This is a genomic window from Nocardia sp. NPDC005978, assembly GCF_040614455.1.
Taxonomy (GTDB): Bacteria; Actinomycetota; Actinomycetes; order Mycobacteriales; family Mycobacteriaceae; genus Nocardia.
The window spans coordinates 115,344-156,273 of record NZ_JBEXUS010000005.1 but is presented as its reverse complement, the minus strand read 5'-3'; the positions used below and the strand labels follow the sequence as shown (position 1 = coordinate 156,273).

Below are 40,930 nucleotides of genomic sequence, written 5' to 3'. Positions count from 1 at the left end.
TGTCTGGCCAGGACCTTCACTGCCTGACCGGACTTCCATCGCCGCCAGACTTCCTCCACCTCGGCCTCGGACAACGGAGTTCTGGTCATCACACATCACCTCGTTCAACTGAACAAAACCAGTGTTGCGCTAACCCATTGAGACCACACCGATGAGCGTTCGCCAACCGTCATAGGACAAAGTAGTTCAACTAGCCTGGTCCGATGGATCTGCGCACGCCTATGCAGTTGTCCCGAGATCAAGAACTTGTCGCTCTGATCACCAGGTATGGGTATGAGACACCCTGGGCTACTGGGCTGGTCGAGGATTTTGATCTCGAGCGGGGTGAACGCTCGGAGCGGGTCGCGAGATACCTTCAATGGTTCTGGAACGAGGATGACCTTCCCGAGGACGACGCTGCGTACGCCGAGGTATGTAGTGCCGAATTGGCTCGTCATGACGTGACCCAGTCCGACGTCGATTGGTGCACGGGCGGGGACTGGACAATCCAGACCCGAGACGGGATCACACATCGTGTGTATTCCCTCGACTTCATCGCCGACCGCACCGTCCAGTGGCGATGGTGAGAACCTAGCAGCCGAACGCATTCTCGTACCATCGATCGATGTTCGAGCTAGTGCACGACTGGCGCTATCGAGAACCCTTGTGGCTGAACGTATTCGTGCGTCACCGTGGAACTCAACTGTCGCAGGCGCTGACCGGGATCGACACCTTCCACTCCGGCATCGCGTCCTTGCTGATTGTGAACTCGGGTTGCCCGGAAACCTGCACCCACCAGGTAAACCCAGCCGCGTCTTGAAATGCGCGCTGCACTTTTGTCACCGCGAGCGGCTGAATGACCGCTGTTGCGATGATGTCCTCAGCCTTGGCTTCGGTGCTACCCGATTCGTAGTAGAACGTACGGATCGTGAGCGGCTTGTCGCACAGATTCTCGAAGTAGCCGTCATGCGAATGGCTACAGCCCGTCAGCAGAGGAAGCAGCACGAGTGACAGCACCAAGCAACAACGTATTCGCTCCGCTGACCCCGGTGCGGCGGTGTCGTTCACGCGAGCATCGTGCCGGGGAGTGGACACGGGTGGCAACCGAATATCCAATGGCAGCTGGCGATATCGGGCGTTGGTCGTGAAAGGCGGCTGCGTCGGGTTCGGGGACGGTCCACATTCCCTTGCTGGTCGCACCGCTCGCGGCTGGGGTGGGCGTTGCGGTGACCTTCGCCGGTCTGCTGGTGAAGGCCGCACCGTTCCGTCGCCCCGATCGCGGAGAACTGATCGTATCTGCCTGTGGTGCAGCTATTCTCGGCCCCGCGATGGGGGCTCTGTTCAGTCTGGCAGGCTCGATGGCGGCCCAGCTCTCGGCGATGGTGACCATTCGGTTGATCGGTACCGCTGTCAGCGCGGATGTCTACGGCCACTACCTGACGATGTTCGAGAATCCGGCCCACGCCGACTGGTCACTCGCCGAATCCGTAATGCTCGCGGTAATGGTGATCCTCGCCCTGGGCGCTGCCCGCTGGTGGCGGGACCCGGCTCGGAGCCTCACTCCAGCCCGCCGTTCCCTCCTATGGGCAGCCGCGCCGATCGTCGTGCTAGGCGTCCTCTACGGAATCATTGCGGCGCTGGCCTATTGGAACCTGGCCGACTCGTTCACGATCGCCCCGGACAACTCCTACACACGATGGACCACCCGCTAGTCCGGCACTTCGATAGCGCTGAAACGCGGTGTGCGGCACCGGCTCGCTGACCCTCCCTCGTCAACCGGCAGTGAGCGGATCACTGCGGGCGTGGAGCGCATTGAAAAAGTGCTCGCCGGGCAGCCCGAACCACGGATACGACTCGGACTCGTCACCAGGATCATCGTCGTCTTCACCTTCCACGACTGTCGAGGCCGGCCACCGTCCCGACCGGACCTCGTCGAGGAGAAAGCTCAGCAGATCGGTGAAGCTCTCCGCGCAAACGAAATGCCGCTCCTCGTCCCGACCGAAGTTGATGATCTGCCCCGGAACTCCCGCATGATCCGGATCGAGATCCAGGCCGATGTAGTCCGAGCGCGAAGTGTCCGACCACAGCGGAATCCAGCCCGCAGAGGTGTAGAGAGGCTTCACTCGTCCCTCAGCGCCCGCCATGACAGCCCCGAAAGCCTGAAGCTGCTCGATCTCACTGCCCTCACGTACAGCGATCCAGGACGACCAGCATTGCTCGATCAGACGCGTCGACAGGAAAGAGAGGGTAGGTATGCACGGCACCGCGCCCTCGCCACCCGTAGCGATGTCGGTCGACAACTGACCGTTGTGCATGGCGAGAACGGCCTTCACATCATCCGGAAGACGCTGGCCCAGTGCCTTTTCCAGCTCATCGATCTCGGCCCGGCTGGCGGGAGGAGCCAAGTTCTCGAACGCCAAGGGCACGTTGACGCGAAGCCAATCGACGTACTCTTCGAACAGCGTGATCGCATCCACAGCTGCAAGATAGCAAGCGCTCGAGACGGTTCGGCGCACTCATCCTGTCTTGCCGCATGCCGCACGGACCTCACCGGCTCCCGTGGCGGGCCACAGAACGTGACGGTCGTCACTTCGTGTCAGATCTGAACGTCGCGGCGTGTCTGGAGGGCATGACTGATTTCAATGCCATCACCAAAGTGGTTGTGATCGGCGGCGTGTTCGACATCGCCGACGACCGGATCGTCAGCGGCTACGGCATCCGCAACCCGAAAAACTGGCCGCCCTCGAGTTCCCCCGCACCATCAGCCGCACCGAAACGCCCACGCCGTAGTCCCACCCACCTGGAGCACAGGCAGCCACGCCGAGCCCAGCACACTCGTTCGGCGCGAGCACGGCGTTCGACTGGGTCATACCCGCGTTACCAGTTGTCCTGGTAGCTCAGATGCACGATGACCTTGTCCGGATCGCGGACCGATATCCACATACAGGTGGTGTAGCGGTCGAGTCCCCAGCCACGGAGCTGGCAGGCACCTCGGTAGGAGTCGCGCTCGCCTCGTGCGGACGAGGTAGTGGATGTGAAAGCCCAGCCGGCGGTGCTTTCGAGGTGGTCGCGGATCTGCGCGGAGGTGAGGTCCGGGGTGGTGGCCGTGCCGGTGATCACGAACTCACGGTCGCAACTGCTCGCGGACGATCGTGGCGTGCAACCCAGGTCGGCGGTCTCGCTGACGGACAGCCCAGCGGGCATCGGCCCGAGCGCATCGGTGGCGGGAACCCACGCGGGCCTGCCCGAGATGCCGATCATGACCGACGCCGCGAGCAGGGCAAGGCCGGTCAGCACGCAGTAGCACGCGATCGAGATACGGCCGATGAGTATGCGGGCCCGCGTCTTCGGATCTGTGGGAGCTGTGACGGCCGTGTCGAGGACCGGCGCGACGATCAGCACGATCATGACCACCGCTGTCAGTGCGACCCCGGCGGTGATCCGACAGTCAGCCCCGAGCCACCCCATCGCCGCTGTCAGTTGTGCGAGAGCCAGGACCGCGAGCACGGACAGGCCGACAACCCGGCCGGATCGGGTCTCGGCTGCGAGTGTCCAGCACAGCATCGGCATCACCAGCAGCAGCGACAGAAACACCATGAGCCGACCGTAAACCAGGCACCGCGCTGACCTGAACGGCCACGGACAGCGATAGATGTACCGCAAGCACCATCCGCGCGAGGGCCTGAGAGGGTAGTCGCCAGCATTGAACAGTTTGTGGCGCAGTGCAATTCGTGCAGCATCCCGATGCGATGTGACCATTGCAGGCGGGGTACTCCTACCCGGTTTCGGGCTGCCGGTGGCCGGAACTGTTCGGGCACCGCCCGCCGGCTCCCCCCGGGAGCGCGGTAACCGCGCTCTAATCGCGGTGGAACGACAGCCGGGCCGGCAGCCGCTCGAACGCCAGGCTCGCACCGCTCTGCGCCAACTCCATGGTCGGAATCGAACAGATCGCGCGCAGCAGACCCGGCGACAGCCGGTGCAGCACCCAGGCCGCGGTCGCGTCGAAATTCACCGGGACGACCGCGAGATTGAAGCGGATCGCGCGTTGCACCGCGCGCGCGACCATGTCCGGGGTCGCGAAACTGTAGCGGGACTGGGCATCGGCGAAGTGCGCGCGGAACTCCTCGGCCGCGGCGGTGTCCCGGCCACTGGCCAGGGTGGCGTTGGCGGCGAGCCGAGTGCGGGTGACGCCGGGGCACACCGCGCTGACGCCGATGTTCCTGGGCGCGAGGTCGGTTCGCAGCGACTCGGCCACCATGAGCGCGGCGGCCTTGGACGCGGAGTAGGACGGCGCCACCCGATTCGGGGTCCAGGCCGCGCCCGAGGCGATCACCACGATGTGACCGGGTCGCCCGCTCGCCACCATCTTCGCGCCGACGACCCGGCTGCCGTGCACGACGCCGTGCACGTTGATCGCCATGACGTTCTCCCAGTCCCGCGGTGTCTGGTCGAAGAACGCACCGCCCACCGCGATACCGGCATTGTTGACCAGAATGTCGGGCACCCCCACGCGAGAGATCACACTCTCGGTGACCGACGCCCACCGCTCGGGATCGCGGACGTCGAGCGCGTAGGCGTGACAGGCGCCGGCTGCGAGCGCGACGGTCTGCTCGGCCGCGGCGAGGTCGATGTCTGTCGCGATGACGATGTCGCCCGCGGCGGCCTGGCGCAGCGCTATGGCGCGGCCGATGCCGCTGCCCGCCCCGGTGACGACGACGACCCGTCCCCGCTTGTTCGCCACGGGTCCGCTGAACGGAATTCTCATGATCGGTTCCAATTCGATTGTCTGGTAAGGCATGTCGCGGCACAGGGCCCGACGGCGAAACCGCTACTTGGCGGCAGCGGGTGCGGGCTCGGTCACAGCCGTATCGCCCGGATCCGCGACCTCGGCCGATCCCACGACCGACCGGAAGGTGTAATCCGCCCGCGGATCGAAGGTTTCGCTGTGGTCCCACAGCGAGTTCCGAAATCCCCGGGACGGCCGCAGAATCGGCGCCTCACCCCGGGCATTGGAGAAGTAGCTGCGCACGTTGTGCTTCTTGACCTGCCGCTCGACCAGATACTCCTGCGCGACGACGGTGAACGGACTGGTGATCATGGCCCGATGCCAGGCGTCGTGCGCGGCGGGGGTCACCTCGGCGATCTGCGCGCCGCGCGCCCGGGCCTCGGTGATGACGCGGGCGATGTGCAGTCCGGAGTTCTCCATCATGCTCATCCAGGTCACACCGCTCCAGCCGTAGGGCCCGTACAGGAACCAGCGATTGGGCAGCCGCGGCATGGTGACGCCCGCGTACGCCTGCATGCCGTTCGCGCGGTAGAACTCACCCAGATCCAGACCGTCGCGGCCGGTGACCGCGCCGACCGGGAAGGACTCCGGGTCCGAGGCGACGTTGAACCCGGTGGCCAGCACGATCATGTCGTAGGCGCGCTCGACCCCGTCGGTGGTACGGATGCCCCGCTCGGTGAAGCGTTCGATCGGGGTGGTCAGCAGCGTGCCGTTCTCCCGGCCGAAGGTCTGCAGGAACCCGCGGCCGAAGGTCGGCATGTTCGCCATGATGCCGTGGCGGGGCACCAGCGCCGCGCGGGCCTGCGAATCCTTCACCAGGAAGCGCAGATACGCGCGGTAGGCCACCCGCAGCGCCGCCTCGGCACCGGTCAGCAGCGCCAGCGCGGCCCGCTTGGGCAGCCGCTCGGCCGCGACGACAATCGCTTGGTACGCATACCAATTGGCCATGTAGGCCAAAGTGTGGAAACGCTTGGAACGCATGAGCGCCTGCCCGATCCGGCCGAATGCGAAGTCCGGCTTGGGAAAACACCAGGTCGCGGTGCGCTGGTAGACGTCGAGCTGCGCGACTTCCGGCGCGAGCGACGGCACGATCTGCATCGAACTGGCGCCGGTGCCGATCACCGCGACCCGCTTGCCCGCGTAGTCGTAGGAGTGATCCCATCCGGCCGAGAGCATCAGCTTGCCCCGGTACTTCTCGACATCCGGGATGCCGGAGTTCGAGCGCGGCTCCAGGAAGAACCCGGTGGCATTGAGCACATACCGGGCGGTGAGCGTGCTGCCGTCGTCCAAATACAGTGTCCAGAAACCATTTTCGTCATCCCACACCTCGCGCTCGACCGAGACCCCGAACCGGGAGCGCTCGTACAGGCCGTGCTCGCGCGCCACGCGCCGGCAGTACTCGCGCACCTCCGCGCCGGGCGCGAACACCCGGGACCATTCGTTCGGGGCGAAGGTGAATTCGTACGAGGTCGAGGGCACGTCGAGCGCGACCCCGGGGTAGGTGTTGGCGATCCAGGTGCCGCTGAAATCGCCGCGCCGGTCCAGGATCACGAAGTCGTCGATGCCCGCGCGCCGCAGCTGGCAGCCCGCGGCTATGCCGCCGACACCCGCGCCGACCACGACGGCTTCCAGCTCCGGTAGTGGTGTGGCGGGCACGCGCTTCCCGGTATTCGAACCCATGTTTCCGACTCCTGTCGATCGTCTTCGATCCCTGCCCGCGACCGGTCGATTCCGGCGTCGCGAGCGCGGCGGCTCGGCTGATGCGCATCACCCTGAAACGGATATTAAACCTATTGGGATAGTGACGCAATCTGGATGTTCATAGAATCCTTGAAGACCTTAAAGGGGCTCCTGCCTGGTCAAGCGCTCCGGACGCTCGCTCGCGGAGTGTGATTCGGAGGCGGCTCTGTGGGTGTGGATGCCGCATTGGCAAGCCTTGTCGTGGTGAAGATATCTAGATAATGTGGCTATCTGAATACTTCGGACAGCGTTCCATGCGGTCCGGAAAGAGGAGGTTCTGCAATGGCGCAAGGCTCTACTCGGCAGCTGGATTCCGGTCGGCACCCAGCGACGCCCACGCTCGCGGGGGGACTGTTCGACCGGCTCGCACTGGGGATGACCAAGCCCGCTTACATCAGGCTCTGGTACGCCTCGGTCGCGGCCGTCAGCGTGGCCATCCTCGTCGTGACGGCCCTGGTATTGATCTACATCATGCCCGAGGGCTCGGATATCGCCGGGACCGTCGAGTTCTACGAGAAATACAACACCCTGCTTCGCGTGGTCTCGGCCGGCCTTGCGCTGATGTTCGTCCTGGGCGGGGTCTGGTCGGCGGCGTTCATCGGCACCCTGTGGGCCGCGGACACCAGCCGCAATCGCGTCTACACCTGGTCCGCGATCTTCAGCGAGATCCTGGTGCTGGGCCTGTTCTTCGCCGAGTCCGGCATTTTCGCGGCCACGGTGCTGCTGTCGGGCAACTCACCGGATTCCATCATCCACGCCCTGCACATCGTCGCCCTTGCCTCGGCGGCGCTGCTCGGGCCGGTGTGGGTGCCGTTCGCCCTTGCGGCCCTGCTGATCTCGCGTCGTTCGGGCCTGTTCCCGCGCTGGTTCAACCGCCTGTGCGTCGCGGTGATCCTCGTCGACATCTGCACGATCACCGGCGTGTTCACGCTGTCGGGTCCGCTCAACGGCGAGAACGGAATGATCGGCGCCTTCGCCGGTGTGCTGTGCCCGGTGCTGTGGGTCGCGGGCACCGTCGCATGGGAATTCGTGGACTGGGCGCGTGATCGCGCGAGCTCGATCGCGGCCGCCGCACCGGAAATCGCTTCGGGCACATACCTGTCCGCCCCGGTGTCGGAGGTGGTCGCCAATGGGTGACACGACCCGCCCGCAGTACGAAGTCGCCGTGATCGGCGCGGGTCCCGGTGGCATCGCCGCCGGCACCAAACTCAGGATGGCCGGGATCGACGACTTCGTGATCCTCGAACGCGCCGAGGACGTAGGCGGCAGCTGGCGCGAGAACAACTACCCCGGCATCGCCGTGGACGTGCCCTCGACCACCTATCAGTACTCGTTCGAACGCAACGCCGGATGGTCCCGTTTCTTCGCGTACGGCCCCGAGGTGCAGCGATATCACGCCGACGTGGCCCGCAAGTACGGCCTCTACGAGCGCACCAGGTTCAACAGCAACGTCGAACGCGAGATGTGGGACGGCGAATCACGCTGCTGGGTACTGCATCTCGGGGACGGCACCGAGGTCACGGCGCGGTTCGTCATCAGCGCGATCGGCGCGTTCGTCCGGCCCAAGGGCGACGTCGGCATCCCGGGCGCGGATTCCTTCCGGGGCAAGGTGCAACGGCCGACGTCCTGGGACGGCGACTACGACCTGACCGGCAAGTCGGTCGGCATCATCGGCACGGGAGCCAGTGCGGTGCAGATCATTCCGGCGATCGCCGCCGAGGTCGGCGCCCTCACGGTCTTCCAGCGGACCCCGGTGTGGTCGGTGCCCAAGCCGGACTTCGTGGTGCCGCGGGTCATGAAGGCGGCGCTGGCGATACCGGGCGTATCGGCGTTCATCAATGGAATCGCCTTCGTCGCAGTCGATCTCATGCTGCGCCTGGTCGCGAATTCGCCGATCGGGCTGTTCCGTAACGCCGCGAGCAGATTCGACGCGTGGCTGATCGCGGGCTATCGCCGGTACGTCGGATTCGTCGTGAAAGACCCTGCGACGGCCGCGAAACTGAGCCCGGACTTCGGCGTGCTGGCGAAACGCCCGACCCTGTCGAGCGGCTATCTGCCGGCCTACAACCGGGACAATGTCTCGCTGGTCACCGAGCCGATCGCGGAGGTCACCGCCGACGGCGTGACGACCCGCGACGGCGTCGCGCGCCCGCTGGACGTGCTCATCCTGGCGACCGGCTACGAGGTGTTCTCCGATCCCGAAACCTACCTTCCAGGAACGATTGTCGGCCGCGACGGATTCGACCTCGCGACGTTCTACCGCGAGCACGGCCTGCAGGCGTACCAGAGCGTGTCGGTGCCCGGGCTGCCGAATCGATGGACGCTGGTCGGCCCGTACTCCTGGAGCGGCACCAGCTGGCACGCCTTCGTGGAGACGACCGCCGATCACGCGATCCGCGCCATCGGCGAGACCAGGCGGCGCGGCGCCGATGTCTGCGAGGTGCGCGCGGAAGCGGCTGCGGAGTACCACCGTTCGGTACACCGGCGCGCCGAAGGCGTGCGCTACTACCTGTGCGAACTGAACGGTCACGTGCCGACGTACTACCGCAATTCGCAGGGGGACAGCACCTACATCCGGCCGGAGAGCTTTTTCGCGGCCCGACGGCGCACCCGCAAGTTTCCGCTGGATGATTACCGTTACGAGACAGGGAAATCGGTGTCCGCGAGTACGCCCGGCGAGGCCGTGAACGCGGTGCCCGGCGGATTTTGACATCGACTCGGCCCCGGCGGTTTCCTGCCGCCGGGGCCGAGTCATGACCTCAGGCAGTCTCGCCGGCGACGCTCACCGCCGCGGCCTGCTCCAGCAACCGGCGCATCCACAGCCGGATCGTCTCGGCGAGCAGTTGTGCGGATTCGTCGGCGGTGATCGACTCACCGGCCGAGCCGAGGATCAGCCCGGCCCCGGTCGCGAAGATCGCGCGCACCGCGGATTCCGTCAATGGATCATTCGGCGGAATGCTCACCGGCAGAAAGTCTTCCAACAGCACGCGACCGGATTCGATGACGCGCCGGATCATGTTCGCGGTGTCGTCCCGCTGCGCGGTATCGCGCATGACGATGATCAGATACTCCGCGCCGAGGATGAGCAGCGCGGTGTCGGTGGACGACCGCGCCCACCAGCGCGAGAGCACCTCGAGACGCGATTCCATATCCTCCGGTGCCGCGACGAGCATCGGCATCAGCTTTGCCAGCTCGCGCACCAGGCCTCGCTGGATGACCTCGACGCAGAGCGCCTCCTTGTTGTCGAAATTGCTGTACAGCGCGCCGATGGTGCGGCCCGCCTCGGCCGCGATGGCCGCGATGGAGGTGGCGTGATAGCCGTCGGCGAAGAAGAGCTGTTCGGCGGCGTCCAGCAGGTCTTCCCGGGTCCGCGCCTGGCTTTCGGCGCGGGTGAGAACTCTTCGCGTCGCCATCGGCGGCCGACCTCCCGCTGTCCGTGGTGCGATCCCGGCTCGGGACCGAGGATCAGCATCACTTGGATAATATAGCTATGTAAATAGTAATACCATGCGAATTTGGTGAAGGGTCAGCCCTTGGCGACCGGCAATTGGGCATCTGCACAGAACCGGATAGTCTCGGTACTCGAAATGCTGACCCACGTGCTGGACTGCTCGCCGGCGGAGGACATCGGAGGATCGGATGGCCGCTCGTAAGGTGCTGACCCGTGCGGAGAGTCAGGCGCGCACGCGCGACGAGTTGATCGAGGCCGCGGAGATCCTGTTCTACGCCAACGGCTATTTCGCGACCTCACTGGCCGCGATCGCCGCGGAGGCCGGTCGCACGATCGGCGCGGTGTACAGCAATTTCGAGAGCAAGGAAGCGCTCTGCCTGGAAGTGCTGCGCGGCTGGGGGAATTCCTCGCTGTCCCGGCTCGTCACCGCGATCGCCGCCGGTGACGGCACCCTCGATCAGCGTCGCGACGCGATCAGCTCGTGGTGGGCCACCGAAATGGCCAACAATCGCGCCCCGATGATCCTGGCGGCGGAGTACGCGATCAGCGTGATCCGCGATCCGGGTCAGCGGGACATCACGATCGAGGCGGTCGAGCGGATAGTCGAGTCCGGGCGGGCCCTGTTCCTGGAACACCTGCCCGAGGGCGCGGACGTGACCGGCCCGCTGGTGGACAGCGCCGTGCGCGGGGTCCTGAGCACCGGCGTCGGCTTGGCGGTCGGCCACGTGGCCGGCGTGATGGAGATCGACAAGTCGGTCGAAGTGCTCACGGCCACAATGGAGTTCTGGCTCGACCGCCTGGGCGCTGCGGTACGCGAGGTCGGCCGACCCACGGACTGACGCACACCGCGAAACAGCGCCGCGTGGGACGTGACTATCCGGATCACGTGGTCCGGGGTGGGCGGGGGTGCGGGATCTTCGGTGGGTAGCGCGTTGCCGCCGACCGAAGGACTCTCCGCCATGAGCCATGTGATCACCGAGGACGGGACCCGGATCTTCTACAAGGACTGGGGCCCGGCGGACGGGCAGCCCGTGCTGTTGAGCCACGGGTGGCCGTTGAACTCCGACGCGTGGGAGAGCCAGGCGCTCTATCTCGCCGAGCACGGGTGCCGGGTCATCGCGCACGACCGGCGCGGGCACGGGCGGTCCACGCAGACCTGGACCGGGAACGAGATGAACACCTACGCGGACGATCTCGCGACGCTGCTCGACGCACTGGACCTGACCGGGGTCACGCTGGTCGGGCATTCCACCGGCGGCGGGGAGATCACCCGGTACGTCGGCAGGCACGGGTCGGGGCGGGTCGCCAAGCTCGTGCTGGTCTCGGCGGTACCGCCGTTCATGCTGCGGACCGAGGACAATCCCGAGGGGCTGCCGATCGAGGTGTTCGACGGCATCCGGGCGGGGGAGCGCGCCTCGCGATCACAGTTGTATCGCGATCTCGCCGACGGCCCCTTCTTCGGTCACAATCGGCGAGGTGATGTCCCGCAGGGTATTCGGGATTCCTTCTGGTTGCAGGGCCTGGCTTCCGGGCACCGCAACGCCTACGAATGCATCGCGGCATTCTCGGCCACCGATTTCCGTGACGATCTGGCCGGTATCGACGTGCCGACCCTGGTCATCCACGGCGACGACGATCAGATCGTCCCGTTCGAGGTCGGCGGGCAGCGCTCGGCCAAGCTCGTCGCCGGCGCCGAGTTGATCGTCTACGCCGGCGCCGGTCACGCGCTGCCCGACACCGAGAAGCAGCGCCTGTCCCAGGACCTGCTCACTTTCATCCGTTCGTGACCACCGAAAAAAGGACTTCACCATGACTCAGCCCGCCTCCACCGGAAAACCGCCCATCGTCCTCATCCACGGGCTCTGGATGACCCCGTCCAGCTGGGATACCTGGGCCAACCGCTTCCGCGCACGCGGCCACCAGGTCATCGTCCCGGGCTGGCCCGGCATCGACGACCGGCCCCCGGCAGATGTGCGCAAGGACCCCAGCGGGCTGAAAGGCGTCGGCATCGTGCAGATCGTCGACAACTACGCCCGCATCATCGAGGCGCTGCCCGAAAAGCCCATCATCATGGGGCATTCGTTCGGTGGCATCTTCACCCAGATGCTCGCCGACCGCGGTTACGGCATCGCGGCTGTCGGTGTCGCGCCGGGTCAGCCCGCGGGCATCCTCACCCTGCCGTTCTCGACGCTGCGCACGGGCCTGCCGATTCTGTCGAATCCGTTCGGGCGCAACGGCGCGAGCCCGATCTCCAAGGGGCACTTCCACTTCACCTTCGGCAACGACCTGAGTCGCGCCGCATCGGATCTCGAGTGGGAGGCCAGTGCGGTCAACTCCTCCAACCGGGTGTTCTTCGAAGGCGTGCTGTCCCTGCCGAAGGGGCCGAAGGGCATCACGGCCGTCGACTTCGCCAAGCCCGATCGCGCTCCGCTGCTGCTGATCTCCGGTGAGATCGACAACGTCGCGCCGCCCGCCATTCAGAAGGCGACCCTGGCCAAGTACTCGAAGGGCACCGCACTCGTCGAGCGCGTGGAATTCGCGGGCCGCACCCACCGCCTGGTCAGCCAGGACGGGTGGGAGGAGATCGCGGACTACGCACTCGACTGGTCCCTGCGCAACGCGGCGAAAGGCTGAACGGCATGACCTCTCGTAAACCATTGCGGCGCGGACCGCTGGTGGCCGTGCTCGCGGCCGCGGTGTTGGGCCTCGCGCCGCTTGCACCCGCCGCCGCGGCTCCCGCCGATCCCACGGTCGTGCTGGTGCACGGCGCGTTCGCCGACGCCTCCAGCTGGGACGGGGTGGTAGCGGAATTGCGCGAGCGCGGCTATCGCGTGGTGACCGTGGACAATCCGCTGCGCGGACCCGGCAACGACGCGCAGGCGGTGCAGCGCGTGCTCGACACCATCGACGGCCCCGTCGTACTGGTCGGGCACTCCTACGGCGGTGCGGTCATCACCAATACCCACGACGACAAGGTCAAGGCGAACGTCTACATCGCCGCCTTCGCCCCGGCCGAGGGCGAGTTCGTGCAGGGCCTGCTCAGCCCGATCCAGTTCCCGGGCAGCCGAATCCTGCCGCCCGCACTGCAATTGAAGCCGGTCACCGGGGGAGTGGACGGGTTCATCGCGGAGGAGTACTTCCACGAGATCTTCGCCCAGGACGTCAGCGCGAGCACCGCCGCTACCATGTTCGACCACCAGAACTCGGCGGCGCTGTGGGCCAATCTCGAACCCAGCGGGAAGCCGTCCTGGGCCACGACGCCGAGCTGGTACCTGCTGTCCAAGGACGATCGGGTGATCCCGGCGGCATCGCAGCGTTTCATGGCGTCGCGGGCCGCGCCCGGCGCGACCACCGAGATCGACGCTTCGCACGCGTCGCTGGTCTCGCAGCCCGCGGTGGTTGCCGACACCATCCAGGCCGCCGTGACCGCGAGTCGATGACGCCGCGCGGGTGAAGGCGTGACCCGCCGGTATCGGTGTCGAATCCGACACCGATACCGGCCGGGTAGGTCACCCGGACATCGGTCCAAGATGTCAGAATCTGCTGACCATGTCAGCAGATCCACACCGGTCGCCACGGCCGTGACCATAGTTTTCGATACGCGGGTGCTCGCGCCGCACGAACGCGCCGACGCCGTCTGCGACGCCATGCAGACCTCGTCGGTCCCCTCGCATGTGGCGCACGAGGATCCCGGCGGCGCGGTGCACGGGGTCTTCGAGATGTGGGAGTTCGGCGCGGAGAGCATCTTCCGGGCCGAGATGTCCGGAATCCGGTTGCGGCGCACCGTACGTCAGGTGCGGGGCTTCGAGGCGCCCATGCTCGCCATCGCGGTCCAGCAGCGCGGTCTGGGCGAGTACGAGCAGTTCGGCGAGCAGCGGCTGGTTCCGGTGAACAACCTGCACGTCATGGATCTGAACGCCCCCTACGACTTTCGCTGGAGCGGGCGCGGCACGTCCACCTGCCTGTACGTCCCGCTGGACCGGCTGGACCTGCCCGCCCAGCTGGTGCGGTCCGCGGCCCCGCTGGTGCGCGAGAGCCCGATCTACCCCCTGCTCGTCGATCACATCCTGGCGATGACGGCCGCCGCCGACGCCCTGAGTGCCGACGCGTCCTCCGCGTACGTCGGTTCCGCCGCTACGGAACTCGTTCGCGGCCTGCTGCTCTCGGCGGCCCGCCCCGAGCTGGACGCCACGATCGTCCCCGCCCGGGCCCTGCTGCCCCGCATCCGCGCCTACGCCCTCGACCACCTGGGCGATCCGAACCTCGACGCCGCCACGATCGCCCGCGCCCACGGGGTGTCGGTCCGCTACCTCTACAAGATCTGCGCCGCGGCCGATTTCACCCTGGCCACCTGGATCCTCGCCCAACGCCTGGAACGGGTGAAAGCCGACCTGTCCGGCCCCCTGGCCCACCACCGCTCGATCGGTTCGATAGCCTCCCGCTGGGGTTTCCGCGATCACTCCCACTTCACCCGCCGCTTCCGCCAGGCCTACGGCATGACTCCGAGCGAGTGGCGCAGCCTCTCCGCTCCGGGAAGCTGAACCTCCTGGACTGCCGTCTCGGCGACAGGCCATCGGCATCGCTCCTACCGCCTGCGGTTCCAGGCCAGTCGCTTCGCCGTGCGCGATCGGCGGCACGAGCGAACATCCGAGGCTTTCCACTTTCGGGCAGCTATCGCACCTGTCGGAACGGTGGATCATCAAAAGTGATCGTCCATGTGTCCGGATCCAGCCAGCGCGGAGGATCTGGCCTGACGGGCACGTGTACGTGCGTGGGCAGGGTCACGTTGAGCCGTTCCGCATCGAGCCGTGTGCCGGAGTCCAGCTCCCAGTGCAGGTTCACCACATGGCCTTCCCAGTCCTCCCACAGTCCGTCGACGATCGAGGTGATCGTCTGCTCGAGCCCGAAATTGCACCACGGCCGTCCCTCTTCATTCTTCGAATCGGCCCAACCGGTCGAGGGGTCGTAGGTTCCGTAGACGAAGAGGTAAGCGCGAATATCCTCACCGACCGCGCAGTCCAGTTCGGCGTATTGGAAGAGAGCGATACCGACTGTCGCAGAGTTAATTTCAGGTGCTTCCGAGCAGCACGACGACTTGATCACCGGTTGATCCTTCACTCAGTTCAGGTACGCGGCAAGTATCGAACGCCCCGCAGATCTCATCAGCGTGGTATGCGGCAGCCGCTGACGTTCCGAGCGCGGAGGGTCGGATTGTTGTCTCCGGTCTCGGATGGGCGGCGCCTGTTCGGAGGGCCAATTATCGTGCACTATCGCAGTAGATTTGGCGGAAACCGGCACGGAAGAGCCGATAGTGCACGATAAGTAGAGCCCGCCCGCATTCGGAAGATCACTGCGTTCGCCGGCCGGCACCTAGGTCGTCCCGACGTCCGCGAGCCACGATCGTTCCGCTGACCCCAGATTGCCTCTGTCGGTCGATCTTCCGTCCCTTCTGCGGCGCGGATCAGATCAGCTTGGTCAAGCGGTGCGGATGTCTGGGGCTACGGTCTGCCTAGCTCGATCCATCGCTCCTGCATCAGATCCACACACTCATGAATCTCGGGACGCGGCTCCTGCAAGGTCTCGCGCACGGCGGCGATCGCATTTGGGACCAGGTCCCGACTGCGCCGGCGAACAACACCGACAAGCAAACCGCGACTCCAATTTTGGAGCCGCCCGCGCTCTGTGCGGTGCGAGTTCAGGCCTGAGCATCCCCGAATGCCAGTTGATTCGGTGTGAGCGCAGACTGCCGCCCTGTCAATCGAGAGCGTCGTACTCCGCGGGCGGCTGCAACCACTCCGGGTGATTCAGCCAGTAGTAGCCATGCAAATGCACCATCGCCCAATGCCAAGCCTGATCGTGGAAAACCAGACCGCGACACTCTTCATCGGGTGCCTCGTAGTAATAGAAGGCGACAGCTCGGGCCTCGGCCTCCGCTGACGTCAGCCCTCCGTATCGCTCCATAACCCAGGCATAACTCCGACGTTCACTCGTCAACAACCGGAGATACACATCTTCATCCCAGTCGTACTCCCCGGCCATCCGCGCTCCCCGTTCTCCCGGCCTCATCCTCTCGCGTCAAAGGAACTAGGGCTAGCCCTTATCCTTCTGTACTCGCTCATCGGCTGGTTGGGCACTTGCTGTCAGGGCCAGGTCCTGGCCGGCCGAAGGGTAAGCAGCAGGGGGACCGGCCCCGCCCGCTCTGCGGGACTGTGCTTACTTCAGACGGCTCCGGCGCGAGAAAAGACTCGAATCCCGTGAACAGGCCACCTCTCGGCTCGCTCAAACCCACCCGCCCTGCTGCCCGGGTCGTCGCTCCTCCGAGACGAGTTGCGGATCAGCCTCTTTACGTTCGTTATCACGCCGAGGGACGGAGAGGTTATCTGTCTCGCTGGTCTGGCCGAATTCACCGCAAGGAGGCCGACAACTACCGCAACTCCGTCGGTGGAATGAGACGTTTGTCTCGACCGAACCAGACTCAACTCGAACAGGAAGCCGCCCGAGTCCGCAGGCAAGAGCGATGTCCTTGGCTGTAGTTGCTATGGCCGCCAGCCGGGTAGCGCTGACCGGTTCGGTCAGCGCGGTATGCGGCATGTGAGTACGTTGCGGAGGACGCTCTGCGGCTAGGCTGCGACTGGAATCGCGGCGGCGTCAGACCGTTGAAGAACTTTGCGCGGGGAGCTTTCACTCATGATCGATCCAGCCTTCGAGATCGAAGACGCTTCCGAGATTCTCATTGCGATCGGCGAGCTCATCCTTGGCGATTCCGAGTACCACGACACCCCCTGGAACGCATTCACTCTGGTTGTCGATCTCGACCGCGGCAGATCTATGTACGGCTACGCCTATGCAGACGACGGCCTCTGGCAGGCGGCCAGACCAGGTGGCATTGATGTGCTCAACCGCGCTGTGGACCTCCGTGCGGCAATGTCTGAGCCCGGGAAACGGGACTGGAAGCTCTGTGTGATCCAAGTGTCGCGCTCCGATGAGGAGATCACCATCGACTTCGAGTACAAATCAACGAAGCGCTGGAAAGTCACTCCAGCCAACGTCTATGACATGGCCGAAAAGCTACGCCCGCAACTGTCAGCCACTCCTGACTCCACGCAACCCCAGCCCAGCGGTCGATGGTGGCGACGCCGCCGCCTCTAGCTATCAGAGTTGCACTGAACTCGGCATGTCAGTGCGTTCGGCCGGCCGCGGCATCACCTGTCCGAACGACCTTGTAGGCGGCAGAGGAGCGTGCTCGACAAGGCAACCTCGTCGAGGAAACCGCATCCGCCGCAGCCACGGCTCTCACCCGTGCCACGCGCGCCAGAGGGAGGCGTAGCTGCCCCGGCGGGCGAGTAGCTCGGTGTGGGTGCCGAGCTCGACGATGCGGCCGTCTTCCATGACCGCGATCCGGTCGGCGTCGTGTGCGGTTTGCAGGCGGTGGGCGACGGCGATCACCGTTCGGCCGGACAGGATGGCGGCCAGGCCGCGTTCGGTATCGCGGGCGGTGGTCGGGTCGAGCATCGCGGTGGCCTCGTCCAGGATCAGTGTGTGCGGATCGGCCAGTAGCACGCGAGCCAGCGAGAGTTGCTGTGCCCGAGCATCATCGAGCTGATGCCGGCCGTCGAGCAGGGTATCGGGATAGTCCGGCAGCTCCGTGGCCCAGCTCGCACCGACTGCCGACAGGGCGGCGGTCAACTCGGCGTCGGTGGCGGCCGGGGCGGCCAGGCGCAGGTTCTCACGCAGGGTGTCCCGGAAGATGTGGTGTTCCTGGGTGACCAGGATGACCTGACGGCGCAGCCGGTCCGGCGCGAGCTCGGCGATCGGCACGCCGCCGACGGTGATCGAACCGCGGCCGGGTGCGTCGAGTCCCGCCAGTAGCCGGCCGAGGGTGGATTTGCCCGCACCGGATGGCCCGACGATGGCGATCCGTTCCCCGGGCCGGATATCGAGGTCGATGCCCTTCAGGACTTCCCTCCCGCTGCCGTAGGCGAAATGCACATCGGCGCAGACGATTCGGGCATCAGCGGGTTCGGTGGCTGCCGAGGAAACCGGATCGGCTCCCGGTGATCGCGCCAGCGCGACGCCCTCGATCCGGGCGAACGCGGCCGTGGCGCTTTGGATCTGGTCCAGCCACATCATGAACAAGTTCAGCGGATCGATCAGCCGTTGCAGGTAGAGCGCCGCAGCTACGACGGTACCCAGGGCGATCATGTCGTTGCGGTGCAACCAGCCACCGAGCACCAGCACGCCGACCACCGGTAGCGCGCAGGCGATCTCCACCACCGGAAACAGTCGGGTGCGCAACCGCAGGGTCGACAGACGTGCCTGCCTGCTCGCCGCGATGGTGGAATCCGCTAACCGGATACGTGATCGGTCCATCCCGAGTGCCTCGACGGTTCGCGCTCCCTGGACGGTGGTTATGACCGCCTCGTTGACCTGTCCGGCGGACATGGCCTGCCACAGATAGGCGGCCTCGGCCCGGCGCAGGTAGGAACGCAATGCGAAGACGGCGACGGTCAACGTGGCCAGTCCCGAACCACCGAGCATCGGATCGAGCAGCAACACCGCGACCATGAGAAAAAGCAGCTGAACCGCCGCCAGGAAGAGCTGGGGCGCCATGCTGCGCAACATGAGGACGACGGCGTTCACGTCCGCGGTACCCCGGGTGATCAGATCCCCGGTGGTCGCATGCTCGACCATGGAGCCGGGTAGTGCGAGCGTGCGGTCGAGGAAGCGCTCGCGGATTCGGGCGGCCGCGCGCTCGCCGAAGCGATAACACAGCAGTTGCGCGTAACGCAGCAGCACGATGTGGGCCACCGTCACGACCAGGATCGCCAGGGCGAGCCGATCCACGGTAGCGAGCGCCGCGTGCTCGGGCGTATCGGTGACCGCGTCGACGATGCGCCCGAGCAGCAGCGGCATCAGCAGCCCGGCCCCGGCTGCGAGCATGTTCACGACCATCGCACCACTGAAAAGCCAACGGTCAGAGTATATTTCCCGCCAGGCGGCACGCCGGACGCCGGCCGCGGTGGCGACCGGAAGCACGGTGGTCATCGCAGTGCCGGGGACGCGGTGCCGCGCGTGACGAGGCGGTGATAGCCCGGCTCGGTATCGAGCAACCGTCGATGGGTGCCGGTGGCGGCTACCCGCCCGTCGACCACGTAGTACACCCGGTGGGCGCGATGCAACACCGTCGGTGAGGTGCTGGCGAGCACGGTGGTCGCGCCGCGGCGAGCCGTGACCAATCGGGTCACGATCCGTGCCTCGGTGTGTGCGTCCACCGCGGAGGTCGGTTCGACCGCGAGCAGCACCTCGGGCGCCGCATACAGGGCGCGGGCGAGCCGGAGCCGCTGCCGCTGCCCGCCGGACAGGTTGTGACCATCGGGTCCGACAACGGCGTCCAGGCCCCGTGGCAGCGCGGCGACGATGTCGTCGGCCGCCGCCGTATGGATGGCCACACGGATCCGCTCGTCATCGCAGTGGTGCCGACCCGCGACGATCTCGCGCACCGATCCGGCGAACAGGTGGGAGTCATTGTCGGCAACCAGAATTCGTGCGCGGACCGAGTCGAGTTCCACCGCATCGAGCCGGGCGTTGCCCCAGCGCGCATCGGAGAGCGCGAACCGGCCGAGCCGGTCGACGATCACGACACCATCGGCCGGTGTGGCGCATGCGAGCGCGGTGAGCAGTCCCGGCTCCACCGCCACGCAGGAGTCCGGATCCCGCAGCACCGCAGCCGATTCCGGTGCATCGCTGGTTCCCTCGGTATCGTGCTCGTTGCTCAGCCGCAACAGCTGGACCACCCGGGCGGCCGAAATCCGGGCGCGAGCGATCCCGCTGCCGCCTTCGATGAGGAATCCAACAGGCACGACCAGCATGGCGGTATAGCCGTAGATGGCGACCAGATCACCGACGCTGATCGCCTGGGCTGCTGTCATTCGGGCTGCCAGCCAGGTGACCAGCGCCAGAAACAGCATCGGCAGGCCGGCGGCGAGGGCGTCGACCCAGCTGGCCACGGCACCCACATGCTCGCCCTTCGCGATCAGCGCCCGCGACTCACGGTGGAAGCGAGCCGCGTACCGCTGCTTGCCACCCAGTCCGTTGAGCACCCGCAGCCCGGTGAGGATATCGGCGAGCCGCTCGGTCAAAGCACCCTGATCCTCCCGATACCCCTTGCCGCGCTGCTGGATCCGGTGCAGCAACGGCACGATGGCGCCGATGATCAACGGAACCCCGGCCAGCACGACCAGTGCCAGCAGCGGCGAGATCGACAGCAGCACCACGGCGACGACGAGATAGGCGATCACCGCGCCGACACCGGGGCCGGTGATCGTCAGCGACTGGGCGATGACCTGCATATCGGCCGTGCCGATGGTGGTGACCTCGCCCGCACCCAGCGTGCGCGCCAGCGAGTTGCCGAGAGATACGCTGCGGTGCACGGTCACCCGGATGACACGGTCGGCGGCATCCATGCGGACCTTGGTCATGACCCGATGCCGGGCGATGCCGGAACCAGCGATCGCGACGGCGACAGCGAACCCCGCTGCGGCCCACAGCGCGAGCGCGTTCGCATCGCCGCCCACCAGCCCATCGTCGATCGCGCGAGACAAGACGTAGGGCGGCACCGCGAGCGACACCATCCATATCGTGCCCAAGGCCGCCCCCAGCGCGATCCGCCATTTCTGGCTGACGACCAACCACCACAGAAACCGCCCCGGCCCGGCTACATCTCGCGGACCCGGAACGAGAAAAGCGTCAGCCACCCCTTCACTGTAGGCATGTGGCCGGGCGCCCCCTGATCGTGCGGATCACCGCTGAGGCGGGGCCACCGCTACCGAAACGCTCGCACCAGCGCAGTCGGGTGCGTCCTTCCGTGGCACGCAGGCGCGGACGGCACGGCACGTGGTACCCGATTTTCGTGCAGCAGTTCAGAAGTCAGCCACCTCCACTGGGACTAACCACAATTTCGCCCCACATCCCTGCTACCCGGCCGATCCCGCTGATACCGTCGATCTTCGGAGTTCGACGGCGCCTCCCCTGTCCGGGTGGACGGCCGTCCCGACCCGCACGCAAGGTGCTTTCGTAGAACGGCCGGGAACAAGTGGTCACCGAAATCTTCGATATGACAATCGATTTGCCGGTCGAGCCGGAGGTGATCCGGAGTTTGCTCGTCGATCCGCAGCTCTATTCGCGGGTCTTCGTGGGGATCGGGGCCTGTGAGCAGCTCGAGACCCCGATCGCGGGCACGACGTGGCTGCTGCGCATCGGTACGGCCGAATCGGGCGTGCACACCCGGCGCGCGGCCTTCGCTGCCGACCGGCACGGCGGACTGCAGCTGCGGTGCGCCGACAGCGGCGCGCTGGTCAGCGTCCGGGTGCGCAGGCTCGACGAGACGACCCGGCTCACCATGACGTTCCTGGCGGCCGCACGGATCCACCCGGCGGTGGCCGAGCTGTCCAATGACGACGTGATCGCCTGGGTCGAAGCCGGATTGGGCCGGATGGTCGAGCTGATCTCCGGCGCGCACACCTCGACCGTGGTCAACGGCGAGAACCGGCCGCTGCGACAGCGCGCGCAAGTGGCCGGGCAGATCGTCTCGACCGGTGTGGTGCGCCCGCTGCGGCCGCTGCGTTCGGTCAAGCAGATCGGCGGCCTGGCCAAGTGGGGGTTCAACCTGGCGGGCGGCTACGCCGCGGCCGCGGCCTACGCCCCCGGCCGGGCGGCGGTGGTGGACGATCGCGGGGTGCGGACGTTCCGGGAGATGCACGAGCGCAGCCGGGCGCTGGCGGGCGCGATGTCCGCGCGCGGGCTGGGCCCCGGCGACGCGATCGGGCTGCTGACCCGCAATCACGCCGAGATGATCGAAACCATGGTCGCGGCAGGCAAACTCGGCGTGGACGTCTTCCTGCTCAACGCCGGGCTCTCGGGCCGGGTCATCGAGAACATCGTGCAGCGGCATCGGCTCACGGCGCTGTTCGTCGACGAGGAACTCGATCCGCTGGTCCAGCACCTGCACACCGACATCGACCGCTACCGCACCGATCCGGACGTGGTGGACGGAACGACGGGCCAGCTGATCGCCCAGAAGCACAACGGTTTCCGCGCCTCCTCCCGTCGAGGACGGTTGGTCGTGCTCACCTCCGGCACCAGCGGAACCCCCAAGGGCGCGCGCCGTCCGCATCCGCGCGGGTTCGCCACGGTCGCGGCCCTGCTGTCCCGAATTCCCCTGCGCATGAACGAAACCATGGTCATCCCCGCCCCGCTGTTCCACACCTGGGGCCTGGCGGCGCTGCAACTGAGCACCGCGCTGCGCGCGACCGTCGTGCTGTCGAGCCGATTCGACGCCGAGGACTGCCTGCGCCAGATCGCCGAACATCGCGCGAGCACCCTCATCGTGGTTCCCACCATGGTCCAGCGCATTCTGGACCTCCCGCCCGAGGTCCGCGCCGCCTATGACATCTCGAGCCTGCGGGTGGTCGCCAGCTGCGGCGCACCCCTGGCGGGCATCACCGTGCTGCGTTTCATGGATGCCTTCGGCGATATCCTCTACAACACCTACGGTTCGACCGAGGTCTCCTGGGCCACCATCGCCACCCCGGACGACCTGCGCGTGTCCCCGACCACCGCCGGACGACCGCCGCTCGGCACCCGAATCGCCGTGCTGGACAAGGAGCGCCGCCCCGTCGCGATCGGCGCGGTGGGACGCATCTACGTGGGCAACCACATGCTGTTCGACGGCTACGTCAACTGCCCTCCGCCCGACGAATCCCGCGGTCTGCTCGACACCGGTGACCTGGGCTACCTCGATGCCACCGGCCGGCTGTTCATCGCCGGCCGCGACGACGAGATGATCATCTCCGGCGGCGAGAACGTCTTCCCCCGTCCCGTCGAGGAGGCGCTGTCGCACCTGCCGCAGATCAGCGAGGTCGCCGTGATCGGCGTCCCCGACCTCGATTTCGGCCAGCGCCTGGCCGCCTACATCGTCAAGCGCGAAGGCTCCGACCTCGATCCCCATATGATCCGCACCTACATCCGCCATCGCCTGAGCCGCTTCAGCGTGCCCCGCGACATCGTCTTCCTGCCCACCCTTCCGCGCGGGGAGACCGGCAAGGTCCTCAAACGCCTGCTCGCCCCGGTCCAGCCCGCCCACTGACCGCTGCCCGCGCGGGTCCTCGTGAGCCTGCCCTGCCCGCTCCGCGGGACTGTGCACGATCGGGCCAAAACCGGTGCACTCCGGGCACAGCGCACCGCCCGAATCGGATTAAGCTCCCTACCCCGGGTCTGTGGCAGGAGAGGGAGCGTTGATGTTCGTTCCAGGTGTGCCTGCTGTCCGACAGCGTGGTGAATGGGCTTCGTCGTGAGCGGCGACAAGTCGGTGCTGGTGGGTCGAGTCGCCGAGCTCGAGGAGTTGAGCGCCCGCGTCGGCGCGGCCCGGAACCGGGTCGGGCAGGCGTTGCGGCTGGTGGGGGAGCCGGGGATCGGGAAGACCGCGCTCGTGGAGGCGGCGATCGAGCGCGCCAACGGGTTTCGCGTGCTGCGCGCGGACGGGTTCGAGGTCGAGCAGGCCCTGCCCTACGCCGGGGTGCAGCGGTTGCTGGCGCGCGCCGACGCCCCGCTGACCGAGCTGCCCGCGCATCATCGGGAAGCACTGCTGGTGGCGATCGGGCACCGCGGCGGGCCGGTGCCGAATCGCTTTCTCGTCGGCCAGGCGCTGCTCGGGCTGTTCGCGCTGGCCGCGCGCGGCCGCCCGGTGCTGTGCGCCATCGACGACGCGCAGTGGGTGGACCGGGAATCGCTGGACGCCTTGGGTTTCGCGGCCCGCCGCCTGCACGCGGACGCGGTGCTGGTGCTGTTCGCGTCCCGGCCCGACACCGAATTGGACATGCACCTGGGCGGCATCGCGGTCCACCCGGTCGCCGAACTCGAGCGCGCGACGGCGATAGAACTGCTCACCGCCCGCCTCGGCGTGCGCTTCGATCCGCTGATCGCCGCCGACATCGTCGCCGAAGTCGGCGGAAATCCTTTGGCCCTGACCGATCTCGCTCACGATTTCGACGCCAGGCAGCTCGCGGATTCTTCCTTCGCCCCCCATCCGAGGGGCGCGGGCCACCGCCTCGAACAGCTCTACCGGCGACAGGTCCGCGACCTGCCGCCCACCACCCAGGACTGGTTGCTGATCGCCGCCGCCGAGGCCACCGGCGACCTGCGGTTGGTCGACGCGGCCGCGGGCGCGCTCGGCGTCCCCGAAAGTGCGGGGGAGGCAGCCGATTCGGCGGGACTGGTGATCGTCGACGGCGCGGCGCGCTTCCGGCATCCGCTGATTCGAGCGGCGGTGTACGGCGCGGCCCCGGCCGCCGACCGCCGCCGCGTCCACGCCGCCCTGGCCGCGGCCGCCGCCCGGCGCGGGCTCGACGACGTGCACGCCTGGCACGCCGCCGAAGCCGCCCCACGACACGACGACGCGGTCGCCGCACTGCTGGTCGCGGCGGCCGAGCGCGCCGCGCAGCGCGGCGGCCTGATCTCCCGGACCAGCCTGCTCGGCAAGGCGGCCGAACTCACCACCGACCCCGTCGTGCGGCACGAACACCTGCTCGGCGCGGCCGAAGCGGCGGCCGAGGCGGGTGCGGGCTATCTGGCCCTGGACCTGCTGGAACGGATCGATGACTCTGCGTGTGCGGCACCGAGTTCCGGTAGTCACCACATAGGCGAATCGAGCGCTTCCGCAGCCGCGAATGGCGGCGACTCGAACATCCGCGCGGGGACCGCGGGCGCCGCGGCTCCCGGCGAAGACCCGGTGATGGCGGGGCGACGCCTGATGGTGCGCGCGTCGCTGGCCATCTTCCTGATCGACGAGCAGCAGATGCCGCTGGCCCCCTACCACCTCAAACAGGCCGCCGAGCTGTTCCACGGTCACGACCCGCATCGCGAACAGCTCGCCCTGCTGCGCGCGTTCGACGCTCTGCTGCCGGTCGAAAGACTCGTGCGCGGTACGACCGCGACGGAACTGGGCCGGCTGCTGCGCGCGGCCGCCACCACCGGCGCCGGTGTGGTCCCGACCGTCCTGAACGGCCTGGCAGCGCTCATTCTCGACCCGTTCCCGGAGGCCGTCGCGCCGATGCGCGCCGCGGTGGCGGCCATCGCGGACCTGGACGACGCCCGGATCCTGTTGTTCGGCACCGCCGGTGTCGCGCTCACGACCGCGCTGTGGGACGAGCGCGCCCGCGACCGCCATCTCGCCCAGGGCGAACGCGTCGCGGTGGCGCGCGGCGCGCTCAAATCCCTGGACACCTACCTGTGGACCCATTCGATGACCGACGTGGATCGCGGCGATCTGCACGCCGCCGAGCGCACGATCGAGCGACTTCGTGAAACCCGCAGGGCCATGGGCTATCCCGCCGAGCACGTCATCAACGGCGGATACCTGGCCTGGACCGGTGCGCGGTACGAGGACGTGGAGCAGCTCGCCGCGGCCATGCTGTCGGTGGGCCTGGCGGGCGTGCACTCGGGCACCACACACGGCCTGGCCGTGCGCGATCTGGCCGACGGCCGCTACGATTCCGCCTATCAGCGGCTGAAGAGCTTGCGGGAGAACGCTTTCCTGCAAACCGGTCCGCGTTTCCTGCCCGAGCACGTGGAGGCCGCGGTGCGCAGCGGGCATCTCGCGGAAGCGGCGGCGGTGACCGCCGAACTCACGGCTATCGCCGAGGCCACCGGGTCCGCCTGGGCCGCCGGCATCAGCAGCCGCTGCCGTGCCCTCATCGACGAAACCCCCGCCGCCGAGGCGCATTTCCACTCCGCCCTGGCGGCCCTCGCCACCACGGACACCCCCGGAGACCTGTACCGCACCCACCTGCTCTACGGCGAATGGCTTCGCCGAAAGCGCCGCCGGAAGGACGCGGGCAGCCAATTGCGCCGCGCACGTGACGGTTTCACCGCCACCGGCATCACCATGTTCGCAGACCGCGCCCAGCGCGAGCTGGCGGCGCTGGGCGAGCAGCTCGCCACGCCCGGCCAGCTCATCCCGAGAATCCATCTGACGGTTCAGGAATCACAGGTGACCACCCTCGCCGCCGCGGGAGCCACGAACGCCGAGATAGCCGCCACCCTGTTCATCAGCCCCAACACCGTCGACTACCACCTGCGCAAGATCTTCCGCAAACTCGGAATCTCCTCGCGCAGGCAGTTGCGCGAACACCTCGCCGCGACCGAACCGAGCCGGGGGTGAGTCCCGGTCGGCCACCCGTGCGCCGTCAACCCTCGGCGAGAATCGCGTATGCCACGTGGCGATCCTGGTCGACGCGCTCGGGATACCGCTCGGTCGTGGTCCGGGCAGACGGCGAAATATGGCGAGTCGAGCAGCAACTCGCCTACTTCCGGCGACGGAACGCACCCGTGTGAGTGGCCGCCTCGATGCGGCGATCGGCGAGGCCGGCCTCAGGCGATGCCGAGCGTCCCCGCCAGGAACGGCCAGGAGGTGCGCAGATCGTCCTCCCAGTACCCCCACGAATGCGTCCCGACCGGGCGCTCGTCGACCGTCACCGGGATGGCCAGCTCGTTCAGCCGGTTGGTGAGGTTCGTGGTGCACTGGCGCACGGCCGCCTCGATCACGCCGCCGAAGGCGATCTGGATCGGGAGCGGGATGCGCCCCTCGGCCACGCGGCGGTCGGCCGGGGTGTCGTGCGGCGCCGCGGGCAGCCCCGTGCCCGAACTCAGGTAGATGGCGGTCCCGCGCAGCCGATCCGCGTTGACCAGCGGATCATTGGCGCGCCAGAGCGGCCCGTCCAGGGGACCCCACATGTTCTCCACGCTGCGCCCGCCGCCCCAGTTCTCGACGGTGATACGAACGTACTGCTGCCCCACCGGATCCGAGGTCTGCGCGCAGCCGCTGTAGGAGGCGACGCCGCGCCAGAATCCCGGTTCGGCGATCGCGAGGTTCAGGACCGAGGTGCCGCTCATGGAGACCCCCGCGAGCGCCCGGGTTCCGTTGGAGCCCAGCAGCCCCTCGATCACCGGCGGCAGCTCACGGGTGAGGAAGGTCTGCCATTTGTTCACCCCCAGAACGGGATCCGCCCGCACCCAGTCCGTGTAGTACGAACTGCTGCCGCCGAACGGCGTGACGACGTTGACATCCTTGCCGCGCAGGAACGACATCGCGTCGGTCTGCGAGTCCCACCCGCTCTCGTCCGGCCCGCCCCGAGATCCGTTGAGCAGGTACAGGGTCGGCCGTGCCGCACTCGCGGCCCGCACCACCCGCACCGGAATCGCCGTCCCCATGGCCGGCGAGAAGACCTCCACCATGTCCTCGCGCTCACCGACCGGTCGTACGGACACCACCCCGGCTTCCGCGGGCGCCGCCACGCCCTGCCCGCCCCCGGCGACCACACCGCCCGCCGCCACCGCCACGGCCAATCCCCACCGGATTCGCGCCCACACCCTGGTCCTCGCTGCTCTAGCCATGCTGGTCCTTCCGAAATCGGTCAGATCGGTATTGCCCGTGCCAGCGAGGAGTTCGTGCAGACCCCGCCTGTGGTTTGGTCAGCGCGCCGGTGCGCGATTGCGACGACGGCGAAGATCACCGCTCCCCACCGCCGCGCGGCGGCATCACCAGCGGAAACGGCCGACGTGGCGTCGTGCCCGCGCGCGCTGTGCGCCCTACGCTGGCGCGAGCACACATCGAGGTGGGCGCGCACACGCGCCGCCGGTAGTCGGGTTCACCGAGAGGAGTCGGGCATGGTCGCGCAGTTCGAGCACAAGGTCGTGACGTCCAAGCTGAAGATGAAAGGCTTCGACTACGGCGAACTGGAGACGGAATTGAATCGGCTCGGCCTAGAGGGCTGGGAGACGGCCGGCACCGTCGCGCCCAGTTTCGGGGCCGGGCAGGCGACCGAGGTCGTGGTGATTCTGAAGCGAGTGCGGTCCTGAGGTCCGTCAGGACGCGGTGACGAAGCCCCGGTCGATCAGCCAGGTGCGGGCCACCTCGGCGGGTTCGCGGCCGTCGATGTCGACCTCGCGGTTGAGCTGGGTCATGGCTTCGTCGGTCAGCAGGGCGGAGATGGGCTCCAGCACCGTGCGCACCCGCGGGTGGGCCTCGGCGAAGTCCCGTCGCATGACCAGCGCCGCATTGTATTTCGGGAAGAACCCGCGGTCGTCGACGAGGAGTTTCAGGTTCAGGGCGGGGATGCGGCCGTCGGTCGCGGCCACCGAGCCGAAGCGGCACTGGGTTCCGTCGGCGGTCACCTGGTAGACCAGGGCGTCCTGGACTATCTGCTTCTGGACGGCGGCCGCGTCGATCCCGTATTTGCGAGCCATGCCGGGGTAACCGTCCTGGCGGACGTTGAACTCGGTGCCCACGCAGGTGGCGGCCGCCTGCGGGTCGGCGGCGACCAGTGCGGCGTAGTCGGACAGGGTGACGATGTTCTTCTCGGCGGCCGTGCGGGGATTGGCGACCAGGGCGTAGGTGTTGTTCAGCGGTGCCATCGCGGTCCAGACCATGTCGTTCTCGTCGAGGTCGGCGTCGCGGACCGCCGCGAACTGCTCGTCCGAGCCCGGCACCGGATTCTCGTTGCCCAGGTAGTTGATCCACCCCGTTCCGGTGTAGTCGTAGGCGATGTCGACCTGCCCGAGCAACTGCGCGTCCCGCAGACTGTTCGACCCGACGATGTTGGTCAGGTCCCGCACCTCGGCGCCCGCCGCGCTCAGGGCGAACCCGATGATGTAGCCCAGCACGTTCTGTTCGGTGAAATCCTTGGATCCCACCGTGATTCGCACCCCGTCCAGTTCCGGCAGCGCCTCGATGCTGCCCGGGCCCACTGGCAACGGCATGGAGCTGCCCGCCTCCAGCCCGCAGGCCGCCACCAGCAGCACCGCGAGCCCGGTGGCCAGCGCCGCACAACCGCGCCGTATCCGCCCGCTCACCGCAGCCCCCGTGGTTCGAGGTACCGCTCGGCCAGTGCACCCAGCCAATCGATGAGCAACGCCAGCGCCACCGCCAGTAGCGCACCCACCCAGAGCGTGACGTTGTCGCGCAGCTTGTATCCGGTGTCGATGAGAATCCCCAGCCCGCCGGCGCTCACCAGGAACGACAGCGTGGCCGTGCCGACCGCCAGCACGAGCGAGGTCCGCAGCCCGGCCAGGATGTACGGCACCGCGAGCGGAAACTCGATGCGCCGCAGCACCGTCGGCGCTCCCATGCCCTGCCCGCGCGCGGCGTCGATGACCGCCGGATCCACCTGCTGGTACCCGAGAATGGTGTTGCGCAGCACCGGCAGCAACGACAGCAGCACGATGGGCGCGACCCCGGTCCAGAACCCCGTGGCGCGGGTGAGCAGATAGAACAGCACGATGAGCCCGATGGCCGGCGCCGCCGCGCCGATATTGGCTATCCCGACGAAAAGCGGTGCGAGCCGCCGCAATCCGGGGCGGGTGAGCAGCGTTCCGAGCGGCACCGCGATGGCGATGACGATGGCAACCACCGTCGCGGTGATCCGCACGTGCTGCCCGGTCACCGAGGCGATGTTGCCCGCGGTGAGGCTGGCCTGCTGGGTCACGGTCAATTCGCGCGCGAAGGCCCACGCCAGCACCCCCGCTCCCAGCGCGAGCGCCAGCAGGGGCTGGGCGATCAGCCGGATGCGGTCGGCCTGCCGTTCCGGCGCACTGGTCATCGGCCGCCGCCGTTGCGCCCGTGCGTGTCTCGCATCTCGGACAGATGCGAGACGAGGGTGTCGATGGTGATCAGGCCCGCGTACTCGCCGTCCGGCCCGGTGACAACGGCGTGGGCGTTGCTCTCCGCCAGCAGCGATTCGAGCGCTCGCTGCAATGTCGATTCCACTGACACCCCGCTGCCCACCGGGGTTCCGGCCGTGCGCAGCGAATCCGCGTGTGCGAGCTGTGCCGGGGTCACCCAGCGCACCGGCCGCCGCTGCTCGTCCAGCACGAGCCCCCAGTCCCGCTCGTCGTCCCCGATGGCGTCCCGAAGCGATTGCACCGCGGCCGATTCCACCGCGACCGCGCAATCCTCGAGCGGTACGTCCCGCACCCTGGTCAGGGTGAGCTGCTTCAGCCCGGCGTCCGCGCCCACGAATCCGGCGACCGTCTCGTCGGCCGGCCTCGCCAGAATCGCCGCGGGGGTGTCGTACTGCAGAATGGCGGATCGATCGCCGAGCACCGCGATGCGATCCCCGAGCTTGACCGCCTCGTTGAAGTCGTGCGTCACGAAGACGATCGTCTTGCCCAATTCCGCCTGCAATTGCAGCAATTCGTCCTGGAGTAGCCCGCGGGTAATGGGATCCACCGCACCGAACGGCTCGTCCATCAACAGCACCGGCGGATCGGCGGCGAGCGCGCGGGCCACACCCACGCGCTGCTGCTGCCCGCCGGACAATTGCCGCGGATACCTGTCCCGGAACGCCTTCGGATCCAGCCCGACCAACTCCAGCATTTCATCCACCCGCGCGCTGACCCGCCGCCGATCCCAGCCGATGAGCCCGGGCACCGTCGCCACATTCTTGGCGACCGAAAGATGCGGGAACAATCCCGCCTGCTGAATCGAATAGCCGATCCCGCGCCGCAATTGATCCGGATTCATGCCGAGCACGTCGAGCCCGTCGATGGTGATGGCGCCCGAGGTCGGCTCGATCAGCCGATTGATCATTCGCATGGTGGTCGTCTTGCCGCATCCGGACGGCCCGACCAGCACCACGATCTCCCCGGCCGGAATGACCATCGATACCCGCTGCACCGCCGGATCGGCCTGCCCCGGATAGTGTTTGGTGACATCGTCCAACACGATCTCGGCGCCGGACACGGCCCTGGTTGCGCGAGTTTCAGTCACGGACGCTCCCGGGTGTGGTGAATCGGCCGACGAGCACGAGCATTCCATCCAGCACCAGCGCGAGAATCACGATCAGCGCCGTACCGGTCAACGCCTGCGGCACCGCGTTCGGGCTGCCGACCCGCGCGAGCCCGGAGAAGATGAGATTGCCCAGCCCCGGCCCTTTGGCGTAGGCGGCGATGGCGAGAATGCCCATGATCAGCGCTGTGCTGGTGCGCATTCCGGCGAGAATGGCGGGCCAGGCCAGCGGCAATTCGATCCGTGTCAGCACCCGCGTGCGATTCATGCCGACCCCGCGCGCGGCGTCGGAGACCGCCGGATCGACGGCGGCCAGCCCGACGATCGTATTGCGCAGAATGGGCAGCAGCGCGTACAGCACGAGCGCGGTGATCGTCGGCGGCACACCGAGACCCATGAACGGGATGAGCAGGCCCAGCAGCGCGAACGACGGCACGGTCAGGATGATGCTGGCCGTCGCGGTGGCCGCGGCCGAGCCGAGCGGACTGCGGTACACCAGCACCCCGAGCGCCACGGCGACGAGCGTGGCGATCAGCACCGATTGGACCACGGCGGAGACGTGCAGATATCCGTCCATCAGTAATTGACGGCGGTGATCGACGACAAAGCTCCACAGGGTGTCCAGTGTGCTTACCTCTCCACTGGTCGGCGTCCCCGGCGAGCATATCCGGAAGACCCTCCGCCATTTGGGAATTCGGCCGACGCGAAGGATGCCGATCCCCGCGGCGAGCGGGCGCGGAGGCTACCGGCGAGTAAGTGCTGCGGCTTACTCGATAAGTGGTGCAGATTACCCGTGCCCTCTAGTGTGTCGCAGAACACCAGGCCCTTGCTGGTGTAGAAGGAGAGCTCGGACATATGCATTACGGTGGACTTCGGCGCCGCAGGCGGACTTTCGCGACGGTCAGCGCTCTGGTGCTGTTCACGGCACTCGCAGCGACGGGTTGCGCGGGCGATGAGGGATCGGACGCGAACAATCCCGTCGCCGGCGCGGCGACCACGTCGCTGACGAGCAACCCGGCCAGCGGCGACCCGGTGAAGATCGGGTTCGTCTCGACCGAGGGCGGCGCGGTGGTCTCGCTTCCCGAGATTCGCGCGGGCGCGGAAGCCGCCGTGCAGTACGTCAACAAGAACGCCGGCGGATTCGCGGGCCGCCCGATCGAGCTCATCGTCTGCAAGCAGCAGGAGGAGCCGACCTCGGCGACCAAGTGCGCCAACGAGTTGGTGGAGAAGAAGGTCAGCGCCGTGCTCGCGGCGGGCACCTCCCAGGGCGGCACGGTCGTTCCCATCGTGGCGGGCGCGAACATCCCGTACATCACCCTCAGCGGCGTGTCCGCTGCCGAGCTGACCTCGCCGGGTTCCTCGGCGCTGTCGGCGGGCCTGCCCGGCATGCTCACCGCCATGACCGCGGCGGCGAAGTCGCAGAACCTGAAGTCCTTCACCATCTTCGCCAGTGACGGCGGCGGCGCGGGCGCGATCATCAACGCGATGGGCTCGCCCATCTTCAAGGCCGCCGGCATCGACCTGAAGGTCGTGCCGATCCCGCTGGGCGTGCCGGACCCGACCCCGCTGGTCACCTCGGGCCTGTCCAGCAAGCCCGAAGGCGTGAGCGTGGTCGCCGACGCCGCCACCTGTAGCTCGGTGTTCAAGGCGATCCAGACCACCGACCCCGCGGTGAAGAAGGTCTTCATTCCGGTCTGCCTGGATCCGGCCGTCACCAAGATCATCGGCATGGACGCGGTGATCGGCAGCATCGGTGTCACCGGCACCGACTACCTCTCCGATCGCCCGGATTCGGTGCTCTACCGCTCGGTGCTGCAGCAGTACGCGCCCGACACCCACGTCACCGGCATGGCCGCCTCGGGCTACCAGGTCGTCATGGCGGTGGTGAAGGCCGGCGCCGGCATCCAGGGCGAGATCACCCCGGCCGCCATCAAGGACGCGCTCAAGGCCGCCAAGGGCATCGAGATGCCCGCGGGCGGCGGCATCACCTTCACCTGCGACGGCACCGCGGCGCCCATGATGGCCTCGATCTGCTCGCGCCAGATGATGTACGGCGAGATCAACGACAAGGGCGTGGCGGTGAACCTGAAGCTCGCCGGATAGCCCGCGCGCGAAGGGTTTACAGCCGGCTTCAGCCAGAGAGATTCGCCAATGACAGACCATGTTTCCTTCCTCGTGCTCGGTTTGGGCAACGGGGCGGTGTACGCGGCGCTCGGTCTCGCGCTCGTGATGACGTTCAAGAGTTCGGGCGTCGTGAATTTCGCGACCGGAACCGTCGCGCTCTACACCGCGTACACCTACGCCCTGCTGCGGACCGGTGAATTCATGGTCCCCATACCGGGTCTGCCCAAGACGATCGATGTCGGGCAGCGACTCGGTGTGGGCCCGGCCATGGCGATCTCCCTGGTTGTCGCCGCCGTTCTCGGCGTGCTCTGCTACGCCCTGATCTTCCGGCCGCTGCGCGACGCCCCGGTGGTCGCCAAGGCCGTGGCCTCGATCGGCCTGATGATCGTCATCCAGGCGCTCATCGCCCAGCGCGTGGGCACCGGATTGATCTCGGTGGAGCCGATCTTCAAGCTCGACAGTTTCGCGATCGGCGCGCGCAAGGTGCCCACCGATCGGATCTGGCTGGCGGTGGCGGTCGTGGTGATTGCCCTGGCGGCGCTGGCGATTTTCCGCCTCACCCGCTTCGGCGTCGCGACCGAGGCGGCCGCGGAATCGGAGAAGGGCGCCTACCTCACCGGTCTCTCACCCGATCGGATCGCCTTCAGCAACTGGGCGCTGTCCTCGGTGGTCGCGGGCCTGAGCGGCATTCTCATTGCCCCGCTGGTCGCGCTCAACCCGATCGCCTACTCGCTGTTCATCGTGCCCGCGCTGGCGGCCACCCTGGTCGGCAACTTCGGTTCGATCGCGCTCACGGTGGCGGCTGGCATCGCGATCGGCGCGCTGCAGGCTGAATCCACCAATCTGCAGTCCCTGTACGACTGGGTGCCCAAGTCCGGTATGGCCGAAGCGATTTCGCTGCTGCTGATTCTCGGGTTTCTGGTGTTCAAGGGCCGGCCGCTGCCCGACCGCGGCAGCGTGGTGCGCAAGACGCTCGGTCGCGCGCCCCGGCCGAACGCCGTCGCCGTCCCGGTGCTGGTGTCGCTGGCCGTGGTCGTGGTCGCGCTGCTGGCGACGACCGGCAGTTACCGCGCCGCCATCGTCAGCAGCATCATCTTCGCCCTGCTCGGGTTGTCCCAGGTGGTCATCACCGGGTACGCCGGGCAGATCTCGCTCGCCCAGCTCACCCTGGCCGGAGTCTCGGCCTACGCGGTGAGCGTGCTCAATCTGCATCTGGGCGTGCCGTTTCCGTTCGCGCCGATCCTGGCGGCCCTGTTCGCCACGTTCGTCGGCGTGGTGGTCGGCCTGCCCGCCCTGCGGGTCCGCGGCCTGCCGCTGACGGTGGTGACCCTGGCGCTTGCGGTGTTCGTGGAGGCGTTCTGGTTCCGCAATTCGGACCTGAACGGCGGTGTCGACGGCGCGCGCATCGACACCCCGCGCCTGTTCGGCATCGACCTGGGAATCGGTGCGGGCGAAGCGTATCCGCGCATGGCCTTCGCACTGCTGTGCCTGGCCGTGCTCACCGCAGTTGGTCTCGGGGTCGCGTGGCTGCGCCGCAGCAGGCTCGGCACCGACATGCTCGCCGTGCGCGCCAACGAGCGCTCGGCGGCCGCCGCGGGCATCGACGTGTCGCGAACCAAGCTGCTGGCCTTCGCGATCGGCGCGTTCATCGCCGGGCTGTGCGGGGCGCTGCTGGGCTATCAGCACAGTGTGGCGACCCCGGAGCCGTTCGCGGTCTTCCTCGGCATCTCGCTGTTCGCGATCATCTACGTCGCGGGCATCACCTCCATCACCGGCGCGATTCTGGCCGGGATCATGGCCCCGGGTGGCGTGCTGTACCTGCTGGTCGACCGATTCCTCGGCGCCGGTGACTATTACGCGGTGACCAGCGGCGTACTGCTCATCGTGACCGTCATGACCAATCCCGACGGCATCGCCGCCAAACTGCCCCGCCTGCCCTGGCCCGCGTGGACGCTGTTCGGCGGCAAGGGCACACCGCCCGCTCCCGTGGCGGCGGTGACCGCGCCCACGCCCATCGATTCGGCCGTCCCGGTGTTCGCGGTGACCGGGGTGAGCGTCGCCTACGGTGCGGTCAAGGCCGCCACCGACGTCAGCTTCGAGGTTCGCCCGAGCGAGATCGTCGGTCTGATCGGGCCGAACGGCGCGGGCAAGACGACGGTCATCGACGCGGTCACCGGGTTCGCGGCCGCGACCGGATCGGTGCGCCTGGCGGGCGTCGCGATCGACGGGCAGGCCCCGCACCGGCGCAGCCGCGCCGGCCTCGGCCGCAGCTTCCAGGACGTGGAGCTGTACGACGATCTCACCGTCGCGGAGAACGTGCGCGCGGGCGCGGCCCGCTCGCACTCGGAACTGCCCATCGCCCAGCGGGTGTCGCGGACGCTGGCGGTGCTGGGCCTGGACGAGCTGGCAGACCGCGAAGCCGCTTCGCTCTCGCAGGGCCAGCGCCAGCTGGTGTCGATGGCCCGCGTGCTGGCGGCCGAACCCAAGGTCGCCCTGCTCGACGAGCCCGCCGCGGGCCTGGACCACGGCGAAAGCCGCTGGCTCGGTGAGAAATTGCGCTCGGTCCGCGACGGCGGCACCGCGATCCTGCTGGTCGACCACGATATGGAACTGGTCCTGACCATCTGCGACCGCGTGATCGTCCTGGACCTCGGCGAGGTCATCGCGACCGGCACCCCCGACGAGATCCGCGCCCACCCCGACGTCCGTCGCGCCTACCTCGGTCTGCCCGCGGAATCGGCGGAACCCGCGCCCGGCGAAGCTACCGCACCCGAATCGCGCACCGGCGCAACGGCTGAGAAGGAGACCGCGCGGTGACCGTCGCCATGGAATGCCGGGGGCTCTCGGCCGGATACGTCAAGCAGCGGCCCTGCGTGCGCGAGGTCGACCTGGCGCTCACGGCGGGGGAGATCACCTGCCTGCTCGGGCCGAACGGAGCCGGGAAGACCACGCTGCTCATGGCGTTGTCCGGGCTCGTGCCCCGCGACGCCGGTGAGGTGCTCGTCGGGGGGAACGGGATCGGCAGCGGCCGGCCGCGCGAAACGGTGCGAGCGGGAATGGTTCTCGTGCCCGACGATCGCGCGCTGTTTCGTCAACTGACCACCCGGCAGAACCTGCAGCTGGCGATCGCCGATCGTGCACGCCGGCGCAGTGGGGTGGAGCAGATCCTGGAATACTTTCCGGCCCTGGAGAAGCGGCTCGGGGTGGCGGCGGGCCGGCTCTCGGGCGGCGAGCAGCAGATGCTGGCCATCGGGCGGGCCCTGCTGCAGCGGCCGAAGGTGCTGCTCATCGACGAATTGAGCATGGGCCTGGCCCCGGTGATCGTCACCGAGATCCTGGCCGTGCTGCGCACGCTCACGACCGAGGAACAGCTGAGCGTGCTGCTGGTCGAGCAGCACGTGCACCTGGCCCTGGGCGTCGCCGATCGCGCGGCGATCCTGGTGCACGGCCATATCGCGGACCAGGACACCGCGCTCGCCTTCCGCGACGATCCCGAACGGGTCGAACGCGCCTATCTCGGCGGCTGATCGGACGCGTCGCTCACCCGGGGTGGGCGCGAATCCCGATCAGGCGCCGATGGCGCGCGCCAGATGCGGCCACGACTCGTACAGGTCCGTCTGGAACTGACCCCAGGTGTGCGAACCCTCCGGGCGATGGACGTAGATCGAGTGGATCCCGTTCTCCGCCAGGTGGCTCGCGTAGGCGCCGGTGCAGGAATTAGCGATGGCCTCGACGATCGGCGCGGGCAGCCCGCCCCCGTCGATCGCGCCGGGCTGCCCGGTGGCGGCGGAGAGAAAGACCGTCTTGCCCGCCAGCCGGTCGGCGTGCAGGTACGGGTCGTGCGCCCGCCACAGCTCGCCGCCGGGTGCGCCCCACACGTTGCCGGGATTGCCGCCGCCGCGCAGCACGACGGCCCCCGCCATGATCACCCCGGCGGCGTCGGATGACCACGGACACCCGCTGAAGGCGGCGACGGCGTCGTAGACCTCGGGCGCCTGAATGGCCAGGTCGATGGCCGAACCCGCGCTCATGGACACCCCCGCGACGGCATTGCGGCCGGTGGTCCCCAGTTGCGCGTCGACCACCGCGGGCAACTCCCGCGTGAGGTAGGTCTGCCATTTGTTGCGGCCCGCGATCGGGTCGTCGGCCATCCAGTCGGTGTACAGGCTGTATGCCCCGCCGGTCGGCAGTACCACGTTGACGTTCTTGTCCGCGAAGAACTTTCGCACGTCGGTGTCGTTCCACCAGGAGATGCCGTCCTCGCCGCCACCCGCGCCGGTGAGCAGATACAGCGTCGGGGCCGGGCCGCCGCCCGCGGCCCGGATCACCCGATTGGAGACGACCTGGTTCATGGCGGGGGAGTAGACGTCGAGGGTGGAGAACTGCTCCCCATCGGCCACCTCGGCGACCACCCCCTCGGGTGGGGCCGCCGCGGCGGTCGGAAGGGCGATGGCGGTGGCGGCTATGACTGACGCGAGCACAGCCCAGGGCTTTCTTGCGGTCACCACTGGGTTGTACCCATTACGGGCGGGATGATGTGCACGCTGCGCCGGAAAAGTGCTTTTTGCTGGGCAACTCGGTCTCCGTCGCGCTCCGGCAGCCCGCCCACCTGCGCGGATGTCAGCGGTGCGCGTCGTAGATCGCCTGCGCCAGTTCCGATTTGAGCGACTGGAATTCCGGCGTGGATGTCACGGCGAGCTCGCGCGGGTGGTCGGGTGAATCACCCGGGAGTTCGATGCGCCGGTCCACGATGACCCGCCCCGGCCGCGCGCTCATCACCAGCACCCGGGTGGACAGGAACACCGCCTCCTCCACCGAATGCGTTACGAAGACAATGGTTTTGCCCGCCTGCCGCCACAGCCGCAGCAGCTCGACCTGCAAGCGCTCCCGGGTCAACTGGTCCAGCGCGCCGAACGGCTCGTCCATGAGGATGATGCGCGGATCGTTGATCAGTACGCGGGCGATCTGCGCGCGCTGCTGCATACCGCCGGACAGCTGATAGGGCCGCTGTCCGCCGACCTCGGCCCCCAGGCCCACCAGCTCCAGCAGTCGCTCGGCTTCGGACCGGCGCGTCTTGCGATCCACGCCACGGCATTTGGGCCCGAACTCGATGTTGCCGCGCACCGAGAGCCAGGGGTAGAGGGTGGGGGACTGGAAGACCACCCCGCGCTCCGGGCTCGGCCCGGCGACGCGGTCCGGACCCACCAGCAGATCGCCGCTGGTCGGGGTCAGGAACCCGCCCAGCAACTGCAGCAGCGTGGTTTTCCCGCAGCCGGACGGCCCGACCACGCTCACGAATTCGCCGGGCTCGATGACCAGATCGGTGGGCGCGAGCGCGACCGTCGGCCCGTTCGCGCTCGCATAGGTCTTGGACACATCGGTCAGCACGACCCGATCGCGCAGATCGAGCGCCGAACTCACTTGGCGCTCACCCCGGCGGCCGCGTCGGCGTACACCGCGGCCGTGTATTTCTCCGGTGCGGCCAGGCCCTGAATCTCGCCCTGGCTCAACAGGAATTGGGCGGAACCTTGCAGGTCCGCACCCAGCTGCTTACCCAGGTAGGGCTGCCCGGCCTGCGCTGCGGCGTCGAGGAACACATAGCCGCCCAACTGCTTACGCACCTCGTCGACCGAAATCCCCAGCTGCGCCGCGATGTGGGTGGCCGCGCCCTGCGGATCCTTCGCGATCTGCTGCACGGCCCAGTTCTGCGCCGCGGTCCACACCGCCAGGAATTTCGGGTTGGCGCCGACGAATTCGCCGCGCGCCCCGGCCAGGTCGAAGGTCGGCTTCCCGGCCTTGGCGGTGTCCGCGGCCGTGGTCACGGTGTGCCCGTTCTCCAGCAGGCGGCTCAGCGTCGGATCCCAGACGAACGCCGCATCGATCCCGCCGCCCTGCCAGGCGCCCAGAATCGCGTCCGGAGCCAGATTCACCAGCGTGACGTCGCGTTCGATGCCCGCCGCGGTGAGCGCCGCCAGCAGACTGTAGTGCGAGGTGCTGGCGAACGGCACCGCGATCTTCTTCCCGCGCAGGCCCGCCACCGTGGTGATGGCCGGGTCCTTGACCGCGAGCGATTCCGCCGCGCCGATCACGTCGTGGATCCACACCGTCTTGACATCCAGGTTCAGCGGCGCCGAAACCGCCCGTGCCACAGCAGCACTGCCGAGCAGCGCCAGATCGATGGAGTTCGAGCCGAACGCCTGGATGACCGTGGCGCCCGAGGCGAACTTGGACCAGGTGATCGTGGCCTTGGGCAGGCAGGTCTGCAGCAGCCCGGTGTCCTTGACGATCAGATCACCGTTGGGGATGTCCTGGTAACCCAGTCGTACGGTCCCGGTGAAGCTTTCGTCGACCGCCACCGGGCAGGCCACCGTGTCCCCGGTACCGGCGGAGTCGGTTCGATTGGATTCCACGCATCCGGTCAGGGCCAGGGTGAGGGCGCCGGCCAGCGCCAGCGCGGCGTAAGTGCGTTTCATGCCAAACCTTTCCAGGGGACGGCCAGGACGCCGACCTGTTTGATTACCGCGTCCAGGGCCAGCGCGGTGAGTCCGATGACGATGATGCAGGCGACGGTCAGCGGCGTATTGAGCTGCTGCCCGGCCAGATACGCGAGTCCGCCGATACCGGGAATGCCGTTGTTGAGCTCGGCGGCGACGACCGTGGTCCAGGCGAACCCGACCGCAACGCGGATCCCGCCGATCACCTCGGGCAGGGTCGCGGGCAACAGCACCCGCGTGATCACCTGCCGCCGGTTCGCGCCCAGCGACCGGGCGGCGTTGATCCGATCGGCCGAAACACCCTGCACGCCGGACATGGTCGCGATGACGATGGGCGGGAACGCGGCCAGGAACAGCAGCCAGTTCTTGGACGTGTCGCCGATGCCGAACCAGACGATCAGCAGCCCGATGTAGCCGAGCGGGGGCAGCATGCGCAGGAAGTTCAGGTACGGCTCGACGATCGCGCTCACCAGCCGGGAGCTGCCGAGTACGAAGCCCACCGGCGGCCCGAGCAGCACGGCCGCTCCGGCCCCGATCCCGATGCGCTGCAGGCTCGCGACCAGGTGCTCCCACAGGAAGTAGTTCTGCTCGCCGCGCACCTCGCGGGGCACTCCCGGCGCGAGTTCGTGCCAGCTGTTGGCCCGCACGAACGCGTCCCACACCGCGTGCGGCCCCGGAAGGAATTGCGCGTCAACGAGTTCGGCGGCGGTGACCGCCCACCACAGCGCGACGAACACCCCGAGCGACAGCAGCCGCACCCCCAGCCCGCGCACCCGCGAGCCATCGGCTCCCCGGCCCACCCGCTTCTTGATCGACGAGGTCACGGCGCTGTCCGCGCTCGCGACCACGGTCGCCGCCTGCGTCACCCGATTGCCACCCTGCCCAAGTCCGGAACCTCGAGGCCCCGAGCCGGAACCTTCCGCCTGGATCCTGTCCGCCGCGCCCGCCCCCGGCCAGGTTCACGATCGCCGTGATTCGAACCGGCAGGCGCCGAAGTCGTCGTCAGAGTTGCAGCACCGCGCGGGTTCACCCGTGCCGGGTGAATCGCCAAGGGGACGCGGGGGCAAAACTGGCTTGTCGACCGGGGCGCTGTGCCGGCGCCGTCGAGCGAGTTCCCTCGTCGGGAGGCGGATGATGACTGATGTCGCAGAGCGGGATATCGCCGATCGCCTGGTGTACAGGCGGGCGGTGGAGGCGGCGATCTGGGGTATGGCCGCGGTGAATTTCGAGGTCATGCGGTCGGTGATGGCACCGGACCGCAAGATCGAGTTCTTGTATTGGTCGAAGTTGCTCGACTGGCGCAATCAGACTCTGACCCCGAACCCGGACCTGATCTACTACATGGCGTTCATGGACCCGGGCCGTGACGGCCCCATCGTCGTCGATATCCCACCGGCCACCGACGAGCACGTACTCAACGGCAGCCTCTGCAACATCTGGCAGGTGCCCCTGGAAGACGTCGGCAAGTTCGGGGCCGACGCAGGCAACGGTGCGCGCTACCTGATCCTGCCGCCCGG

General features: G+C 67.9%; 36 protein-coding genes (1 of these 36 running past the window's edge). 17 read left to right on the top strand and 19 right to left on the bottom strand.

Translation table 11 applies throughout. From position 1 onward, the window contains the following. Positions 1–203 precede the first annotated feature (203 nt). Positions 204–566 (top strand): hypothetical protein, encoded by a 363-nt coding sequence (locus ABZ319_RS04015; protein ID WP_354984809.1) that lies wholly within the window; start codon positions 204–206, stop codon positions 564–566. A 112-nt stretch (positions 567–678) separates the two neighbouring features. On the opposite strand, the gene ABZ319_RS04010 is transcribed toward ABZ319_RS04015, so the two are convergent. Then, positions 679–1,047: a hypothetical protein gene (locus tag ABZ319_RS04010; protein ID WP_354984808.1), complete on the bottom strand. Its 369-nt coding sequence runs from the start codon at positions 1,045–1,047 to the stop codon at positions 679–681. A gap of 158 nt (positions 1,048–1,205) precedes the next feature. Here ABZ319_RS04010 and ABZ319_RS04005 point away from each other — a divergent pair, with 158 nt between their 5' ends. Then, a complete protein-coding gene (locus ABZ319_RS04005) occupies positions 1,206–1,691 on the top strand; it encodes a hypothetical protein (protein WP_354984807.1) in 486 nt (161 codons plus the stop codon). 60 nt (positions 1,692–1,751) lie between these two features. Here ABZ319_RS04005 and ABZ319_RS04000 read toward each other — a convergent pair whose 3' ends face one another. From ABZ319_RS04000 to ABZ319_RS03985, 4 genes are all read right to left on the bottom strand, one after another. Beyond that, positions 1,752–2,456 (bottom strand): SMI1/KNR4 family protein, encoded by a 705-nt coding sequence (locus tag ABZ319_RS04000; RefSeq protein WP_354984806.1) that lies wholly within the window; start codon positions 2,454–2,456, stop codon positions 1,752–1,754. 400 nt (positions 2,457–2,856) lie between these two features. Further along, a complete protein-coding gene (locus tag ABZ319_RS03995) occupies positions 2,857–3,576 on the bottom strand; it encodes a hypothetical protein (RefSeq protein WP_354984805.1) in 720 nt (239 codons plus the stop codon). A 259-nt stretch (positions 3,577–3,835) separates the two neighbouring features. Next, positions 3,836–4,744, bottom strand: coding sequence for an SDR family NAD(P)-dependent oxidoreductase (locus ABZ319_RS03990; protein ID WP_354984804.1), 909 nt, complete (start codon positions 4,742–4,744; stop codon positions 3,836–3,838). A gap of 63 nt (positions 4,745–4,807) precedes the next feature. After that, entirely contained in the window at positions 4,808–6,445 is a 1,638-nt protein-coding gene (locus ABZ319_RS03985) for an NAD(P)/FAD-dependent oxidoreductase (RefSeq protein WP_354984803.1), read from the bottom strand. A gap of 435 nt (positions 6,446–6,880) precedes the next feature. Here ABZ319_RS03985 and ABZ319_RS03980 point away from each other — a divergent pair, with 435 nt between their 5' ends. After that, positions 6,881–7,642, top strand: a complete 762-nt coding sequence (locus tag ABZ319_RS03980) for a hypothetical protein (RefSeq protein WP_354984802.1) — start codon at positions 6,881–6,883, stop codon at positions 7,640–7,642. After that, complete coding sequence (locus tag ABZ319_RS03975) at positions 7,635–9,215, top strand: NAD(P)/FAD-dependent oxidoreductase (RefSeq protein WP_354984801.1); 1,581 nt, start codon at positions 7,635–7,637, stop codon at positions 9,213–9,215. The genes ABZ319_RS03980 and ABZ319_RS03975 overlap by 8 nt, the downstream gene beginning before the upstream one ends. Before the next feature lie 49 nt (positions 9,216–9,264). Here the strand turns inward: ABZ319_RS03975 and ABZ319_RS03970 are convergent, their stop codons facing one another. After that, positions 9,265–9,918: a TetR/AcrR family transcriptional regulator gene (locus ABZ319_RS03970; protein ID WP_354984800.1), complete on the bottom strand. Its 654-nt coding sequence runs from the start codon at positions 9,916–9,918 to the stop codon at positions 9,265–9,267. Positions 9,919–10,144: 226 nt separating this feature from the next. Here ABZ319_RS03970 and ABZ319_RS03965 point away from each other — a divergent pair, with 226 nt between their 5' ends. From ABZ319_RS03965 to ABZ319_RS03945, 5 genes are all read left to right on the top strand, one after another. Beyond that, positions 10,145–10,795, top strand: a complete 651-nt coding sequence (locus ABZ319_RS03965) for a TetR/AcrR family transcriptional regulator (protein WP_354984799.1) — start codon at positions 10,145–10,147, stop codon at positions 10,793–10,795. Positions 10,796–10,915: 120 nt separating this feature from the next. Then, the gene (locus ABZ319_RS03960; protein WP_354984798.1) at positions 10,916–11,743 is read left to right on the top strand and encodes an alpha/beta hydrolase; all 828 of its coding nucleotides are present in this window, start codon (positions 10,916–10,918) and stop codon (positions 11,741–11,743) included. A 22-nt stretch (positions 11,744–11,765) separates the two neighbouring features. After that, a complete protein-coding gene (locus tag ABZ319_RS03955) occupies positions 11,766–12,590 on the top strand; it encodes an alpha/beta hydrolase (RefSeq protein ID WP_354984797.1) in 825 nt (274 codons plus the stop codon). A 5-nt stretch (positions 12,591–12,595) separates the two neighbouring features. Next, on the top strand, positions 12,596–13,396 hold the full coding sequence (locus ABZ319_RS03950) for an alpha/beta hydrolase (RefSeq protein ID WP_354984796.1): 801 nt from the start codon (positions 12,596–12,598) through the stop codon (positions 13,394–13,396). A 90-nt stretch (positions 13,397–13,486) separates the two neighbouring features. Next, positions 13,487–14,497 carry a helix-turn-helix domain-containing protein gene (locus ABZ319_RS03945; RefSeq protein ID WP_354984795.1) on the top strand — a complete coding sequence of 337 codons (1,011 nt, stop codon included), beginning with the start codon at positions 13,487–13,489 and terminating at the stop codon, positions 14,495–14,497. 130 nt (positions 14,498–14,627) lie between these two features. Here the strand turns inward: ABZ319_RS03945 and ABZ319_RS03940 are convergent, their stop codons facing one another. Next, complete coding sequence (locus ABZ319_RS03940; protein ID WP_354984794.1) at positions 14,628–15,059, bottom strand: hypothetical protein; 432 nt, start codon at positions 15,057–15,059, stop codon at positions 14,628–14,630. A gap of 651 nt (positions 15,060–15,710) precedes the next feature. After that, on the bottom strand, positions 15,711–15,995 hold the full coding sequence (locus ABZ319_RS03935; RefSeq protein WP_354984793.1) for a hypothetical protein: 285 nt from the start codon (positions 15,993–15,995) through the stop codon (positions 15,711–15,713). Between the two features lie 648 nt (positions 15,996–16,643). Here ABZ319_RS03935 and ABZ319_RS03930 point away from each other — a divergent pair. After that, complete coding sequence (locus ABZ319_RS03930) at positions 16,644–17,105, top strand: hypothetical protein (protein ID WP_354984792.1); 462 nt, start codon at positions 16,644–16,646, stop codon at positions 17,103–17,105. Positions 17,106–17,249: 144 nt separating this feature from the next. Here the strand turns inward: ABZ319_RS03930 and ABZ319_RS03925 are convergent, their stop codons facing one another. Both ABZ319_RS03925 and ABZ319_RS03920 read right to left on the bottom strand, forming a co-directional pair. Beyond that, positions 17,250–19,001 carry an ABC transporter ATP-binding protein gene (locus tag ABZ319_RS03925; RefSeq protein ID WP_354984791.1) on the bottom strand — a complete coding sequence of 584 codons (1,752 nt, stop codon included), beginning with the start codon at positions 18,999–19,001 and terminating at the stop codon, positions 17,250–17,252. Beyond that, positions 18,998–20,710 carry an ABC transporter ATP-binding protein gene (locus tag ABZ319_RS03920; protein WP_354984790.1) on the bottom strand — a complete coding sequence of 571 codons (1,713 nt, stop codon included), beginning with the start codon at positions 20,708–20,710 and terminating at the stop codon, positions 18,998–19,000. The genes ABZ319_RS03925 and ABZ319_RS03920 overlap by 4 nt, the downstream gene beginning before the upstream one ends. 359 nt (positions 20,711–21,069) lie before the next feature. Between ABZ319_RS03920 and ABZ319_RS03915 the strand changes: the two genes are divergently transcribed. Both ABZ319_RS03915 and ABZ319_RS03910 read left to right on the top strand, forming a co-directional pair. After that, entirely contained in the window at positions 21,070–23,100 is a 2,031-nt protein-coding gene (locus ABZ319_RS03915; protein WP_354984789.1) for an AMP-binding protein, read from the top strand. A 192-nt stretch (positions 23,101–23,292) separates the two neighbouring features. Then, the gene (locus ABZ319_RS03910) at positions 23,293–26,172 is read left to right on the top strand and encodes an AAA family ATPase (protein ID WP_354984788.1); all 2,880 of its coding nucleotides are present in this window, start codon (positions 23,293–23,295) and stop codon (positions 26,170–26,172) included. A 209-nt stretch (positions 26,173–26,381) separates the two neighbouring features. On the opposite strand, the gene ABZ319_RS03905 is transcribed toward ABZ319_RS03910, so the two are convergent. Further along, positions 26,382–27,404: an alpha/beta hydrolase family protein gene (locus ABZ319_RS03905; protein ID WP_354984787.1), complete on the bottom strand. Its 1,023-nt coding sequence runs from the start codon at positions 27,402–27,404 to the stop codon at positions 26,382–26,384. 273 nt (positions 27,405–27,677) lie between these two features. Here ABZ319_RS03905 and ABZ319_RS03900 point away from each other — a divergent pair, with 273 nt between their 5' ends. Beyond that, positions 27,678–27,869, top strand: coding sequence for a DUF4177 domain-containing protein (locus ABZ319_RS03900; protein ID WP_354984786.1), 192 nt, complete (start codon positions 27,678–27,680; stop codon positions 27,867–27,869). Between the two features lie 6 nt (positions 27,870–27,875). Here the strand turns inward: ABZ319_RS03900 and ABZ319_RS03895 are convergent, their stop codons facing one another. The 4 genes from ABZ319_RS03895 to ABZ319_RS03880 form a co-directional block, all read right to left on the bottom strand. Beyond that, on the bottom strand, positions 27,876–28,769 hold the full coding sequence (locus tag ABZ319_RS03895) for a glycine betaine ABC transporter substrate-binding protein (protein WP_354984813.1): 894 nt from the start codon (positions 28,767–28,769) through the stop codon (positions 27,876–27,878). Between the two features lie 89 nt (positions 28,770–28,858). Beyond that, complete coding sequence (locus tag ABZ319_RS03890) at positions 28,859–29,608, bottom strand: ABC transporter permease subunit (protein WP_354984785.1); 750 nt, start codon at positions 29,606–29,608, stop codon at positions 28,859–28,861. Next, the gene (locus tag ABZ319_RS03885; protein WP_354984784.1) at positions 29,605–30,777 is read right to left on the bottom strand and encodes an ABC transporter ATP-binding protein; all 1,173 of its coding nucleotides are present in this window, start codon (positions 30,775–30,777) and stop codon (positions 29,605–29,607) included. Before ABZ319_RS03885 ends, ABZ319_RS03890 begins: the two co-directional genes overlap by 4 nt. Continuing rightward, positions 30,770–31,420 (bottom strand): ABC transporter permease, encoded by a 651-nt coding sequence (locus tag ABZ319_RS03880; protein WP_354984812.1) that lies wholly within the window; start codon positions 31,418–31,420, stop codon positions 30,770–30,772. The genes ABZ319_RS03885 and ABZ319_RS03880 overlap by 8 nt, the downstream gene beginning before the upstream one ends. A 230-nt stretch (positions 31,421–31,650) precedes the next feature. Here ABZ319_RS03880 and ABZ319_RS03875 point away from each other — a divergent pair, with 230 nt between their 5' ends. Genes ABZ319_RS03875 through ABZ319_RS03865 form a run of 3 tightly spaced genes read left to right on the top strand, consistent with a single transcriptional unit; the run spans position 31,651 to position 36,446 of the window. Next, on the top strand, positions 31,651–32,898 hold the full coding sequence (locus ABZ319_RS03875) for an ABC transporter substrate-binding protein (RefSeq protein WP_354984783.1): 1,248 nt from the start codon (positions 31,651–31,653) through the stop codon (positions 32,896–32,898). A gap of 48 nt (positions 32,899–32,946) precedes the next feature. Continuing rightward, complete coding sequence (locus ABZ319_RS03870) at positions 32,947–35,736, top strand: branched-chain amino acid ABC transporter permease/ATP-binding protein (RefSeq protein WP_354984782.1); 2,790 nt, start codon at positions 32,947–32,949, stop codon at positions 35,734–35,736. Between the two features lie 8 nt (positions 35,737–35,744). Beyond that, on the top strand, positions 35,745–36,446 hold the full coding sequence (locus tag ABZ319_RS03865) for an ABC transporter ATP-binding protein (RefSeq protein ID WP_354984811.1): 702 nt from the start codon (positions 35,745–35,747) through the stop codon (positions 36,444–36,446). A gap of 39 nt (positions 36,447–36,485) precedes the next feature. On the opposite strand, the gene ABZ319_RS03860 is transcribed toward ABZ319_RS03865, so the two are convergent. The 4 genes from ABZ319_RS03860 to ABZ319_RS03845 form a co-directional block, all read right to left on the bottom strand. Next, a complete protein-coding gene (locus tag ABZ319_RS03860; RefSeq protein WP_354984781.1) occupies positions 36,486–37,400 on the bottom strand; it encodes an alpha/beta hydrolase family protein in 915 nt (304 codons plus the stop codon). 139 nt (positions 37,401–37,539) lie between these two features. After that, a complete protein-coding gene (locus ABZ319_RS03855; RefSeq protein ID WP_354984780.1) occupies positions 37,540–38,340 on the bottom strand; it encodes an ABC transporter ATP-binding protein in 801 nt (266 codons plus the stop codon). Next, positions 38,337–39,392, bottom strand: coding sequence for an ABC transporter substrate-binding protein (locus ABZ319_RS03850; protein WP_354984779.1), 1,056 nt, complete (start codon positions 39,390–39,392; stop codon positions 38,337–38,339). The genes ABZ319_RS03855 and ABZ319_RS03850 overlap by 4 nt, the downstream gene beginning before the upstream one ends. Continuing rightward, entirely contained in the window at positions 39,389–40,225 is an 837-nt protein-coding gene (locus ABZ319_RS03845; RefSeq protein ID WP_354984810.1) for an ABC transporter permease, read from the bottom strand. Before ABZ319_RS03845 ends, ABZ319_RS03850 begins: the two co-directional genes overlap by 4 nt. Before the next feature lie 322 nt (positions 40,226–40,547). On the opposite strand from ABZ319_RS03845, the gene ABZ319_RS03840 reads away from it, so the two are divergent. Further along, on the top strand, positions 40,548–40,930 hold the start of the coding sequence (locus ABZ319_RS03840; RefSeq protein ID WP_354984778.1) for a DUF1254 domain-containing protein. The gene runs 982 nt beyond the window's last position; the window shows 383 of its 1,365 coding nt (coding positions 1–383); its start codon is at positions 40,548–40,550; its stop codon lies beyond the right edge, outside the window.

Coding starts and splice junctions, on each gene's coding strand:
- ABZ319_RS04015 (WP_354984809.1), top strand. CDS start 204: ATGGATCTGCGCACGCCTATGCAGTTGTCCCGAGATCAAGAACTTGTC.
- ABZ319_RS03995 (WP_354984805.1), bottom strand. CDS start 3,576: ATGGTGTTTCTGTCGCTGCTGCTGGTGATGCCGATGCTGTGCTGGACA.
- ABZ319_RS03990 (WP_354984804.1), bottom strand. CDS start 4,744: ATGAGAATTCCGTTCAGCGGACCCGTGGCGAACAAGCGGGGACGGGTC.
- ABZ319_RS03985 (WP_354984803.1), bottom strand. CDS start 6,445: ATGGGTTCGAATACCGGGAAGCGCGTGCCCGCCACACCACTACCGGAG.
- ABZ319_RS03980 (WP_354984802.1), top strand. CDS start 6,881: ATGACCAAGCCCGCTTACATCAGGCTCTGGTACGCCTCGGTCGCGGCC.
- ABZ319_RS03975 (WP_354984801.1), top strand. CDS start 7,635: ATGGGTGACACGACCCGCCCGCAGTACGAAGTCGCCGTGATCGGCGCG.
- ABZ319_RS03970 (WP_354984800.1), bottom strand. CDS start 9,918: ATGGCGACGCGAAGAGTTCTCACCCGCGCCGAAAGCCAGGCGCGGACC.
- ABZ319_RS03965 (WP_354984799.1), top strand. CDS start 10,145: ATGGCCGCTCGTAAGGTGCTGACCCGTGCGGAGAGTCAGGCGCGCACG.
- ABZ319_RS03960 (WP_354984798.1), top strand. CDS start 10,916: ATGAGCCATGTGATCACCGAGGACGGGACCCGGATCTTCTACAAGGAC.
- ABZ319_RS03955 (WP_354984797.1), top strand. CDS start 11,766: ATGACTCAGCCCGCCTCCACCGGAAAACCGCCCATCGTCCTCATCCAC.
- ABZ319_RS03950 (WP_354984796.1), top strand. CDS start 12,596: ATGACCTCTCGTAAACCATTGCGGCGCGGACCGCTGGTGGCCGTGCTC.
- ABZ319_RS03945 (WP_354984795.1), top strand. CDS start 13,487: ATGTCAGAATCTGCTGACCATGTCAGCAGATCCACACCGGTCGCCACG.
- ABZ319_RS03935 (WP_354984793.1), bottom strand. CDS start 15,995: ATGGCCGGGGAGTACGACTGGGATGAAGATGTGTATCTCCGGTTGTTG.
- ABZ319_RS03930 (WP_354984792.1), top strand. CDS start 16,644: ATGATCGATCCAGCCTTCGAGATCGAAGACGCTTCCGAGATTCTCATT.
- ABZ319_RS03925 (WP_354984791.1), bottom strand. CDS start 19,001: ATGACCACCGTGCTTCCGGTCGCCACCGCGGCCGGCGTCCGGCGTGCC.
- ABZ319_RS03915 (WP_354984789.1), top strand. CDS start 21,070: ATGACAATCGATTTGCCGGTCGAGCCGGAGGTGATCCGGAGTTTGCTC.
- ABZ319_RS03910 (WP_354984788.1), top strand. CDS start 23,293: ATGGGCTTCGTCGTGAGCGGCGACAAGTCGGTGCTGGTGGGTCGAGTC.
- ABZ319_RS03905 (WP_354984787.1), bottom strand. CDS start 27,404: ATGGCTAGAGCAGCGAGGACCAGGGTGTGGGCGCGAATCCGGTGGGGA.
- ABZ319_RS03900 (WP_354984786.1), top strand. CDS start 27,678: ATGGTCGCGCAGTTCGAGCACAAGGTCGTGACGTCCAAGCTGAAGATG.
- ABZ319_RS03895 (WP_354984813.1), bottom strand. CDS start 28,769: ATGCCGTTGCCAGTGGGCCCGGGCAGCATCGAGGCGCTGCCGGAACTG.
- ABZ319_RS03890 (WP_354984785.1), bottom strand. CDS start 29,608: ATGACCAGTGCGCCGGAACGGCAGGCCGACCGCATCCGGCTGATCGCC.
- ABZ319_RS03875 (WP_354984783.1), top strand. CDS start 31,651: ATGCATTACGGTGGACTTCGGCGCCGCAGGCGGACTTTCGCGACGGTC.
- ABZ319_RS03870 (WP_354984782.1), top strand. CDS start 32,947: ATGACAGACCATGTTTCCTTCCTCGTGCTCGGTTTGGGCAACGGGGCG.
- ABZ319_RS03865 (WP_354984811.1), top strand. CDS start 35,745: ATGGAATGCCGGGGGCTCTCGGCCGGATACGTCAAGCAGCGGCCCTGC.
- ABZ319_RS03850 (WP_354984779.1), bottom strand. CDS start 39,392: ATGAAACGCACTTACGCCGCGCTGGCGCTGGCCGGCGCCCTCACCCTG.